Source organism: Spirillospora sp. CA-108201 (assembly GCF_050936235.1).
Taxonomy (GTDB): Bacteria; Actinomycetota; Actinomycetes; order Streptosporangiales; family Streptosporangiaceae; genus Spirillospora.
Window position 1 is genome coordinate 4879646 of the sequence record NZ_JBNJNE010000001.1, and the last position, 54383, is coordinate 4934028.

Here is a 54383-nt window from a genome sequence, read left to right on the forward strand (position 1 = left end):
CGAACGGGGCGCCGGCCTGGCCGCCGGCGCCGACGTCGCCGGCGCGGTGCTGGTCACGTCCGGGCTGATGCTCGGCATCTACACGGTCGTCAAGGTCGAGCGGTACGGGTGGCTGTCGGCGCACACGCTGGGTCTCGGCGCCGTGTCGCTGCTGCTGCTCGCCGGGTTCGCCGTCCGCCAGTCCCGCGCCGCCACGCCGCTCATGCCGCTGCGGATCCTGCGCTCCCGCAACGTGTCCGGCGCCTACGCCGTCCAGCTGCTGACCCTGTCGGCGATGTTCTCCTTCCAGGTGGTCGTCGCCCTCTACATGCAGCAGGTGCTCGGCTACAGCGCGCTCGGCACCGGGCTCGCGATGCTCCCCGCGGCCGTGTCGATCGGCGCGGTGTCGCTGCTGGTCTCCGCGCGGCTCTCCAACCGCTTCGGCGAGCGCTTCGTCCTGATGGCCGGGCTCGTCCTGCTGATCGGCGCGATGGCCTGGCTGACGACCGTCCCCGTGGACGCGGACTACGCCACCGACCTGCTCCCGGTGTTCGTGCTGGTCGCCGGAGGCGGCCTCGTGCTCCCGTCGCTGACCGGGCTCGGCATGTCCAGCGCCCGCCCCGAGGACGCGGGCCTGGCGTCCGGCCTGTTCAACACCGTCCAGCAGGTCGGGATGGCGCTCGGCGTCGCGGTCATGACCACGCTCGCCGCGTCCCGCGTCGAGTCCCTGCGGGCGGACGGGCGGGACACCGCCGCCGCCCTCACCGGCGGCTACCACCTGGCGTTCGCCGTCTCGGGCGGCCTGCTGGTCGCCGCGCTCGCCGTGTCGCTGCTCGTCCTGCGCCGCCCGGCGCCCGTGGCCGGCGCCGCGCCCGTCGAGTCCGTCCCCACCACCGTCTGAATCCACCCCGCCGGCCTCCGAAGGAGATCAAGATGACCGAGTACGGCCCCGGACAGGGACCCGGCCCCGAGCCCGTCGGCGAGGACGGCCTGTCCCGCCTCCTCGGCGAGCAGCAGTTCGGCGTCCTCGCCACGAACAGGAAGAGCGGCCACCCGCACGTCTCCACGGTCGTCTACAGGTGGGACCCGGAGGAGCGCGTGATCCGGATATCCACGACGGCCGACCGGGCGAAGGTGAAGCAGCTCCGGCGCGACCCGCGCGCCGCGCTGCACGCGTCCGGTCCCGGCCACCTGTCGTTCGCGGTCGCCGAGGGCTCCGCCGAGCTGTCCGCCGTCAGCGAGGAGCCCGGTGACGCGACCGGCCGCGAGCTGCTCGCGATGACGCCGGGCTTCGACGACCCGGCGGACGAGCGGGCGTTCCTGGAGCAGATGACGAAGGACCGGCGGCTGGTGATCCGCCTGCGCGTCGACCGCCTCTACGGCACGGTCCTCGCCGACTAGCGGCACGGGCGGGCGGCGCCGCCGGGCCAGGGCGGGTCCCGAAGTGGCCTCGGCCGTGCGCGCGAACGCGTGACCTGCCCGGTGGAGCGAAGCCGGAGGCGAGCGAAACCGGGCAGATCGCGAAGCGATGCCGCGTTCGCCCAGTTCCGGTCGCGTAGCGAGCCGCCAGGCGAGCGAAGCGGGCCGGAATCGCAAAAAAACTAGTGCGGCAGGACCAGGAGCAGCAGCGGGAGGACGGCGATGACCGGGACGGCGACCGACGCGGCGAGGCGGGTCCGGCGCGACAGCGGCTGCGGCTCCAGCAGCCGGTTCACCCGCGCTATCACCGGGATGTCGCTGTGCGAGGCGACGCCGAGCGTGCCGGACGGCGCGGCGGCCGGGCGGGCGGCGGCGAAGCGCAGCAGCGCGGTCGCCAGCTCCCGCGGCGGGCGGCCGTGCCGGGCACGGTCGTCGGCGGCCATCTCGATCAGCAGCTCCACCGCGTCCAGGCACCGTCCGACCAGCCGGAACTGGGGGAACACCTGGCGCAGCGACGCGAACGGCAGCAGCACCAGGTCGTGGCGCTCGCGGGCGTGGGCGCGCTCGTGCGCGAGCACCGCGGCCAGCTCGCCGCGGTCGAGCAGCTCCAGCGTCCCGGCGCTGACGACGACCTTGGACGAGCGGACGCCCGGCACGCAGTACGCGGCGGCGCCGGGGTGGTCGAGGACGAGGGTGCCGGGCACCGAGGAGTCGCGGCGCGACACCAGCGCGAGCAGCGCCCGGTGCCGCCGCCGGGCCCGCACGACCCGCAGCACCGCGAACATCAGCATGACCAGCAGCACGCCGGTCAGGCTGATCGCGGCGAGCAGGGCCGCCACCTGCACCGGGTTGAGCCGGGCCGCCTGGTCGTCGTAGAGGCCGGGCAGCCCGCCGAGGACGCCCTTGCGGTACGGCAGGAGGGCGAGCCCGAGCAGGGCCCCGATCGTGGCGACGCCCCAGCACAGCCCGAGGGCCTGCCAGAGCGCGATCCCGATCCGGGGCGTGCGCCACGTCCACCGGGCCCGGGACAGCAGGTGCGCCCCGCCGACGGTCCCCAGTGAGATCAATGCGAGCAGGGCGGTGCCGGTCATGCCGGAGGTTCCTTACCGGTGAGGCCCGCGAGAGCCTCACGGATCACGTCGATCTCGCCCCGCGACACGGAGCGGACGAAGTGCGCGAGCGCCGCGTCGCGGTCACCGGTCTCGTTCAGGGCCCCGAGCATCAGCTCGGTGACGTACATCTCGCGGCTCGCCACCGGGTGGTAGCGCCAGGCGCGGCCGTCGCGCTCGCGTTCGAGGAAGCCCTTCTTCGCGAGCCTGTCGAGGACCGTCATGACCGTGGTGTGCGCGAGGTCCCGGTCGTCGGCGAGGGCACGGCTCACGTCCCGCGCGGTGGCCGCCGGGTGCCCGGCTTCCTCCCGCGCCCACAGGACCTCCATGACCGTGCGTTCAAGCTCTCCCAGACCCTTCACGCGTCCCAGATTATCCGACGGTCCCGGCACTGACCACGTCAGGTAGTACTACCGCCTGTAGGGGGCGCGACGAGGCCGAACTCGTAGGCGATGATGACGAGCTGGACGCGGTCGCGGGCGCCGAGCTTGGCGAGCAGCCGCGCGACGTGCGCCTTCGCGGTGGCCACGCTGATGACCAGCTCCCCCGCGATCTCCTGGTTGGACAGGCCGAGGCCGACGAGGGTCAGCACCTCCCGCTCGCGCTCGGTGACGCCCTCCACGTTCCGGGGCCGTCCGGCGGCCGGTTGCGGCCGCGCCGCGAACTCCTCGATCAGCCTCCGGGTGACGCCCGGCGCGATGAGGGCGTCCCCGGCCGCGACGACGCGGATCGCCGCGAGGATCTCCTCCAGCGCCATGTCCTTGACGAGGAACCCGCTGGCCCCGGCCCGGAGCGAGCCGTAGACGTAGTCGTCGTCGTCGAACGTGGTCAGCATGAGCACGCGGGCGGTGCCGGGCCCCGCGCCGCGGATGAGGCGGGTGGCCTCGATGCCGTCCATGTCGGGCATACGGATGTCCATCACGACCACGTCCGGGGCCCGGTCCCGCGCGAGGCGCACCGCCTCGGCCCCCGTCCCCGCCTCGCCCGCGACCTCCAGGTCGGGGGTGTCGGCGATCAGGACGCGCAGCCCGGCGCGGATCAGCGGCTGGTCGTCGGCCAGCAGGACGCGGACCGTCATGCCGCCGCCGGCGCCGGGATCCGCGCCGCCACCCGGAACCCCCCGCCGGGGCGCGGGCCCGCCGCGAACTCGCCGCGCAGCAGGTCCACCCGCTCCCGCATCCCGACGAGGCCGTACCCGGTGCCGACCACCCCGCCGTGCCCGGCGTCCTCGATCTCGACGGCCAGTTCCCCGTCGCCGTAGCCGATCGTCACGCGGCAGCGGTCGGTGCCCGCGTGCCGCACGACGTTCGTGACCGCCTCCTGGACGATCCGGTAGGCGGACAGGTCGACGTCCGGCGGCAGCGGCCTCGGCTCCCCCGCCGTGCGGAGCTCGACCGCGACGCCCGCGTCCCGCGCTGCGTCGGCGAGGCGGCCGAGGTCGTCCAGGCCGGGGGCGGGCCCGAGCGGCGCCGCGCCGGGGTCGTCCCTGCGGAGCGCGGTGAGCATCCTGCGCAGCCCGGACAGGGTGTCGCGGCTGGTGGCCTCGATGGCGTGCAGCGCGTTGCGGGCCTCGGCGGGCTGGGTGTCGATGACCCGCCCGCCCGCGCCCGCCTGGATCGCGATGATCCCGATGCTGTGGGCGACCATGTCGTGCAGCTCCCGCGCGATCCGGAGCCGCTCGGCGGCGACGGCCTGGGCGGTGGCCTGCTCCCGCATCGCCGCGGCGTGCGCGCGCCGCGTCCTGACCGAGTTCCCCGCCATGTACGTGACGGCCCCCGCCAGCAGGATCGTCATCAGCAGGATCTCGTCGGCCTGGAGGAACGCCGCGACCGCCGCCGCCTGGAGGAGGCACGTCGCGACCACGACCGGGACGGAGACCCGGCGCGCGCGGGTCGCCGCGACGTAGCCGGCCGAGACGCCGGTGACGAGGACCAGCAGACCGGCGACCGCTCCGGTCGGCAGCGACAGCAGGGCGAAGATCCAGGCCAGGAGCAGGATCGCGTGGGCGGTGAGCGCCCGGCGCCGCAGCAGCGACAGCACGAGGACCGTGAGCCCGGCCGTGACGGGGATCTCCAGCTGCTGGAAGGGGGCTTGCCCATGGGAGAACGCGACGAACACGACCACCGGGTACACGGCGGCGCCGCACCAGGCGAGGACCGTCCCCGTGCCGCGGCTCACGCGGCGCACCGACAGGGCTGACATGGGCCGATCGTAACCGCCGCCCCCGTCCCGGCACATTGGCCCGGAGGCGTAATCCCGCAGGCTACCAACGCCTTTCGCCGATGTGTCCGACGGCCCGATGCGCGCCGGGCGCCTCCACCGCGACCGTTGCCGTGTGAAGCGCTGGGCACCTTTCATTCTGGCCGTCGAAGTCCTCGGAATCGTCGTCTTCTCCGCCGTCTACGACTCGCTGGACTTCCGCATCTACTGGCTGGGCGGGCACGTTCTGACGGACGGCTCGCGCCTCTACCAAGGGCAGCTCGCCGAGCACTATTTCACCAACACGCCTTTCATGGCCGCGCTGTTCACCCCCCTGGCCGCACTCCCGCTCGTCGTCTCTCGCATGCTGTGGCAACTGTCCTCGCTGGCGGCCTTCGCCTGGGCGTGCGCGCTCACCGTGAGAATGGCCGGCCGCACGGTCTCCCCCGTGGTCGCGGTGGCCGCGGCCCTGCTCCTCCAGCCGGTCTGGCAGTCGTTCTTCCTCGGGCAGGTCAATCTCATCCTGCTCGCCCTGGTCCTCGCCGACCTGCATCGCGTCGCGCGGGGCCGTCCCGCCGGGATCGGCATCGGCGTGGCGGTCGCGATCAAACTGACCCCGGCCGTCTTCGTCGTCCTGCTCCTGCTGAGCAGGCGGACCAAAGACGCCGTCACCGCCACCGCGACCTTCGCCGTCTGCACTTTCCTCGCCTACGCCATCGCCCCGGACGCGTCCCGCGCCTATTGGTCGCACACCTTCTACGACACCTCCCGCGTGGGCGTGACCTACATCAGCAACCAATCCCCCTACGGCGCGCTGGCCCGCATATTGCGGGGGACGGCAGAGGTCGGCCACTGGTACGCGGCCGTCCCGCCGGCCATCGGCGTCTGCGGACTCGCGGTTGCCGCCCTCTGGGCACGGCGGGGCGACTGGCCGGCCGCGACGGCGGTCACCGGCGCGACCGGCCTGCTCGTCTCCCCGATCTCCTGGGCGCACCACTGGGTGTGGATCGTCCCGGCGCTGGCGGTGCTCCTCCGGAACGGCCACCGGAAGAGCGCCCTGGCCGCCTTCGTCCTCTTCGCCGTCTCGCCCCTGTGGTGGACGCCTCACGGCGGCGACCCGCGCGAGTACGGCTTCCACGTCCTCCTGACCCCGGTCGCCAACTGCTACCTGCTGGCGGGCCTGTCCTTCCTGGCGTACACGGCGATCCGCCTCCGGGTCAGCCCGCCGGCTCCGTCCAGCGATCGTGGTGGAGGGCGGCGTCCAGCGCCCTGCGGCGCCGCCGGCCGTGCCGTTCGAGATCCGGAACGCGTTCCAGGTGGGTGACGGGGCCGAGGACCGCCGGGCGGAGCGGCGCGCCCGGCCCGCCGGGCGGGGCGGTCAGGGCCGTCCGGCGCCCGGGACGTCGACCTCGACGGCGAACACCCTGCCGCTGCCGGGCACCACCGGCTCGGGCTCGGTCATGCCGCGCCACTCGGCGGCGGTGACGAACAGCGTGGTCCCGCCCGGCCCGCCGAGGACGCAGGCGAAGCCCCCGCGGTCGAGGTCGACCACGCGCAGCACCTCGCCGCCCTCCGCGACGCGCACGCACCGCCGGTTGGGAACGTCGGCGTACCAGACGGCGTTCTCCGCATCGACGCAGATGCCGTCCGGGACGCCGTCGCCGAGGTCCGCCCAGATCCGGCGGCCGGACAGCTCCCCGTCCGCGCCGATGTCGAAGGCCACCAGCTCGCCGCCGTAGGAGTCCGCGACGATCAGTGTGGAGTCGCCCGGCGGCACCGCCATGCCGTTGGGGAACGCGATGCCGCCCGCCGCCTCGCGCACGGAACCGTCCGGCCGCACCAGGGCGACCGCCCCCGGCGCGAACTCCTCCCCCGCCATCGGGTCGAAGCCGGGGCGGTTGACGTAGACGTCGCCGCGCCCGTCGGCGACGACGTCGTTCCATCCCGGACGGCCGAGGTCGGCGTGGGCGACCAGGGACCCGTCCGGTTCCCGGCGCAGCAGCAGTCCGTCCGCCGACGAGACGATCACCAACCGGCCGTCCGGGAGCCACGCGGTGCACAGCGGGAGCGACGCGACCCGCGCCACCACCTCGTTCGCGCCGTCCAGCCCGACCGCGACGACCTCGCCCGCGGACCAGTCCGAGAAGTACAACCGGTCGCCGTGCCAGCGCGGCGACTCGACCAGTCCGCGGCCGCCGAGCAGCGTCCGCACTCCGCCGGTCCTCATTCCGTCCGGCCTCATTCCTTCCATCTCCCTCTCCGTCCTCCTCGGGCGCCGTTGTTCCGCCCCCCACACGAACGGCCTCCGGCCGGATCGACACTTCGCCGCCGCAAGTTCCGGCCCGCGTTCCGCCGGAGCCGAGAGGACCCGAGTACACACTGGAGGGGGTCCGAGTGTGTATCGTGTGCCCCATGGCGAGACTCAACATCACGCTGCCCGACGAGCTGGCCGCCACGCTCCAGGGCCTCGCCGAGGACAAGAAGATCGCCTCGGTGTCGGGGTTCCTCGCGGACGGCGCGCGGCTGAAACTGGCCTACCTGCGGGACGCGTCGCAGCTCGACGACCTGTTCGGGCCGCCGAGTCCCGACGAGCAGGCCATGGTCGACCGGCTGGTCGAGGGCGGACCCTCGTCCCGCCGGGACGTCGCGTGATCACCGGTCACGTCTTCGACGCGACCGCGCTCCTGGATCTCGCCACCGGCAAGACCGTCTACGTCCGCGCCCGGCTCCGGGCGTCCATCGCCCAGCACGCCACCATCGTCATCCCCGCGACGTCGCTGGCCCGCGCCTGGCAGCTCGTCCCGGACCACGGCCGCGCCGTGCTGGAGCGCCTGCCCGGCATGCAGGTCGTGCACGTCGACGACCTCGACGACGTGATCGCCCAGCAGACCGGCCTGCTCGTCACGACGATCCCGAACCTCGGCATGGACGCCGCCCAGGCCGCATGGTCCGCCCGGTGGCGCCGCTGGCCGCTGGTCACCGCCGAGCCGGGCCTCTACGCGTCCGTGCCGGGCGTCCGCGTGGAGCAGATCCCCTGACCGCGGTCAGGTCGTGAGCTCCAGCTCCAGCTGCTCGTGGACGGGTTCCGGGGGCGGCGGCGCGGCCGGGCGGGAGCGGCCCGGCCACCACCAGTTCGCGTGACCGAGCAGGCTCATCAGCGCCGGGACGAGCATGAGGCGCACGATCGTGGCGTCCATGGCGACGGCGACCGCCAGCCCGAGGGCCATCATCTTCACCATCGGGTCCGGCTGCGGGACGAAGCTGGCGAACACGAAGATCATGATGAGCGCCGCCGAGGTGATGAGCCGGGCGGTCGCCCCGATGCCGGTCACGACGGACTCGTGCGGGTCGCCCGTCCGGTCGTACTCCTCCTTGATCCGTGACAGCAGGAAGACCTCGTAGTCCATGGACAGCCCGAAGATCAGGGCGAACATGAACAGCGGGATGAACGACATGATGGGGATCGCCTGGTCGACGCCGAACAACTCGACGCCCCAGCCCCACTGGAAGACGGCCGTGACGACGCCGAACGAGGCGCCGATCGACAGCAGGTTCATCAGGGCGGCCTTCACCGGGACGATCACCGACCGGAAAGCGACGACCAGGAGCAGGAGGGCGACGCCGACGACCGCGACGACGACGGCCGGCATGCGGTCCCCGACCGTCGCGGCGATGTCGATGATCGCCGGGTTCTCCCCGCCGAGGTAGATCCGGGCGCCCGGATGGGCGGCCCGCACGTCGCGGATCTCCACGTTCCGCAGCCGGTGGACGAGGTCGGTGGTCGACGCGGCGTGCGGGGCGTCCCGCGGGACGACCTGCACGATCGCCGTCGTCCCGGTCACGACGGGCTCCCCGGCGAACACCACGCCGGGCACCTCGGAGAGCTTCCGCTGGAGTTCCTGCCCGAGCAGCACCGCGCGCTTGTCCGGCTTCTTGCTCGTGTCCGGCGCGCCCTTGGGCAGGGCCGGCTCCGGGGACGGGCTCGGCCCGGCCGCCGCCGGTCCCGTCAGGCCGGACAGCCCCCCGCGCCCCTTGACGGTCGGGACGACCCGCTTGGGCTTGGCGCGCTTCTCCTCGCCCGGCACCTTCGCGACCACGACGAACGGGCTGTAGTGGCCCGCGCCGAACTCCTCGGCGACGATGTCGTACGCCTGCCTCGCCTCCATCTTCGGCGACGACATGCTGTCGGCCATCACCCCGAACCGCAGGCTGAGCGTCGGGATGGAGAGCGTCAGCAGGACGAGCGTCGCGACGATCGCGTACGGCCAGGCGTGGCGGTCGACATGGCGTCCCCAGGCCGTCCAGCGGGCGGAACTGCGGTCGGGGCGCACCCGCGGCATGCGGTACCGGTCGATGCGCGGCCCGAGGGCGCCGAGGACGGCCGGCAGCAGGGTCAGCGCGGCGGCGACCATGATCGCGACGGCCAGCGCGGCGGCGATCCCGATGCGTCCGATGAAGGCGATCCCGGACAGGAACAGCCCGCAGATCGCGAACACGACGGTGCCGCCGGCGAACACGACCGCGTGGCCCGAGTGCGCCATCGCGCGGCCGACCGCGGTCTCGACGTCGTCGCCCTCGGCGAGCTGCTGCCGGTAGCGCGTCACGATGAACAGGGCGTAGTCGATCCCGGCGCCGATGCCGAGCATCGCGGCGACCATCGGCGCGGTCGGCGCGATCTGGAACATCGACGCGGAGAAATGGATCAGCGAGTACGCCACCGCCATCCCGCACAGCGACACCACGATCGGGATGCCCGCGGCGAGGAACGAGCCGAACGCCAGCAGCAGGACGAGCATCGCCAGCAGGATCCCGACGCCCTCCTGCGGCCCGCCCTTCGGCTGGTTGAGGATCATCGCGACGATCCCGCCGAACTTCACCTCCAGCCCGGCCATCCGCGCGGGTTCCACGGCCCGGTTCAGGGCGTCGAGGTCGGCGTGGCCGACGTCGCTCATCGTGCCGGTGAAGTTGAGCCGGACGACGACGGCGGCGTCGTCCTTCAACCCGCCCATCCCCTGCGCGTACGGGTTCTCCACGAACGCGACCCGGTCGAGCTCGCCGATGTTCTCGATCGACTGTCCGACGGTGAGCGCGACCCGCCAGTCGGCGGGACCGGCCTGGCGCGTCTCGTGGAACACCACGGTCGCGGTCGGCCCGGTCATCGCGGGGAAGTCCTGCCCGAGCGTGTCGAGCGCGCGCTGGGTCTCGGTGCCGGGCAGCGTGCTCTGCTGGACGAACATCCCCCCGTGCGTCAGGCCGAGGACGCCGGCGCCGAGCATCACGGCGACCCAGAGCTCGAACACCGCGCGGCGCCGTCGCACGCAGAGCCGTCCGAGTGCCTCCAGGAAACGCGCCATGCCCGCAGAAAACACCCAACGCCTGTAGTTTTGCAATAGATGCAACTTTGCACCCATGGTAATGTCCGTCACATGGAGGAGGAGACCGGCCGGCCGGGGCTGCGGGAGCGCAAGAAGATGCGCACGCGGCAGGCCATCGCGACGGCCGCGCTGCGCCTGTTCGCCGAGCGCGGCTACGAGGAGACGACGATCGCCGACATCGCGGCCGCCGCCGACGTCTCGCCCCGCACGTTCTTCAGCTACTTCCCCTCCAAGGAAGACGTGATCTTCGCCGAGATCGACGACCGGCTCGCCGAGGTCTCCGAGCGGCTGCGCCGCACCCCCGGCGAGTCCCCCATGGAGACGATCCGGCGCAGCATCGTGGACGTCCTGGAGGCGATCGTGGCCGAGCACCGCGACTACGGCCCGGTCCAGGTCGCCCTCATCCTGGAGCGCCCCGCCCTGCGCGCCCGGGCCCTCCAGCGCATGACCGACGCCCAGGACGCCATCGAGGCGCTGCTGCGCGAGCTGTGCCCCGGCATCTCCGAGATCGACGCGGTGGCCTCGGCGGGCATCGCGGTCGGCGGCATGCAGGCGGTCGTCACGCACTGTCGCCGCGAGGGCTACGACCCCCTGTCCATGCGCACCGCGCTCGACCGCGCCGTCGACCTGGTCGAGCACGGTCTCGTCTCCGTGGACGCGCTGTCGCGGCCGTCCCCCTGAGCCGCCGGGCACCGGCCGGCGGAGGCGCCCGCCGGCCGGTGCCCGGCTCGACGTCCGCCCCGCCGCCGATCACACGCCCTGATCGGGCGTGCTGTCGGCGCCCGGATCGGGCGAAAGATCAGCGATGTCGGCCGGACGGTGTAAAACTGCGGCCGTGGCAGACGAGACCGGGCAGACCGACGACCGCACGCGCCTCTCCCCGCACGAGTCCAACGCGGAGGCCGTGCTGAGCCGGCTCGTCACGAGAGCCGGGTTCGGGGGGCCGCCCATGAGGACGCTCGCCCACATCGACACGGCCGCCCGGTTCCTGGCCGGCACGGCGGACACCGCCACCGCCCTGGCCGGGCATACGTCCGACATCTGCCCGTGGGGGCCGCTGGTCGGACGGATCGGCGCCGTCGCGCTGCGGGCCGTCTCGCCCGCCACGTCCGACCGCGATCGAGCGACCCTGCTGGCGCTGCTGGAGCTGTGGGCGCGCTCGCCCATGGCCGATCCCGCCGCCCGGCTGCGCCGGGGACGCGTGGCCGCGGGCGTCATCGCCGCGCGGGACGAGCACGGGTCCGCGATGACGATCGGCGGCGGCGACGCGGAATGGATCGCCCGCAGGAATCCGGAGCTGGTCTTCCTCGACCGCGCGTTCGGGCAGGGCGCCCCGCCCGCCCTCGGCACGATCGCGGACGTCGCCGAAGCGCCCCTGAGGTGGGGCGACGCCGACCAGCTCACCCGGCTGGTCGCGCTGGTCCGCGCCAAGGGCCCGGTGCCCTGGGACCGCAAGGCCGTGGACCTCCTGGCCGAGAAGATCGGCTTGTCCCGCACCACCGCGTCCGTGGCGCTGTGCGGTTTCGTCGGCCACCCCAACGGCCCCACCCGGAAACTGACTCCGCAGGCCCGCAAGACCCTCGGGGTGACGCTCCGCGACCTTGAGCACGCGTGGTTCCGGGACCTGGAGGGGCACACCGACGAGGACCGGCTCGAACTGCTCGCCGAGGCCCTCCCGCAAGACCCGGAGGCGCTGTGGGAACCGGACGGCCTCAGCGGGGTGGCGCTGTGCATCTCCGAGGCGTGGCAGCGGAGATTCGGCAAGAAGACGGTCGCGCCCCTGAGCACCGTCCAGGCGGCCGGGAAGGTCGCCCCGAACGTCACCGGCGCCCAGCTGTGCGAATGGCTGGTCGATCCCGGCGCCGTCCCGCTGCTCACCCAGGATCTGGACTCCTGGCTGGAGTCCGACGACAGCCCTGGATACAAGCACCAGAAGTGCGTCCCGGCCGACGAGACGCTCCGACTGCGGAACCTGATCGAGGCCGTCCTGCTCGGGCTCCGCTGGTCCTACGAGGAGCTTCCCGCCGGCGACCCGGTCCGGGAGGGCGCGCCCGCGGCCTACGACCTGCTGCTGCAACGGCTGGCCCACCCCGGCCTGCGGCTCCAGGCCTGCCTCTTCGACCGCGGGACGCGGGGACTGGACGCGATCACCGAGAGGTTCGGGAGCGTCCCCCACAGCGGGCCGAGCGAACTCACCGTCGACTACGTCGACGACGGCCTCACGGTCGCCGCGCTCGTCGAACACCAGCGGCTCACGAGCCTGTTCTTCCGCCCCGCCCTGTACGGCGTGGACGCCCGGACCGAGCGCCTGGCCGAGGTGGTGGACGCGTCCCGCAACAGCAGGCACACCTTCGAACGCGTGCGCCTGATGCGCGGGAAGGGCGCCGAAGGCATGGCGCACCGCATCCGCTCCGGCGCGCTGCCGGAGGGGGCCTACGAGGCCGATCCGTCGGCGTCGGCGCCGTCCCTGGTGGAGGAGGCGGCCGGGCGTCTGGACGTCCCGCCCGACTCCGCCGCGCTCTACCTCCAACTGCTGACCCTCGGCGAGCCGACGGACCGCCACGTGCGGAAGTGCAACCGCTGGACCCCCGCCCGCCTCCGCGAGGCCGCCGACCCCCTGGTGGCCCGGAACCTGGCGGTCCGGACCGAGCAGCCGCGCGAAGGCCGCAAGGTCTTCCTCCCCGGCCCCTGGACCCAGGGACCACCGCCCCAGGAGTCGTGGAAGGCCGACCTGAAGACGGCGGCCGACGCCGAGGCCCCCGACAACGCGTTCCTCTGGTGGCCGCTCCCCGAACGCTTCGCCTACGCCTGGCAGCGAGCCCAAGACCAAGGCCCCGCCGCCCACCTCCAGAAGCCGGGGAGCCTGCCCGCGGCCCACTCCTCAAGCGTGGCTTCGCGCCAAAGCTCCAGGTCATTGCGGTGAATGACGAGGGTCCCTCGGGGAGGCCTCCTCGTCCAGGGCCTTCCGGAACTGCTCGGCCTAGCGGCGGAGGCGGTCGTCGAAGCTCGGGGCGGCGGGCACGGCCAGTCGGCGATCTTGATGCGGAGGCGGCGGCTCACGCCTTCATGGCACCCGACTCGACTACGATCACCTCACTCGTGGACGACCACCTGTTGGATGATGATCGTGCCGGTGCCGTAGGCGTTGTAGTAGAGCGTCACTTCGTCGAGTTCCAGCCAGTACGCGTCGGCCACACCCTCGTAAGGGCGGCTTCCCGCAGGATGAGGCTGCTCTAACAGCAGGAGGACGACGTCGAAGACGAGCTTGCGGATTCCCTCGGGGAGCGCCGCCATCTGATGACGAACAGCCGGGGGAATCATGAGGTGGTCAGGCATCGAGCTCGCCCGCAGCCCATTCCTCGGGCGTGGCCTCACGCCAGCGTTCGAGGTCGTCACGGTGGATGACGAGAGTCCCCTCAGGCACGGTTCCCTCGTCCAGAGCCTTCCGGAACCGTTCTGCCTGCCAACGGAGATGGTCGGTGAACATCACGTCGTACATGGTCTTGGACACCACGACGACCGGGGCGGACCCGTGGCGGGTGATCTCGATCGGCTGCCCGTGCGCGGCCGACGTATGAATCCTGCCGAGTCGTGAACGCGCATCCTTCAAAGGGACACTTTCCATAGTCGAAGTGTACACTTCGACACTTCGCCAGGTGCCCCATCGCGATATCGGGACGCAGGGGATCACCAGGGGCCGTAGGGGCCCTGGCGGGAGCCGCCGCGGCCGCCGTTGTTCTTCTTGTACGGGCCGACCGCCGGGCGGACGTCGGCGAGGTAGACGGCGGCGGCGATGAACGCGGCGACCGGGAGGATGCCGAGCAGCAGGGCGATGGGGCTCGCGCCGAGCGCCACCGGCGCGACCGCGTACGCGGCGCCGACCACCGTCGCGACGATCAGGATGATCATCCACAGCTTCTTGCTCTGCTTGCTCGCCGCGGCGTAGGCGTTCACGGGCACGGTCAGCGAGTCGACCAGCGCCCACGCCTCCATCGCGAACGCGATGATCAGCAGCAGCCAGAAGAAGTAGTCCAGCACGTTGAAGCCCGACATCGGCGATCAGCGCTCCTGCTCGTCTCGGACGGCGACTCCTCGTCGCACGCGGGTCTTCCTTCATCGCAACCCTATGCGCACCGTCCACCAGGGCGGCCTGATGGAGCAGCCACCTGTACGGACGAGGGAGCCCGGCCGGATGTTCCCGGCCGGGCTCCGCCGCTCGGCGCCGTTACTTCTTCGTGGTGGAGCGGGACTGCCCGGTGGCCCGGCTCTGCGCCGTCCGGCGCTGCGCGGTGCGGGCCTTGGACGCCTGCTTCGGCGCGGCCTGGTCGGCCGCGGCGATCTCGGCGACCTCGGAGGCCTCGCGGTGCACGACCTTCTTGCCGCGCTCGGCGAGCTCGTCGATGAACTCGAAGGCACGGGTGCCGAAGTGCGTCGCGTACGCGACGGCGGCGCCCGGCAGGTCCTTGGCGTCCACGCGGTCCTGGTACCGGGAGACCTCGCCGCGGTAGCGGGCCGCGGTCGCGCGGACCTGCACGCGGTAGCGGTCGACGGTCTCGCGGACCTCGCCCTGGTACCTGGTCACCTGCTCGGGGACCTCACGGATCTTCTCCACCGCGAAGTCGCCGGCGCCGGCCACGGCGTACATGGCCTTGTTCTCACGGAGGTTGCTGGCCAGCGTCATCCGACCTCTTCCTTTCCCTGGTGCTCTGGTCCGGCCTGTTCTGGTCCGGTCTGTTCCGGTACGGCGGTCTCGGCGGGCTCATCGGTCTCGTCGGGCTCGGCGCCGAGCACGCCGCTGGCTTCGTTCTCCTTGAGGAACGACGCGTAGATGTCGAGCAGAACCTGCTTCTGCCGTTCCGTCAGGACGAGGTCGGCCCGCACGGCGGCCTGCACGTCGGTGTCGGCCTCGCGGTCCTCCAGGATGCCGGCCTGCACGTACAGCGCCTCGGCGGAGATCCGCAGCCCCTTGGCGATCTGCTGCAGGATCTCGGCGCTCGGCTTGCGCAGGCCGCGTTCGATCTGGCTCAGGTACGGGTTGGAGATCCCGGACACGTCGGCCAGCTGGCGCAGCGAGATCTTCGCCCGCGTCCGCTGCTCCCGGATGTACTCCCCGATGGAGCCGACCTTCGAACTCGCCATGTCTCCACTCTCCGTCATGGTGCTTGCTATTGCAAGCACCATAGCTAGCACTTCGTGGTGAAACGCCTCACATGACGGAAATGCCGGGTTGGTCGTCCCATAACCGCTGGTCAGACGGCCTGCCGCGCGCCCGTGGCACAGCTCACGCGCCCCGCTGTCACGCGGGCCGCGGCACCGGTGTCTTGCGGACGAACCACTCGTCCCACCAGGGAGGAACTCATGAACACGGCGCTGTGGATCGTGGCGGGACTGCTGGCCGCGGTCGCGATGACCGGCGGTGTCACCAAGGTCTTCGTGCCCGGGGCCAAGCTGGCCGAGGCGCCCGGCGGGCAGTGGACCGAGAGCATCGGTGCCGGCTTCGTGAAGGCGCTCGGCGGCCTGGAGCTCCTCGCCGCCGCGGGCCTGATCGTGCCCGCCGTGGTCGGCGTCGCGCCGGTCATGGTGCCGGTGACCGCGACCTGCTGGGTCCTGCTCATGGTCGGCGCGATGTTCGCGCACGGCCGGCGCGGCGAGGCGAAGTTCGTGGCGCTGAACGTGGTCTACCTGGCGCTCGCGGTGTTCATCGCGGTGGGCCGCTTCGGCCCCTGGTGAAGGACGGGGCCGGGCTCACAGGGACGGCGCGGCGTACGGGTCGTGCTCGGCGAGCAGCTTGTCGAGGCGCGCCTGGTCGACCCGGGTGCTGATGGCCTGGGTCTCCTGCCGGTCGCGGACGCACTTGGCCAGCGTGAACGTGGACGTGATCACGTACAGCAGGCCGAGCGCCAGGAACGCGCGGACCCACGCGCTGACCGGCAGGTAGGCCACCCCGACGGCGACGGCGGTGCTGGAGACGGCGAACGAGATCGCCGCCTGGACGAAGAACGCGGAGGAACCGGCCTGTGCGGGCTGCTTGGAGGTCGTCATGGGACGAGTCTGCGGCCCGCCCGCGTCCCGGGCATGAGTACCGGCACTCAACCGCCCGTGCGCGAGGAACTCAAGACCGGCCGGGAGGCCGGCTCACCCTGGACTCAGCTCACCTTGGACGGGGACGCGATCCAGGTGTTGCAGACGGTCAGGTCGCGCCCGTTGAAGCCGCTGATCACCCAGCCCGCGTAGTGGCGGCCCGAGCCGTGGTCGCGCTTCTCCGGCGGCTGGCGGTCGTCGCCCCGGCCCAGCACGTCGTTGATCATGGCGTTGTACTGCTCCCGGGTCATCGGGAGGGTGGTGCGCTCGCTGCCGAGGAACGCGCCCGCGAAGCACTGGGCCTGCAGCTCGATGCGGCGGCTCGCCTCGGTCCGGGTGGCGGTGTCGCCGGAGTCCATCTGGCCGTCCCCGTAGAGCAGGATCCCGGCCCGGTCCTGGACGTGGTGACCGTACTCGTGCGCGATCACGCGGGCGTAGACGGCGTAGTGCGACAGCGGCTCGCCGCCCGACGTCTCCACGACGTGCCGGAGTCCCACGTACATCGTGTTGTTGGCCGGGCAGTAGAACGCGGACGCGCCCGGCGCCGGGTAGGAGCCGCACGGGCTGCGCCCCGGCTCGACCCAGAACACCCGGTCGGGCTTGTCGAACGCGATGCCCGCCTTGGTGAACTGCTTGGTCCAGGCCGCGTCGAGGCAGTCGCTCAGGGTGTCCATGAACCCGCGCATGGACTGGGCGGACGGCTGGATCTGCGGCAGGCGGCAGCTCACCGGCGTCAGCGGGCCCGTCTTGTAGATCTTGCTGTTGGTCGCCTTCTCCCGCGGCGTCCCGGCGCCGCCGGACGTGGTGGCGGACGTCCCGGTGCCGCCGCCGGCGCCCTGGCTCCCGCCGTACAGCGAGATGCCCAGGATCGCCACCACGACCAGGGACGTCAGGCCGCCGAAGATGCCCGCGATGGTCCCGCCCGCGCTGCGCCGCGGCGGCGGCCGCATCGGGGTGTAACGGTACTGCGGCGGACCGTAGGCAGGAGACCCGTACCCCGGACCGCCGAGCGGCGGCCTCCCCTGCGGCGGCGGCCCACCGTACGGCGGCCTGCCGTAGGGCGGTCCCGGAGGTCGCGGCGGAGGGGGCGGCGGGGGGTAGTGACCTGCCATAGCGCAGAATCATCGCACGCATTCCCGATACCATTTGCGGCCATGTCTGCTCTTGCGGCGATGTTCCGGTCGCGTCCGGTGGCCCTGGCGGTCTCGGCGGCGGTGGCCTTCCCCCTGCTGACCAGCACTTCTGCGACGGCGGCCGAGGTCAGCGAGGCGCCCGCGGCCGGTGTCGCGGCGTCCGGTATCGCCGCGGCCGAGCGGGTGCTCAAGGACGACGTCGTCCTCACCGCGGTCCAGGGCGGCACGGTCAGGGTGAAGGAGACGATCGTCTACCGGTTCGCCGGGCACGACGGCTTCCGGCGGACGTACCCGACCCGGACGCACGAGAGCATCACCGAGGACCGCGTCTACAGGATCGAGAACCTGCGGGCGGCCAGCCCGGACGGCGGGCCGTCGAAGGCCACCGCGTCCAGCGCGGGCCTGAGCACGACGGTCGAGGTGGCGGGCGACCGGAAGCTGACCGGCGACCACACGGTCGTCCTGGAGTACGACGTGCGCGGCGCGATCACCCGGATGGGGGCCGCGGAGGAACTGCGCTGGCCGGTGGTCGGCGGCTGGAAGGTGCCGCTGGACGAGGCGAAGGCCACCGTCGACGGCGGCGCGATGATCCGCAACGTCAACTGCTTCACCGGGCCGATCGGCAGCACGATCGGCTGCACGCAGTACTACACGAACCACACGCACACCCAGGGCGTCTTCGCGCAGCAGGGGATGCTGCCGGGCGAGTACCTGACCGTCGTCGCGGGCCTGCCCGCCGGGACGACGGGCGGCCGCGCGATCTACGAGCGCCGCCACACGGTCGCGACCGCGTTCTCGGTCAACGCCGTGACCGGCTCCGCGCTCGGCGGGCTGCTGGTGCTGCTGGTGGGCGGCGTCCTCGCCCTCTACCTGCTGCGCGGCCGGGACGCGCGGACCGTCGGGAAGCGGGCCGCCGAGGGCGACCAGGCCCCGCTGGCCGGGGCGGAGTTCGAGCCGCCGGACGGGGTGCGCCCCGGGCAGATCGGCACGCTGATCGACGAGCAGGCCGACGTGATCGACGTGACCGCGACGATCGTCGACCTCGCCGTGCGCGGCTACCTGCTGATCGAGGAGGAGGACCGGGCGGTCACCGGCCGCCTCGACTGGACCCTGCGGCGCCTCGACCGCCCGCAGGTCGACCTGCTCCCCTACGAGCGGATCCTGCTGGACGCGCTGCTGACCGCGCCGGACGGGTCCGTCCGCGACGCCGTCCGGCTGTCGGAGCTCGGCGGGACGTTCGCGACGAAGCTGGCGCAGGTCAGGTCCGCGATGTACGACGACGTGGTGAAGCAGGGCTGGTTCGCGCGGCGGCCCGACACCGTCCGGTCCCGGTGGACGGTCGCGGGCATCCTCGTGACGCTCCTCGGCGTCGCCGGGACGGTCGCGCTGGCGTTCACCACCGAGTGGGCGCTGGCCGGGCTCGCGCTGATCATCGCGGGCGCGGCGCTGGCCTACGGCGGCCAGTACATGCCGGCCAAGACGGCGCGCGGGGCCACGGTCCTCGCGCACACGATCGGTTTCCGCGCGTTCCTGGAGCGCGGCGCCCTCCCCGAGGACGACGCCATGGCCGCGCGCCAGCGGATCGCGCTGTTCTCGCGTTTCCTGCCGTACGCGGTGGTGTTCGACCTCGTGGCGAAGTGGGCCGAGACGGTCAAGGACGCGGGCGAGCGCGCGACGGGCGCCGACAACCTCTACTGGTACGAGGGCCCGGCGGAATGGGACCTGTCGAAGTTCGCCGAGTCGATGCGCACCTTCACGCTGGCCACCTCGGGGTCCATCTCCCAGTCGCGCGGACTGTGACGGCACTGGGCGGACCGTGACGGCGCCGCGCGGGCTGTGACGGCGCCGCGCGGGCTGTGACGGCGCCGCGCGGTTAACCGCCGGGCGCCGGGTACAGCCCGAGGCGAGGAGGTGTCGCCTCATGGTCGCCAGCGCGGTGCTCGCCGCCCCCGTGCTCGCCGCTCCCGTGCTCGCCGTCCCCGTGCTCGCCGTGCCCGTGTCCCACCGCCTCGGGGACGCCGCGTTCCTGGCCGTCGGCCCGGCCGTCATCTTCGTGGCGCTCATCGGCTGGGTGACGGTGGTGCTGACGGCGTCGCGCAGGCGCCACCACTACCCCACCGCCGACGACGGCCTGCCGCACCGCGGGCCCGTCATGGGCGGCGTGATCATGGGCAGCCCGTCGCAGCGGACGCGCCGCGACCCGGCTCCGTCGGTCACCCACCGCGAGGTCATGGCCCACATCGAGCAGGCGCGGGCGGAGGAGGCCGCCGCCGAGCCGGCCGCTCAGGCGCCCCCGTCCTCCGAGGACCTCGCCCGGCCCGCCGGCGAGGCCACCGGGCGCCGCGGACGCCATCGCGGTCGGGGCGGGGCCGGGCGCCGCCGCAGGTTCGGCCCTCCCAGGCTCCGCTGACGCGGCCGCGCCGCGACAGCGGGCGCGACGCCCTGCGGCCCACCGCGGTCGAACGACCGGATCGGGCTCCTCGTAAGATGTCTGACATCTTACTTTGGAGGCTTTCGTGGCGTTGAGTCCCGTACCAGGCGGGTCGACGGTGGACGCGGTGCTCGACCAGCTCCAGGCGCAGGTCAGCGGGGGCGCGTGGCCGGTCGGCCGGCGGATCCCGGCCGAGCTGGAGCTGGCCGCGCAGCTCGGGGTGAGCCGCCCGGCCGTCCGGGAGGCGATCCGGGCGCTGTCGCACGTCGGAGTGCTGGAGGTGCGGCGCGGCGACGGCACGTACGTGCGCAGCAGCGCCGACCCCCGCCCGCTGCTGCGCCGGGTGTCCCGCGCGTCGGCCCGGGACGTGTTCGAGGTGCAGCTCGCCTACGACGTCCAGGCGGCCCGGCTGGCGGCGCGCCGCCGCACCGGCGCGGACCTGGCGCGGCTGGAGGAGCTGCTCCGCGCACGCGACGAGGCCACCGAGCCGGACGCGTTCGGCGCCGCCGACGCCCGGTTCCACCTCGGCGTCGCGGAGGCGTCCCGCAACCCGGTGCTGATCGAGGCGATGCGGTTCTTCATCGACCGGCTGCACGAGTCGATGCGCGCGATCCGGCTGGACCGCGAGGTCCCCGAGGCGGGCCCGGCCCGGCACCGCGCCGTGCTGGACGCCATCGCGGCGGGCGACCCGGAGGCCGCCGCGTCGGCCGCCGCCGCCGTCGTGGAGCCGACCCTCGCCGTCCTGGAGTCGCTGCTCGGCGACGCCGGCACGCCCGGGGACGGCGCGTGACCGCGCGGCGCGCCGGGCTGGCCGGCGCCCTGCTGATGATCGTCCTGCTGGCGGTCAACCTGCGGCCGGCGATCGCGGCGGTCGGGCCGCTGCTGACCGAGATCAGCGACGCGTTCGGCCTGTCCGGGACGGCGGCGGGCGCGCTCACCACGCTCCCGCTGGCTTTCTTCGGCTCCTACGGGCTGGCCGCCGCCCTCCTGCGGCGCCCGCCGCGCAACGAGACGCTGCTGGTGTGCGCGATGGCGCTGCTCGTCGCCGGGCTGCTGCTGCGGCTGCCGGGCGGCGTGGCCGCGCTGTTCGCCGGCTCCCTGGTGGCGGGGATCGCGATCAGCATCGGCAACATCGCGGTGCCGGCGATCATCAAGCGGGACCACCCGACCCGGATCACCACGGTCACGGCGATCTACACGGTCGCGGTGACGGCGGGCGCGTCCCTGTCGTCCGGGCTCGCCGTGCCGGTGGAGGACTGGTTCGGCGCGTCGTGGCGGCTGCCCCTCGGCCTGCTCGCGATCCCGGCGGCGCTCGCCGGGCTGCTGTGGCTGCCGAGGGCGCGGCGGGCGGCGCACGCGGCCCGCTCGGCCCCGCCCGCCGCGCCCCCGGACGGCGTCGCGGCGCTGGTGTGGCGGTCGGGCCTCGCCTGGCACGTCACGGTGTTCATGGGCCTGCAGTCGCTGCTGGCCTACGTGGTGATCGGCTGGCTGCCGACGCTCTGCCAGGACCGCGGGATGGGCGAGGCGGCCGCCGGCTACGTGCTGGCGCTGGTGGCGGCGGTCCAGGCGGTCGGGTCGCTGGCGGTCCCGGTACTGGCCCGGCGGACCCGCGACCAGCGCCCCCTGGTGATCGGCACGGTCGCGCTGACCGCGCTGGGCTTCGCCGGGGTGGCCTGGGCGCCGATCGCCTCGGTGTGGGTCTGGACGGTGGTCCTCGGCCTCGGCCAGGGTCTCGGTTTCGCGACCGCGCTGTCGTTCATCGGGCTCCGCGCCCACGACGCCCACGTCGCCGTCCAGCTGTCGGGGATGGCGCAGGGGGTCGGTTACGTCATCGCGGCGCTCGGCCCGCTCGCCCTCGGCGCGCTGCACGACGCCACCGGTGGTTGGACCGTTCCGATGCTGGGCGTGCTGGCCGTCTGCGCCGCGCTGACCGTCCCGGGCCTGCCCGCCGGGCGGCTCCGCACGGTCGGCGCGCCCGCCGTCCCGGCGCCCGACGTGGTTAACACGCGATCCAGCGGACACATCCCTAACTGACCCGGCGTGGTCCGGTCCGCGCCCTCGGGAGGTGGTCCGCCTTGCTCACCATGATCGTCGCCGACCCCGTGCTGGCGAACACGTCCCCCACGGGCGCCCCGTACTTCGTCTGGATCATCCCGGTCCTGATCATCGGCGCCCTGGTGGTCTGGGTGTACGCGACGCGCGCCGCCTCGTCCAGGAAGCTCCACAGCGAGCGCAGGAACAACCAGCTGAACCAGCGGGGCATGGAACAGGGCGGCTACTACACCTACGCCCCGGGGATGTTCTCGCACAGCTACCCACCGGCCAAGGAGGGCCAGCCGGAGGAGTTCCGCAAGGACAACCCCCAGCCCGGACGGGAGCCGAGGAAGCCGTGGCCCGAGGGCGTCCTCTACGAGCAGACGATCTTCAAGGGGGAGTTCGAGGACCTCAAGACGTCCAAGAACACCGAGAGCCACTAGGCGGCGACCGGCAATTCGCCGCCGCGACGCCATGACCTGCGAAAGCGGCCGCCGCGAACTGAATCGCGCCGAATCCGCCGACGGTTGTCGGCGGGCGTCACTACGCTCCCACCATGATCAAGTCGAACGCCGCGCCTCCGGACGAAGACACCCTCGAAATGCCGAGGTCGTGGATGCGGCACCTGCATCCGCGGCGCGGCGGGCATCCGGGCCCGAAACTCGCATCGGCCGACGTGCGCGAGGACGAACTGCTCGCGCAGTACGCGGGCGCCATCGAGAAAGTCCTCGGCCGCTCCGAGACCGACCCGGCGCTGGCCGCCGTGGTGCGCGAGCACCTGGACGGCAGGGGAAGCGCGCTGGACGCGGCGGCGATCGTGGCCGTCCACGGCGCCGAGAAGTCGTACCTGGACCCGTCCCGGCAGGAGGACGCGCTCAAGCGCCTGCGCGCCTTCATCGCGCAGACCGGCGACGCCGAATACCGGAGCGTCGTCTCGCACATCGCGGGGCTGCGCACGACGCCGGCTCGGCGGATGCTCGCCGCCTACCTCGTCCCGACCGAACTCGAATGGGTGGCCGAATGCTGCGCGGCGCCCGCGAATTCCGTGCCGCGGGAGATGCTCCTTCGTTCCCTGGGCTCGGCCGAGCATCTCGAAATCCTCGGCGCCGGAGCCCATATCTCCGTCTCCGACTGCTATTACGTCGAGAACCTCATCACGCTGGCGGACGGCGTGGGCCCTGCGATCGCCCCGTTCATGGCCGAGGCGTTCGACCTTTTCCACGACAGCGCACCCCGCCGCAAGGGCCTGCTGGACGTCCTCGGCCGGTTGCCCGGCGACGAGGCGTTCCGGCAGATGCTGGAGCGCGCGGGCAACCTTCACATGATGGCGGCGCTGCGGGACACCATGCGCCGTTTCCCGGTCCGCGCGATTCGCGTTCTGTCGGCGGCCGCGTCGGCCGGGGACGCCACGGCGCGCGCCCTGCTCACCGACCACCTGCGGGCGAATGCGGAACTGGCGCGACAGGCCCTCCCCGACCTGCCCGTGGAGAGCCGCGCGGTCGTGGAGGAACTGTCGGCGGCCGACGACCGGACTCCGGACGCGGCGGCGGACGAGTTGCCCCGCCCGCTGGTCGCCCCCCGATGGGAGCGGACGGAGCCGAAGCCCAAGCCGGTCGCCGTCAAAGGCCTGCCGGTCTCGCGGGAGCGGGCCATGGCGTGGGCGCCGGGCGAACGCGACGCCTGGCTGAACAGCGAGATCGTGACGATCGAGGCGAACGGCCACTCGTTCGGGCGGGTCCCGGTTCCGGCCGAACGCACCGAGACCTGGGTGCGGCGGGTCGAGGAGGCCCGGTCCCCGTCGACCGATCTGGGCCGGATGCTCTACTGGCAGGGCGTGGTCCTGGCGGCCGGGCCCGAAGACCTCGTCCGGCCCGTCCTGGCCGAGTGGCAGGCCGACTGGCGCCACGAGCGCGGGCTGGGCAGGAAAGGGAACCCCTACGACCCGGATTCGTGGCTCCGCGTCATCATCGCGCGGTACGGGCTCGACGCCCTCCCGGTCGCGCTCGGCTACGCGCGGGCGCGGCCCGCGAACGGCGCCGAACTGCTGCTGCCCTTCCTCGACGGCGATGTCGCGAACGCGATGGCCGACTGGCTTCAGCGGAGCAAGGCGGCGCGTGGGGCCGCGACCGAATGGTTCACCCGGCACGGACGTGCCGCGCTTCCCTACCTCGTGCCGGTCGCGGCCGGCCGCGCCGGGAGGGCGCGCAAGGCCGCCGAGCACGCCCTGCGCCTCGTCGCCGCGCAGGAAGGTCCGGCCGCCGTCCTCGACTTCGCGCGCGAGCACGACGAGCGAGCCGTCGAGCCGATCAGGACCGCCCTGGACGCGGAGGCGGACGAGGCGCCGCGTTCCCCCGGGAAGCCGCCCGCGCGCCTGGCGGTGAACGCCGAGGTGCTGCCGCAGGTCCTGCTGCGGGGCCGGGAGCGCGCGCTGCCCGTGCCCGCCGTCCGGAACCTGCTCACGCTGCTGGCGATGTCCACGCCCGCCGAGCCCGATCCCGACCTCGCAAGCGTCCTGGACGCGTGTGACGGGAGTTCGCTGTCCCGCTTCGGCTGGGCGCTGTTCCGGCACTGGCGCGAGAACGGCGCCGAACCCCGGGACGCCTGGCAGTTCGCCGCGCTGGCCTGGCTCGGGGACGACACGACCGTCCGCGAACTCGTCCCGGCGGTCCGGGCCTGGCCGGGAGAGGGCGGCCACCACCACGCGGTGCGCGGGCTCGACGTGCTCGCCGCGATCGGGTCCGACCTCGCGCTGCGCGAGATCCACGCCATCGCCCAGAAGGCGAAGTTCAAGGCGCTGAAAGCGCGGGCGCAGGAGAAGGTCGAGCAGATCGCCGCCGCGCGCGGCCTCACCACCGAGCAGCTCGGCGACCGCCTCGTCCCCGACCTGGGCCTGGACGCCCACGGCACGCTCGTCCTCGACTACGGCCCGCGCCGGTTCACCGCCGGATTCGACGAGGCGCTCAGGCCCTACGTCATCGACGAGGCCGGTAAGCACCGGTCGTCCCTGCCCAAACCGGGGCAGCGCGATGACGCCGCCCTGGCGCCCGCCGCCTACCGGCGCTTCACCGATCTGAAGAAGGACGTCCGCGCCATCGCCGGACTCCAGCTCCAGCGCCTCGAACGGTCGATGACGACGGGACGCCGGTGGCCGCTGCCGGAGTTCCGCGAGTTCTTCGCCGGACATCCCCTGGTGTGGCACATCGCGCGGCGCCTGGTGTGGGTCGCCGAGCACGGCGACACCGTGACGGCGTTCCGGCTCGCGGAAGACCGCACCTTCTCCGACGTCGACGACGACGCCGTCACGCTGCCCGACGACGCCGTCATCGCCATCGCGCACCCGCTGCACCTCGCGGAGGCGCTGCCGGCCTGGGCCCAGGTGTTCGCCGACTACGAGATCATGCAGCCGTTCCCGCAGCTCGGACGGGAGGTGCACGCGCTCACCGGTGAGGAGAGGGCGGCGGCCCGGCTGCCACGGTTCGAGGGCGTGACCGTGCCGTTCGGCAACGTGCTCCGGCTGGAGCGGCGCGGCTGGTACCGCGGCCCCGTGGACTCCGACGGCGGGATCTCGTGCCTCGTCCGCCCGGCCGGCGCCGACCGCTACGTCGTCGTCACACTGGCCACGGGACTGTTCGTGGGGTACGTCAGCGAGTCCGGCGACCAGACCATCGAGGCGGTCTGGGTCGGTGCCGATCCCGCCCCCGGATACTTCTCCCGCAGCGCGTCCGAGGGCGCACCTCACACCTTCGCCGAGCTGGACGCGGTGACCGCCTCCGAAGTGCTCGCCGACCTCACCGCCGTCGTCTCCCCCTGAACCGACGCGGGCGGGCATGCCCATGCCGATCGACTGCTGGGGCAGGGGAGGCGGCGTCGGCGTCGGCATGCCCGGCCACGTCCGTGTGATCGGAGCGGGCCGAGGGCCGTTTCATGCGATCGCGCGGGCGTAGACGGTGACGACGAGCCCGGAGTCGAAGGCGTGGGCGCCGGCCGGGGTGAACGCCGAGAGGGAGAAGGGGCCGTCGAACAGGGGGATCCCGGACCCGATCACCAGCGGGTGGCGCTTGACGACCAGCATGTCGATCTCGTCCACCAGCGCGGCGGCGAGCTTCCCGCCGCCCGCGAGCCAGATGTCGAGCCCCTCCCGCTCCTTCAGCCCGCGGACCATGCCGACCGGGTCGCCGCGCACGACGGACACCGCGGGGTCCTCGATGTCGAGCGTCGTGGAGACGACGTACTGGTCCAGGTGCGGATACGGGCTGGTGAGCCCGATGGCCAGACCCGGCTCGTAGGTGCCGCGTCCCATGACGACGGTGTCGAAATGCCGGTTCGGGGCGTCGGCCATGCCGAGCGGACCGCGCGCATGGGCGGGCAGCGTCTCGGGGTACTCGGCCATGATCATCTCGGCGGGCTCGCCCTCGAAGGGGAAGAAGTCGAACCGCCCCTCCGGCCCGGCGATGTAGCCGTCGAGGGTGGCGGAGACGTAGTAGACCAGCTTGCGCATACGGTGCTCGCTTTCAGGCGTCGGGCACGGGAGCGGAACGGATGGCGGGTCAGCGGACGGAGCCCGGCTTGCGCGGCGGCCGCGGCCGCGGCAGGGAGCGCGGCTTCGGAGCGTGTCGGTCCCATCCGGGACGTCCCGCGCGGGCGGGCAGGACGGTGCGGCCGGGCAGGACGGTGCGGTCCTGGAACGGGCGGAGGGCGGACGGGGTGGTGGACTGGGCGCGCATGCGATCTCCTTTTCACCGGAATTGATGTACTCTGAGTGAAGTGGTTTGAACTTAGTACTGCACTTGCAGTGATTGCAAGACGGTGTGATGGAGGTCACAGTGCGACGCAACCCCGCCCGTCGGGCCGCCCTGCTGGACGCGGCGATCGAGGTCCTGGCCCGCGAGGGGTCGCGCGGTCTGACGCTGCGCGCGATCGACGCCGAGGGGGGCGTCCCCACCGGCACCGCCACGAACTACTTCGCCAACCGCGCCGACCTGCTCACCCAGGTCATGCACCGCACCCGCGAGCGCCTCACCCCCGACCCGGAGGCGCTGGCCGAGACGATGCGGCAGGCGCCCGCGCACGCGCTGGTCACCGAGCTGATGCGCCAGCTCCTCGGCCGCATGCGGGCCGACCGGTCCGGCTACCTGGCCATGCTGGAGCTGCGGCTGGAGGCGACGCGGCGCCCGGAGCTGCACACCGAACTCGGCGGCTTCCTCACCGCCGAGCACGAGGAGATCGTCCGATTCCACCTGGACGCGGGGCTGCCCGGCGACGCCGCGGGCGTCGGCCTGCTGTACTTCGCGATGGCCGGGCTGCTCCTGGACGACTTCACCGTCCCCGCCATCACGGAGCCCTACGACACCGACGCCCTGATCGAGAAGATGGTGGACCGGCTGCTCCCGGAGAAGGGCTAGAGCCCGTCTCGAAGCGGACTCGGCCACGCGCGCGAACGCGTGAGCTGCCCGGTGCAGCGAAGCCGGAGGCGAGCGGAAGCGGGCAGATCGCGAAGCGATGCCGCGTTCGCCCAGGCCCGGTCACGCAGCGAGCCGCCAGGCGAGCGAAGTGAGCCGGGACTCAATAAACACAGCGCTAGACCGTCCGGTCGAAGACGCCCGGCGCCGGGCGGATGGCGCCGACGACGCCGTCCCCGCCGCGCACCTCGACGGTCGCCAGCTCGTCCAGGGCGACGCGGTCGACGCCGTCGTCCACGCCGAGGGCGCGCAGCAGCGCGACGGTCACGGGCGTCCGGGCCCGCATCGCCCCGTCGTCGATCTTGACGACCCCGGCGCGGCCGTCGGCGAAGGCGAAGGCGTCCACGCCCTCGGCGCCGCACTTGACGAGCAGGCCGGGGACGGCGTCCATCAGCTGCCGCTCCTCGCGCCGGGTCCCGGACGTCCACTGCGGGTGCGTCCGCATGGCGTCGGCGACGCGCCGCTCGTGCGTGCCCGGCTCGGCGAGGACGAGCGCCCGGAACGCCCGCGCGACGCCCGCGATCGACACGGCGAACAGCGGCGCCCCGCACCCGTCCACGCCGACCGCCGTCGCGGGCTCGCCGGCCAGCTCCTCGACGACCTCCCGGACGGTCTGCTGCAACGGGTGCCCGGGGTCGAGGTAGGAGTCGGTGGGCCAGCCCGCCGTGACGCACGTGGAGAGCATCGCGGCGTGCTTCCCGGAGCAGTTCATGCGCAGCCGGGAGGGACCCCCGGCCTTCCGGGCGACCTCCCGCTGCGTCGCGGGGTCGATCGGCCAGCTCTCGGGGCAGCGCAGGTCGCCGGCGACGAGCCCGGCGCCCGCGAGGACCTTCTCCACCCCCTCGACGTGGAAGTCCTCACCGGAGTGGCTGCCGGCCGCGAGCGCGAGCAGCTCGCCGCCGAGCTCCAGGCCGCCGCGCAGCATCGCGACCGCCTGCATCGGCTTGTTCGCCGACCGGGGGAAGATCTGCGCCCCGGTCTCCCCCGCCCGGAACGCGACGCCCCCGTCGGCGGCCAGCCCGATCGCCGCCCCCCGATGCCGGGACTCCACGAACCCGGAACGCTCCACCTCGACCAGCACAGGATTGACGTCCACCGCACTCCTCCATCACGACACCGGCGCCCGCCCCGGCGCTCACCCGCCCGAACGGCGACCCCGCAGGTCAACTACCCGACGAAGTCCATGAAAGCGGCACCTGACTCCACGAAAACGGCCAGGTTGCCCCATCCCCGCTTGACCCGCCCGGAGGGGGCCGCGGAACTCCGCGGGTCAGCGGGGTCTGGTGGCGAGGAGGGCGCGGGCTTCGGCGGGAGGCATGGCCGGGCGCTGGGCCAGCCGGGCTGCCTGGGCGGCGCGTTCCACCAGTTCGACGTTCGCCGTGACCGGGCGGCCCTTGGCGAAGGTGACCGTGTCCTCCATGCCGACCCGCAGATGGCCGCCCGCCGAGAGGGCGGCGAACATGACGGGCAGGGACGTCCGGCCGATGCCGGTGGCCGACCACGTGGCGCCCTCCGGGAGGGCCTCGACGGCGGCGACCAGTGTGCGGGCGTCGCCCGGCATGCCGCCCGGGACGCCCATCACCAGGTCGCAGTGGACGTGCCCGCCGTAGGGGAGGCCGTGCTTGTCCAGGAGGCGGTGCAGCGACGTGACGTGGCCGAGGTCGAACAGCTCGAACTCGGGGACGACCTCCAGCTCCTGGGTGCGCTCGTACAGCTCCACCATGAACGACCACGGGTTCATGAACACGTCGTCGCCGAAGTTGACCGTCCCGCAGGTGAGGGAGCACATGTCCGGTCCGGCGTCCAGGACGCGGAGCCGGTCCTCGTACGGGTCGGTGACCGCGCCGCCGGTGGACAACTGGACGATCAGCCCCGTGCTCTCCCGCAGCGCCGTCACCGTGTCCCGGAGCCGGGACGGGTCGAGCGTGGGCCGCGCGTCGTCGTCGCGGATGTGCACGTGGACGACGGCCGCGCCGGCCGCCTCGCACTCCTTGGCCGTCTGCACCAGTTCATCCAGGGTGACGGGCAGGGCCGGGACGTCCGCCTTGGCGGACTCCGCGCCCGTGGGCGCCACCGTGATGAGCGTCTTTGCTCCCATGGCGGCAGAATGCATGGTCATGCGTGCTGTAGTCCAGAGGGTGAGCCAGGCCAGCGTGTCCGTGGACGGGCGCGTCGTCGGCGCGGTCGAGGGGCCGGGACTGCTGGTCCTCGTCGGCGTGACGCACGACGACGGCGCGGAAAAGGCCCGCAGGCTGGCGTCCAAGCTGTGGGGCCTGCGGATCCTGGAGGGCGAGAAGTCGTGTTCCGACCTGAACGCGCCGCTGCTGATCGTGAGCCAATTCACTCTCTACGGGGACGCGCGGAAGGGGCGCCGCCCGTCCTGGACGGCCGCCGCGCCCGGTCCCGTCGCCGAGCCCCTGGTGGACGCGGTGGTCCGGGAGCTGCGCGCGCTGGGCGCGAAGGTCGAGACGGGCGAGTTCGGCGCGGACATGAAGGTCGCGCTCGTCAACGACGGGCCGATCACGCTGGTCCTGGAGGTCTGACCGCCCGGCGCGCGGGTCAGCGGAACCCGTAGACCATGCCGACGAGCGCGGTGACGGTCCCGGCGGCGGCGAGGAGGATGAGGGCGCGGTCCTGCGGGACGAGGCGGCCGCGCACGTCCGAGGACACCACCACGGTCCCGGTGTCGCCCTCGTCCCCGACGGGACCCTGCTCGAACGGGTTGCGGAGCCCGGCGAGCCGCCACAGCGCGTCGTTGCGGAGCCGCTGGTGGGCCGGGCCGCAGGCGAAGAGCCGGCCCCGGGTGCGCTCGGTGCAGGCGGCGCCCTTCGGCGTCAGCACCCGGCACAGGGTGGGGACGAGCGCGAACTCGTACAGGCACCAGCCCAGGAGGCCGAGCAGCGCGACGCGCCACGAGTGCTGCCACCACGCGAGCCCGGCGATCGCCGCGAACAGGGCCCACCACGTCAGGGCGGACTCCCGGCGCGGGCGGCGCCGGGTCCCTCCCCTCCGGGCCGCAGGCGGCTCCCCTTTCCCCAGGTTCGGGACCATAGGTAGGAATTCACCTTCCCTGGGCGGCAGTCGGTCAGAAATCGTCTTATCAGACGATATTCGTCCCGGGGGCGGGCTGCTACCCGTGTTTCGCGGGCCGGCGGCGCAGAGCGATCTGCGCGTTCGCGCCCGTCTCCGGCGACACGACGACCTCCTGGGCCGCCGCGACGCCGCCCGCGAGCAGCTCGGCGTCCACCGGGACGTTCCGCTTGACCAGCGCCAACGCGATCGGCCCCAGTTCGTGGTGCCGGGCTGCGGACCCGACGAACCCGACCGTCCGGCCCCCGGGGACCTCCACCGGGTCGCCGGGCGCGGGCAGCCGGTCGACGCTGCCGTCCAGGTGCAGGAACACCAGGCGGCGCGGGGGCCGCCCCAGGTTGTGGACGCGCGCGACGGTCTCCTGCCCCCGGTAGCAGCCCTTGTTCAGGTGGACGGCCGTCTCCACGTACCCGGCCTCGTGCGGAATCGTCCGGTGGTCGGTGTCGAGGCCGAACCGGGGACGGTGCTCGGCGATGCGCAGCGCCTCGTACGCCCACATGCCCGCGGGCTTCAGGTCGGCCGGGAACTCGCCGCGGGGGACGACGCGCGTCGTCGTCCCGGCGACGTCGGGCCAGGCGGGACGGCCGTCGGCGGGACCGCCCGGCCCGGTGACGACCATGAACTCGTCCGACACGTCGGCGACCTCGACGCGCAGCATGAAGCGCATCCGGTCGAGGAACTCCACCAGCGCGGGGGCCGTCCCCGGCTCGACGTGGGCCCACACGGCCTCTCCGTCGTCGACGAGGAACAGGTGGTGCTCGATGTGCCCGTTCGGGCTGAGCAGCAGCGCCTCGGTCGGCTCGGACGGCTTCAGCCCGTCCAGGTGCTGGCTCAGCAGGCTGTGCAGCCAGCTCAGCCGGTCCGGCCCCGAGACGCGGACGACGCCCCGGTTGCTCCGGTCGACGAACGCCGTCCCCTCCTCCAGGGCGCGTTGCTCCCGCGCCGGGTCCCCGTAGTGCGCGGCGACCTCCTGGTCGGGCGCGTCGGCGGCGACGGCTCCGGGCGACTGCAGCAGAGGGCTCTCCATGCCGTCCAGACTATGTCGCGGACCGGCGGACCATGCCCGCCGCAGACCATGCCTCCGCAGACCATGCCTCCGCAGACCATGCCTCCGCAGACCATGCCGCCCCGGCTATGCCTCGCGGCAGTCCTTGCACCGCCCGTAGACGGTGAGGTGGTGGACGTCGGTCTCGAAGCCGAAGTCGCGCGCCAGGACGTCGGCCAGGCCGGCCGCCGCGCGCGGGTCGACGTCCTCCACGGTGTGGCAGCCCCGGCAGACGAGGTGGATGTGCTCGGCCTCGGCGGCGAGATGGTAGTTCGGCGGGCCGTGCCCGAGGTGCGCGTGCTTGACGAGCCCGAGCTCCTCCAGGAGTTCGAGCGTCCGGTAGACGGTGGAGATGTTCACGCCGCGGGCGGTGCGCTGCACCTCGGTGCAGATCTCCTCGGGGGTCGCGTGCTCCAGGTTGGTGACGGCTTCGAGCACCAACTGGCGCTGCGGGGTCACCCGGTACCCCTTCGCCCGCAGCTCCTCCTGCCACGACTCGACCATGCACCGAGTCTAGGCTGTGCTTTCGAAGTCCCGGCCCACTTCGCTCGCCTTGCGGCTCGCTACGCGACCGGAACTGGGCGAACGCGGCATCGCTTCGCGATCCGCCCGGTTCCGCTCGCCTCCGGCTTCGCTCCACCGGGCAGCTCACGCGTTCGCACGCGTGGCCGAGGGCACTTCGATACAGGCCCTGGATCCCGGACGGCGGCGCCGGTCCGGGCGTCCGATTTCCGCCCGCGAAAAACCCGCTTGCCTCGCCGCGCGGGCGTCGCATACGTTCGGGATACGCGCGAAAGGAGGTGGTCCTAACCAATGGTTGCTTGTAGGACTCGCGAGGTGACTGTCCGCTAGTCGCCGTTCCGCCTCGGATCCTCCGCCCGCGGGCGGAGGTAGCCGGTCGCGACGGTGACCGGCGAATACCAGGCAGTTACCCGGTCCCCGGACCGATGGACCCGTCCTGTCCATCGCCCGCCACCCGGCGGGAAGGTCCGGGGATCGTTCATGTCCGGGGGTCGTTCATGCCCGGGCGCCTCGCCCGCGCCGGCCCCGCCGGCGCCTCAGGAGACCTTCTTCAGCTGGGCCGACAGGTGCGACTGGAGCTCGTGGCCCATCGCCGCCATGTCGTAGGCCCAGCCGAGGTCCTCGCCGATCAGCCCGTAGAGGCGGTGGCCGCCGGTGACCTCCTTGGCCGACTCCGTCCGCGCGACGACGTCCGTGTGCAGCTCCACCCGGTTGAACGCCACGTTCCCCACGTAGATCTCGACGATGCCCGTCGGGTGGGCCAGCGTCACCTCGACCTGGTGGTCGGGCCGCGGCCGCCAGTACCCCGTCTCCATTCCGAGCGGACGCCCGAGCGAGCCGTCCTCCTCGATCTTCCAGGTCCGGCTCGCGTAGATCAGGAAGGGCTTCCCGACGTGCGTGAACGAGATCTCCTGGCCGAAGTTGAACGACTCGATCGTGGGATAGCCGCCCACGCCGGCGCCCTCCCAGGTGCCGAGGAGGAACGTCAGCGGCTCAAGGTCCGGGTGCAGCTCAGCGTCCATGGGCACCGAGCGTAGCGGCGCGCGCGGCCGTCCGCGTCCCCGTGCGCCGTCCCCTCCCCTCCGGGACCGGCGTCCCTGTCCGGGGCCGGGCGGCGCACCGATCATGGGAGCGTGTCGGTCCTCACCGCGAGCATGGTGGTCCCGCTGCTCGTCGCCGCCGGTCTGCTGGCCGCGGGCTGGGTCTGGCGGATCCGGTTCCGCAACCTGCGCCGCGCCGTCCAGACGGACTGCGCCGGCGTCGCCGGGCTCCGCGACGGCGTCCCGTGCCAGCTCAGCGGGACGGCCCTCGCCGTCCGGCCCGCCCCCTTCTCCGGCCGGCCCTGCGCCTGGTACAAGACGAAGGCGACGGCCAGGACGAAGGCAGGCAAGCGGGTCTTCATCGAGGAGAAGTCGACGACGCCCTTCTCCCTGCGGGACGGGACGGGGCACGTCGTCATCGACCCCTCCGCCGCGGCCGTCGACGGCGCCGTCCAGACGATGGACGAGCGCCGCTCCACGGCCGGGGAGCTTCCCGGCCTGGACGGAGAGGTCGCGGAGTAGAGGTCGCGGAGTACCGGTACGAGGAATGGATCCTGCCGGCCGGCCGCTCTACGTCCTCGGCACCGCGACGGGCGGCTCCGTCGGCAAGGACGAGGAGACCGGCCAGTACGCCATCAGCACGCGGACGCGCCGCGAGTACCGGCGCCGCGCCGTGATGTTCATGGGCATCGGGTACGGCGGAGGCGCGGCCGTCTTCCTCGCCTGCGCCGCCGTCGTCGCCGTCGACCACCTCTACTTCGGCTGACGCCCCGGGCCTACTTGAGCCGGCCCAGCTTGATCACGAGGAGGACGGCGGCGACCGCCATCAGCCCCAGCACGACGATGAGGATCCCCGCGTTCACCAACCCGACCACATCGCAGGATGCTACGCGGAAGACCGGGTTAGAGTGCACTCATGGCAAGACCACTGGTCATCAAGGTGACGGCCGGCGCGGACGCCCCCGAGCGCTGCAACCAGGCGTTCACGGTGGCGGCCGCCGCCGCGGCGAGCGGGGTCCCGGTCTCGCTGTGGCTGACCGGGGAGTCCGCGTGGTTCGCGCTGCCGGGGCGGGCCGCCGAGTTCTCACTGCCCCACGCCACTGCCCTGGACGACCTTCTCGGCGTCGTCCTCGCCGCGGGCCGGGTCACGCTCTGCACCCAGTGCGCCGCCCGCCGCGAGATCGGACCGGACGACGTCCTGCCCGGCGTCCGCATCGCCGGCGCCCCGACCTTCGTCGAAGAGATCACCCTCCCGGACACCCAGGCCCTCGTCTACTGACACCAGGCGCACGTCCGCCGGCACGGGGCGGACGTCCGGCCTCGGGCCCGCCGGGGAGCCGGTCCGGAGGCGGGGCGTCCGTGCGCTCCGGAGGCCCAGCCCGAGCCCCGCGGCGGCGGAGCCGGCGAGGCCGAGCATGAGGTCGCCGATGGTGTCGCGGTAGATCGTCACGGTCTCGGGGGTGTCGAGGATGAAGACGCCGTACTCGAAGAACTCCCACAGGATGGCCGCGACGGCGCCGAGGCCCGTGCACATCAGCGCCAGCGTCCAGGACCCGAGGCCCGCCCAGCGGCGCAGGGCGATGCCGGCGGCGGCGCTCAGCAGGGCCCAGTTCCCGAAGTGGCAGGCGTCGTCGAACCAGCCGATCGTGTCGTAGAGGTCGGCGGCGTTCCCGGCGACGTCCACGAGGAAGGGGGCGGTGACGAGGAGGTCGAGGTCCCAGGGGAAGGGCCTTGCCCGGCCGCGCAGCGCCCAGACGAGCGTGACGAGCATGACGGCGGCGGGGTAGGCGGCCACCCGGACGCCCATCGCCTTGTCCGCGAACCGGTCCCACTCGGGGTAGGCGACGGCGAGCGCCAGCAGCGCGGCGAGGGCGGCCTTGGCCGCGAGGGCGGGCGGGCGCCAGCGGGAGGTGTCCATGGCCGAAGCATGGCCGCCCGCCCGGTCCGGCGGCATCGGCGCGGGTACTCAGTCGCGCCTGAGTGCTTTCGCCCTGCTTCGGAACCAGGTCCCGCGGCGGGGCGCGGGCGGTAGAACGGCCGGAGAACGGGAAGCAGGTGTCCGACATGCCCCCGAGACTGGAGCCGCCGGATGGTCGACATCCCCGTATGGGCCTGGGGCGCGACGATCGCACTGATCATCGCGCTCTTCGTGTTCGACCTGCTGGTCGCCGTCCGGCGGCCGCACGCGGTGCACATCCGGGAGGCGACGTTCTGGTCGGTGTTCTACATCGCCGTCGCGGTCCTGTTCGGCGGCGCGGTGTGGATCCTCGCGGGGTCGACGGCGGGCACCGAGTACTTCTCCGGCTGGGTCGTGGAGAAGAGCCTGTCGGTCGACAACCTCTTCGTCTTCGTGATCATCATGGCCAGGTTCTCGGTGCCCGCGCAGTACCAGCAGAGGACGCTGCTGTTCGGCATCGCCGCCGCGCTGCTGCTGCGGGCCGTCCTGATCGCGATCGGCGCCGCAGCGATCAACCTGTTCTCCTTCACCTTCCTGGTCTTCGGGCTGATCCTGATCTGGACGGCGGTCCAGCTCATCCGGCACCGCAACGAGGAGCCCGACGTGGAGGACACCTTCCTCGTCCGCCGCGCCCGCCGGATCCTGCCGGTGAGCCAGGACTTCCACGGCGGGCGGATGCTCGCCCACGAGGACGGGCGGCGCGTGATGACGCCGCTGCTGCTGGTCTTCGTCGCGATCGGCAGCACCGACGTGCTGTTCGCGCTGGACTCCATCCCGGCGGTGTTCGGGGTGACCGACGAGCCGTTCATCGTCTTCACCGCCAACGCGTTCGCGCTGCTCGGGCTGCGTGCCCTCTACTTCCTCATCGAGGGCCTGCTCGAACGGCTCGTCTACCTGTCGATCGGCCTGTCGGTGATCCTCGCGTTCATCGGCTGCAAGCTGATCCTGGAGTTCCTGCACGAGGACGTCTCCACGGCCGTCCCGGAGATCCCGACGACGCTCTCGCTGGGCGTCATCCTGGTGATCCTGCTGTTCACGACCGGCGCCAGCCTGGTCCGCGTCCACCATCACCCGGAGGAGAAGGCCCAGGCCGGTTCCCTGCGCAAGCGCCGCGAGAACAAGCCCCGCGAGGAGGAACCGGCCGCCCGCTGACCGAGGCTCAGCCCATGCTCTTGGCGCCGTCCAGCGACTCGCGGATGATGTCGGCGTGGCCCGCGTGGTGGGCCGTCTCGGCCGTGATGTGCAGGAGCACCCGGCGGATCGACCAGTGCGTGTCGGTGTTCCACGGGGCCTTGGGCAGCTCGTGCCGGAGGTCGAGGTCGGGCAGGGTGGGGACGAGCTCGTCGGTCCTCCGGGCCACCTCGGCGTAGGCGTCCAGGATCCCGGCCAGCGTCTCGCCCGGAAGCATCCTGAACTCGTCCGCGCGGCGCTTCCAGTCCTCCTCGGTCATCTGGGTGAAGTCGCCCATCGCGGCGGCGCCTTCGAGGATGAAGTCCACCCAGCCCCGCTCGCAGGACGTGACGTGCTTGACGAGTCCGCCGAGGCACAGCTCGCTCGCCGTGGTCCGCCGCCCGGCCTGCTCGTCGGTGAGGTCCCGCGTGGTGAACCGCAGGAAGTGCCGCGCCTTGGCGAGCTCCGCCAGCAGGTCGGCCCGCTCCCCGGTGACCGCCCGCGCGTTGTCAACGTTCATGGTTCCCGCCTTCGATCGTGTCGTCCACCTGCAAGACCACGGTAGGGAGCAAGGCGGTCAGATCCTGGCCTCGATCGCCGAGCCGGGGAGCTTCTTTGGCTGCGCTAGAGACGTGCGAGCAGCTGCCGTGTGAAGTCCCGTTCCGCCTGGGCTCCAAGGACGTCCCAGCTCTCGGCGGCTCGGGCGAGACCGTCGGCGTCGCCGTCGAGGCGGGCGCGGGCGAGGCAGGCCGCCGCCCACTGGTTCTCCTCGGCGAGCGGGCCGGCCTCGGCCAGCAGCTCCGCCGCGTCGGGCAGCCCGGCGGCCACGGCCAGTTCCGCGCCCGCCGCCCGCGCGTACGCGAGGTACGGGTCCAGCGCCGCCTCGACGGCGAACGCCTCCCGGACGAGCGGCTCGGCCCCGTCGAACCGGCCGGCGCCGTCGAACCGGCCGGCACCGTCGCGGGAGCCCTCGTGCAGGGCGAGACGCGCGTCCACGAAGGCCGCCACCGCCGCCGGACCGCCGGCCACGCGGGCCGCCCGGCCCCCGCCACAGCGCCGCCGGCTCCCGGTCGCCGGACATCCCGCAGGCCAGGGCGGTCGCGCACACCGACGCCAGCATCCAGCCCGGCGCCGGCCGCCCGGCCCGCTCCCACCGGTCCCACATCCGCTCGCCGTGCCCGATCGCTTCGCGGAAGCGCCCGCTCAGCGCGAGCGGCTGCACCAGGCGGCCCGCGGTGATGTGCGTGTCGCGCAGGAGGTCGTCCTCCATGCCGGCCCGCGCCGCCGCCATCCCGCCGCGCAGGTCCCCGGCCATGATCGCGTAGATGCAGGCGCGGCCGTAGGTGTTGCAGACCTCCGGCGCGCAGTACGGGTCGTCGCGGTCCATGGACGCCAGCAGGCGCAGCCGCTCCCGGGTGATCCGGTTCGCCTCCCGCGGCCGCCCGGCGCGCAGCGCCGCGGTGCCCGCCGCGCACAGCGCGGAGCTGGTGAGCACCGGGTCCCCGGCCGCCCGCGCGGCGGCGACGGCGGCCGCCGGCCCGGCGTCCGGGGCTCCCCCGCCCGGCCCGCGCCCCGCCCGCTCGGCCGCCTCCAGCAGCAGGTCGAACACGTGCTGGTTGGACGTGGTGCTGACGTGCGCGCATCCGGCCCCCGCCCGCAGTTCCCGCGCCGCCGAGGCCGGGTCCAGCGCGAGGGCGGCGGCGGTCCGGTAGTGGGCGAACGACTCCAGCAGGTTGCGGCGGGCGAACGTCAGGTGCGCCAGCGCGCTCGCCAGCCGGTAGGTCGCCTCGTCCGGGCGGGGGGACGAGGCGAGCGCGGCCCGCAGGTCCGCCGCCATGGCGTCGAAGTCCTCCCGCCAGCCCGGTTCGCCGAGCCGGTCCTCGGCGGCGGACGCCGCGGCCGCCGCCCACCGCAGGCGGCGGGCCCGCGTCCCGTCCTCCTCCCCGGCCTCGGCCAGCCGGGCGAGCGCGAACGCCCGGACCGTCTCCAGCAGCCGCCACCGGCCGACCCGCCCCCGCAGGTGCACGACAAGGCTCTTGTCCACCAACCGCCCAAGCAGATCCGCAACCTCCGCCCGCCCCCCGCCCACCGCGCTCCCACCCACCGATGCGGCCGCGTCCAGGTCGAAGGCGCCGGCGAACACTCCGAGGCGCCGGAAGAGGGCGCGCTCCTCGTCCGCGAGCAGGCGGCCTCGTCGACCAGATGCTCGCAGTTGTCCAGGACGAGCAGCGACCGCCCGGCGCCGAGCCGCGCGGCGACCGCCTCCTCCAGCGGCTGGTGCGACCCCTCCGTCACCCCGAGCGCGGTCGCGAGCGCCCTGGTCGCGAACCCGGCGCGCACGGGCACGAGGTCCACGAACGCGCCGCCGGACGGGAACAGCGCCGCGGCGTCGCCGGCGACCACCGCGGCCAGCCGGGTCTTGCCCACCCCGCCCGGCCCGAGCAGCGTCACCAGCCGGGCCTCCTCCAGCGCGGCCAGCACGTCGGCGCGCTCCACGTCCCGGCCCACGAACGTCGTGCCGGACGCCGGAAGGCCCGCGACCCGGCCGAGGTCCGGCGTCCCGGAGCGGGCCAGCTCCGCCAGCGCCCACCGGTCCGGTACGCCGTACTTGCGCAGCAGCGACGACACGTGGCTCTCGACCGTCCGCACCGAGATGTGCAGCCGCCCGGCGATCTGCGCGTTGGACATCCGCGCACCCAGGGCGGTGAGGACCTCGGCCTCGCGCTCGGACACGTGCTCCGCCAACGCGGGCCCCTTTCCGTGGCGGCGTCCGTGGTGCTCTGCGGGCGCCACGGATGACCGCGGACCTCCCCGGGGCCGAGGCTGGAGACGACCCGGCGCCCGGACACACCCCTGTCTCGCGCCCGCGGGCGCGGCCGCCGGGCTCCAGGCCGCCGCGGCCCCGGCGGCCCAGGGCCACTCCTGAACAAGGCCGCACCTGAACGAGGCCGCGCCTCATCGAGGCCGCGCTTCACCTGACGCCGCGCTTCACCTGACGGCGCGGCTGAACGAGGTGCCGGTCAGCCGAGGATGAAGGGGGTTCTTGCGGCGAGAGGGCCCAGTTCGGCTCGGTCCTCGGCGGTCGGGGGGCGGCGGCCCGTGCCCACCAGGAGGGCGTCCCTGTCGGAGAACGAGGCGGGGAAGGGCCCTCCGGCGATCCTCTCCAGCAGCGCGCGGGAGGCCGCGAGGGTCTCGGCGGGCGGCTCGGGCCCCTCCGGCAGATGCGCGATCAGGTCGAGGTGGTGCAGCGTCCACTCGATCACGTAGGCGGACAGGTAGTCGCCGGCCGTCAGGATCTCGTCCTGGGTCTCGACGCGGAGGGCGGGATCGGCGAGCCGCGCCGCGCGGCCCGCGGCCGAACCCACGTCGTCGAGGTGGAACTTGAGCAGCCGCGGCTCCTCGTAGGCGGCGGCCAGCCGCGGGATGAGCGCGTCGAGCGGGTCGTCGCCCGTCGGGGGCTCGACGAGCTTCCAGTAGGTGGCCGCGTCCACGGTCGGCTCGGCGCCGGCGGGAGTGACCAGGGTGATCAGTACGTCCTGGGCGTCGATGACCAGGTGGCACACGAGGTCCCGCACGAGCCAGCCGGCGCAGCCGGACGGGCGCGCGAAGTCCGCGTCCGGGAGGCCGGCGACCGCCGCGAGCAGGGCCGTCCACGAGCGTGAGAAGTGATCCACTTTCGGCACGGTAATGCCGCGCCGGAGCGGCGGACAAGCGGATTCGGGCCGCCCTAGACGGCGGTCGCCGCGGCGGCCGTCCGGGACTCCAGAGCGCGCACGACCGCGGCCATGTCGGCCTCGCCGTGCCCCAGCGCGACGGTCTCGCCGTAGAGGGCGTGGCACGCGTCCAGCAGGGGCGAGGCGAGCCGCGCGGTACGGGCGGCCTCCGCGATGAGGCGGTTGTTGTCCAGGACGTTGGCGATGGACGCCTGGACGGCGAAGTCGCGGTCGAGCAGTTTGCGGGCCTTGGCGCGCGACACGGTGCTGGCCATCGGACCGGCGTCGAGCACCTCCAGCAGGCGCCGCCCGTCCAGGCCGTGCCGTTCGGCGAAGTGGAACGCCTCCGCCAGCCCGGTGACCATGGTGATCAGGAACAGGTTGACGGCGAGCTTCATCTGGAGGGCCTGCGGAACCGGCCCGCAGACGAACACCTCGCCGCACATGGGCCCGGCCAGGGGGCGGACGGCGTCCACGGCCGAGGGCTCCCCGGCCGGCATCGCGACGAGCTCACCCGACTCGGCGGGGCCCCGCGAGCCGGACACGGGCGCCTCGACATACCGTCCGCCGGCGGCCTGGACGTCGGCTTCGAGGCCGCGCGAGTAGTCCGGCGACGTCGTCCCCATGTGGACGACGATCCGTCCTCGCACGTTCGCGGCGAAGCCTGGCGTGCCGCGTCCCAGAGCAGAGTCGATGGCGGGACCGTCGGCCAGCATGAGGAACACCACGCGCGTGCGGCGGAAGACGTCGGCGGGGCTGTCCGCCACCTCCGCGCCCGCCGCGCGCAGGGGCTCGCTCTTGGCGGCGGTCCGGTTCCAGACGACCAGGCCGATGCCCGCCCGGACGAGGTTGAGCGCCATGGGCCGCCCCATGACGCCGAGGCCGAGGAATCCGACGTCGCTGTCCACCATCGCCTCCACGCCTTGCGAGTTATGACAGTGGTCATGATAATGGCGCTGGTAGACGCAGCAATAGACCTCGAAAATTCAGCGGAGGCGACGACCTTGGCGACCGGCGAACGGGGCCCACGGGAGCGGATGGTCTTCAGCGCGGCGCAGCTCATCCGCCGCGACGGCGTCACCGCGACCGGCCTGCGCGAGGTCGCCGACCACGCCGGGGCGCCGCGCGGCTCGTTGCAGCACTACTTCCCCGGAGGCAAGGAACAGCTGGTCAACGAGGCGGTCGAGTGGGCCGGGCGCTACGCGAGCGACCGGATCGCCCGTTCCATGGCGGCCATGACGCGCCCCACGCCGGGCAGGCTCTTCGCCGCGATGGTCCGCCAGTGGACCGACGAGTTCGAGGCGGCGGGGTTCGACCGCGGCTGCCCCGTCGCCGCCGCCACGGTCGACTGCGCCGACTCCGTCGCGTCCACCCGGGCGGCCGCCGCGGCGGCGTTCGGCGCCTGGCGGCAGCCGATCGCCCGCGAGCTGGCCGCCATGGGCGTCCCGCCCCGCAGGGCGACCGCCCTGGCGACCCTGATGGTCAGTTCCCTGGAAGGCGCCATCCTCCTGGCCAGGGCCGAGCAGAGCGTCCGCCCGCTCCGCACCGTCGCCAGGGAGCTGGCCCCCTACCTCGACTCCCGCGCCGCCGAAGGCCCGCCTGATCCGTGTCTCAGTGCGTCATGACGCCGGGGAGGCGGGTCTGGAAGTCGATGACGCCGACCCAGGTGGGGCGCAGGGCGATGCGGGCCATGCGGGTCTCGGGGTGGTCGGCGCCGGCCACGTAGCCCGCGCCGCCCTCCTCCCCCAGGAAGCGGCGCGCCGCCTGGGCCTGCTCGGGCACCATGCCGTCCACCTCGGTGATCGAGACGCGGCCGCGCAGGAGGAGGACCTCCGGGGGCTGCGCGTCGGTGTCGATGCTGACGGCGACGTCGGGACGCTCGTGCAGCGCGCGGATGCGGGCGGCCGGGCGCAGGATGCCCATCGGCGGGCAGTGGACGTGGGTCGCCATCACCAGTTCCTCGCCGGTCCAGGTGAACCAGGACGACATGATGCGGGGCGTCCCGTCGACGGCCGTGAAGGCGAGGCGGGCCGGGATCGCGGAGTCGAGCAGGCGCTTGGCGACGCCGGTTTCGAGCAGGCGCACGTCGCCCTGGGGAAGGTCCATGGTCATCTCCTTCGGTGACAGCGGTCGGAGGAGATGACCGGGGACGACCCGGGAACTCATCGCGGCGCGACGAGATCCATCGTCGGATAGTCGGTGTAGCCCGTCGCTGCGCCCGTGTACATGAGGTGCTGCTCCCGGACGGGGTTCAGCGGCGCGTCGGCGCGGAGCCGCTCGACGAGGTCGGGATTCGCCAGGAACGGGCGGCCGAGGGCGATGAGGTCGGCGCCCGCGGCGACGAGGCGGCCGGCCTCCCGGGTGACGTGCTCGGTGGTGACGTCGGGCAGCACCGGGTTGGCGATCAGCGTTCCGGGCCACACGCGGCGGATCGTGTGGAAGAGGGCGCTGTCGGGGTCGGCGTAGACCACGTGCAGGTAGGCGGGGGCGATCTCCGCCAGCGCCCGGACGAGGGCCGGGTAGACGTCGTCCCGGTCGTCCTCGTGCATGGCGTTGGCGGTGACCCCGGGCGAGATCCGGACGCCGACGCGGTCCGGGCCGATGGCGTCGGCGACGGCGCGGGTCACCTCGACCGTGAACCGGATGCGCGCCTCGGCCGGGCCGCCGTAGGCGTCGGTGCGGCGGTTGGTGGCGCGGGACAGGAACTGGTGCAGCAGGTAGCCGTTCGCCGAGTGCACCTCCACTCCGGCGAAGCCCGCGTCGACGGCGTTGCGGGCGGCGGCCGCGAAGTCGGCGACGGTGGAGCGGAGGTCGGCGGCGGTCATCTCCCGGGGGACGACGGCGGGCCGCGCCCCGGACGGGGTGTGGATCGTGTCCGGGAGCGGGACGGGCGACGGCGCCACCGGGTGCAGGCCGCTGTTGTCGGGGTGCCCGACCCGTCCGCCGTGCTGGAGCTGGAGGAACATGCGGCCGCCCGCGTCGTGGACGGCGCCGGTGACGCGCCGCCATCCGGCCACATGGGCGGGGGCGTGGATCGCGGGGATGTTCGGGTACGTCCGGCCGACCGCGTTGGGGGTGGCGGCCTCGGCGACGATCAGTCCGGCGGTGGCGCGCTGGGCGTAGTAGGTCGCCATCAGGTCGGTCGCGACGCCTGAGGCGTCCGCGCGGTTGCGGGTCATCGGGGCCATGACCAGGCGGTTCGGCAGGACGAGTCCGCCGAGACGGGCCGGTTCGAGAAGAGCGGTCTCCATTGCCGTGTCCTTTCGGTGGTGCGAGAGATCAGCGGTGGTGCGAGAGATCAGCGGTGCGGCGGGAAGGCGTGGGTCCGGGCGATCAGGACGATCGCGAGGACCGGCGCGAGGAGCGCGAGGGTGCTCCAGGCGAGCGAGGTGGAGCCGAGCAGGTGCAGCAGGACGCCTCCGGCGATCCCGCCGCCGGCCATGGCGACGTTCCAGAGGGTGACGAGCATGGCCTGCGCCGCGTCGGCCGCGTCCCCGCCCGCGTCCCCGCCCGCGTCGCCGGCGGCGGTCTGGAGCAGGGTGGGCGCGCCGCCCCAGCCGAGGCCCCACAGCACCACGGCGGCGTAGACGAGGGCGGGGGCGTCCGCCCACAGCGCGAGGACGGCGGCCGCGGCGGCGACGAGCAGCGTCCCGGCGATCATGAGGGCGCGCAGGCGGCGGTGGATGTGCGCGCCGACCACCCAGATGCCGGCCAGGGACGCCGCCCCGAAGGCCAGCAGGACGAGGTCGGTGGACGAGCCCATGCCGAGCCCGTCGAGGATCGCGGCGATGTAGGTGTAGAGGATCGTGTGGGCGAGGACGAAGACGAGCGTCACGAGGAGCACGGCCGCCACCCCGGGGACGCGCAGGACGCTCCCGCCGCCCGTCCGCTCCCCCGCGCGGCGGCCGGGGAAGTCCGGGACGGACGCGGTGATCCAGCCGAGCAGGACGACGGTCAGCCCGGTCATGGTCAGGAAGGCCGCCTGCCAGCCCAGTGCCGCGCCGAGGAACGTCCCGGCGGGGACGCCGAGGGAGAGCGCGAGCGGGATCCCTGCCATGGCGACGGCGATGGCCCGTCCCTCCAGGTGCGGGGGCACCAGGCGGCGGGCGTACCCGGCCAGCAGCGCCCAGGCGAGGCCCGCCGCGACCCCGGCGGCGAACCGGGCCGCCATGGTCAGCGCGTAGTGGGTCGACAGGGCGGTGACGGTGTTGGCCACCGCGAACCCGGCGACGGTCGTCAGCAGGAGGCGGCGGCGCCGCCATCCGGCGGTGGCCGCCGTCAGCGGAACGGCGGTCAACGCCGTCCCGATCGCGTAGATCGTCACGGTCTGCCCGGTCGCGGACTCGCTCGCGTCCAGGCTCGCGCTCATCGCGGGCAGCAGCCCGGCGGGCAGCGTCTCGGTCAGGCTCGTGATGAAGACCGCCGTCGCCAGCGCCAGCAGCGCCGGCAGGGGCAGCCCTCGGTCGGACCTCTCGTCCGGGGCGGTCGTCGTCTCCGCGGTTCGCATGCCCCGACTGTGCCGGGCGGCGCTTCGGACGCGCTGACGGTCCGCTGACGGTCAGCGGGCGGCCGCCGAGTACCGTGCTGGCATGCGGTTTGGCGTGCTGGGCCCGCTGGTCGTGCGGGACGGCGAGGGGACGCCCGTCCGGATCCCGGAGGCGAAGGTCCGGGCGCTGCTCGCCGACCTGCTGGTGCACGAGGGGCGGACCGTCTCGGCCGACCGGCTCGTCCACGACCTGTGGGGCGACGACCTGCCCGGCAACCCGGCGAACGCGCTCCAGGCCAAGGTCTCCCAGCTGCGCCGCGCCCTCGGCCGCGACCGCGTGGTCCGCGAGGCGCACGGGTACCGGCTCCGCCTCGACGGGCCCGGCGACGAGGTGGACGCCGACCGGTTCCGCGCGCTGGCGGCGCGGGCCCGCACGCCGGACGATCCGCGGGAGCGCGCCGCGCTGCTGACCGAGGCGCTCGGCCTGTGGCGCGGCGCGGCGTTCGCCGACTTCGCGGACGAGGAGTTCGCGCGCGCGGCGGCGGACCGCCTCGCCGACCAGCGCCTGGCCGTCCTGGAGGAGCACGCCGAGGCCCGGCTCGACGCCGGCGAGCACCTCCTGCTCGCCGGGGAGCTCGCCGGCCTGGTGGCCCGCCACCCGCTGCGGGAGCGGTTGCGGGCCGTGCAGATGCGTGCGCTGTACCGGGCGGGGCGGCAGCACGAGGCGCTCGACGCGTACGCCGAGTTGCGGAAGTTGCTGGCGGACGGGCTCGGCCTCGACCCGAGCCCCGAACTGGCCGCGCTGCACGAGGCGGTCCTGCGGCAGGACCCGTCGCTCGCCCCGCCGGAACCGGCGGCGCGTTCGAACCTGCCCGTCCCCCTCACCGAACTGGTCGGCCGGGACCGCTGCCTGGACGACGTCCGGCGGCTCGTCGCCGGCCCGGCGCGCCTCGTGACGCTGACCGGCCCGGGCGGCGTCGGCAAGACGCGGCTCGCGCTCGAAGCCGCCGCGCGGCCGGCCGAGGGCGCCTTCCCCGACGGCGTCTGGCTCGTCGAACTCGCCGGTCTGCGCGGCGACGCGGCCGGGCTGGCGCAGGAGATCTCGGCCGTCCTCGGACTCCGCGACGACGTGCCGCCGGGCGTCCCGGCCGCCGGGGCATCCGGCAGAGGACGCGGAAGCGCGCAGCGGCTGGCGGCGGCCCTCGGCGGCAGGCGGCTGCTGCTCGTCCTCGACAACTGCGAGCAGGTGGTCGACGCGGCCGCGGAACTGGCGGTGCTGCTGCTGCGCACCGCGGCGGGCCTGCGGATCCTCGCCACCAGCCGCGAACCGCTCGGCCTGACCGGCGAGAGCGTGTACCTGGTCGAGCCGCTCCAGGAGGACGACGCCGTGCGGCTGTTCGCCGACCGCGCCGCCGCGTCCGCCCCCGGCTTCTCGCTGGACGCCGACCGGGCGGCGGTCGCGGAGATCTGCCGCCGCCTCGACGGCGTCCCGCTCGCGCTGGAACTGGCGGCGACCCGGGTCCGCGCCCTCGGCGTCCGGGAACTCGCGCAACGCCTCACCGACCGGTTCGGCGTCCTCACCACCGGGCCGCGCGGCGCGCCGGCCCGGCAGCGGACGCTGCGAGGCATGATCGACTGGAGCTGGGAGCCGCTCGGCCCGTCCGAGCGCGCCGTGCTGCGCAGGCTCGCCGTGCACGTGGACGGCTGCGGCCTGGACGCGGCGGAGGCCGTCTGCGCGGGCGGCGGCGTCCGCGCGGAGGAGGTCCTCGACCTGCTCACCCGGCTGGTCGACCGGTCGCTGGTCGTGGTGGTGGACGGCCCGCGCGGTCCCCGCTACCGGCTCCTGGAGTCCGTGGCCGCGTACGCGCTGGAGCGCCTGCGCGAGGCGGGCGACCTCGACGGCGCCCGCGACCGGCACCTGCGCCACCACCTCGGCCTCGCCGAACGCGCCGAACCGCACCTCCGCGGGCCCGGGCAGCAGGTCTGGCTCGACCGTCTCGACGCCGACTCGGCGAACCTGCGCGCCGCGCTGGAGGAGGCGCTGCGGCGTCCCGGCGCGGCGGAGGCGGTGCGCCTCGGCACGGCGCTGTGCTGGTGGTGGCTGCTGCGCGGCCGCCTGCACGAGGCCCGCCGCACGCTGTCGGCGGTGCTGGACGCGGCCCCGGAGGCGGCCGAGTTGCGCCTGTTGCGGGCAGCCTTCGCGCTGCTGACCGGCGACCGGACGGCCCACGCCGGCCACGGCGGGGACGGCGGGGACGGCATCCCGGACCCCGTGCGACGCGGCCGCGCCCTCTGGCTCTACGCGCACGGGCTCTACCACGCCGGGATCATGGACGCGAGCGAGCGCGCCAACGAGCAGGCGCTGCGCCTGTTCCAGGAGGCGGGCGACCACTGGGGCACCGCCGCCACGCTCGGCCTGCGCGCGACGCTCGCGCTCGACCGGGGCCGCCTCGACGTGATCGCGGACGCGGGCGAGCGCGCCGCCGCCCTGTTCACCGGGCTGGGCGACCGCTGGGGGCGGCTCCAGCCCGTGTCGCCGCTCGCGATGCTCGCCGAGATCAACGGCGACTACGCGGCGGCGGAGCGGCTCCAGCGCGAGGGGCTGCGGATCGCCGAGGAGCTCGGCCTTCGCGCGGAGGTGTCCGCGCGGCTGTCGGGCCTCGGCCGCCTGGCGCTGCTCGCGCGCGACTGGGACCGGGCGCGCGACCTGCACGAACGGGCGCGGGTGATGGCCGTCGAGCAGGGCCACCGGTTCAGCGAGACGCACGCGCTGATGGGCCTCGCGCTCGGCGCGCGCCGCTCGGGCGATCTCGGCGCGGCGCGGGAGATCCTGCACCGCATCCGGGACGAGTACGACTCGTCCGAGATCGGGGAGCACCTGCTCCAGGCGGAGCTCGGCTTCACCGCCGAGCTGGCCGGGGACGCCGCGGGCTCCCTCGCGCACCACACCCGGGGCATGGAGATCGCCCGGTCGATCGGCGAGCCGCGCGCGCTCGCCCTGTCCCTGGAGGGGCTGGCGGGCGCGGCGGCGCTCGCCGGGGACGCCGAGCGCGCCGCCGGGCTGCTCGGCGAGGCGGACGCGGCCCGCCGGAGCGTGAACGCGCCGCTCCCACCCGCCGAACGCGGCGACGTCGACCGCATCACGTCCGCCGTCACCACCGCCCTGGGCGAACGGACCTTCACCGAAGCGTTCCGCCTCGGCACCCGAACCATCGCCTAAGACCCGAAAGATCCCACTCACGACCACGACTACCGCACCCCCAAGACCGACGAGCCTCAACGAGGCGTTCCGCCGCGATGCTCGGACGGTTATGTGAGGCCGGAGAGGTCGCGGGCCACGACCGCGTTGCGGTCGGTGGGGCGGTTGCCGAGGGAAAGCTGAGGCCATTGCCCGGAGAGTTCCTGGCGGCTTCGCTCGCTCCAGGCGCGGGCTTCGTCACCGCGGGTCTTGTAGAAGTTGAGCGCGTACCCGCCGCTGTGGACGCGCAGAAGCGTGAATCCGCCCGGATACTCCTTGACCGCCCCGACCTCCTGCTGGACGACCTGGGGCGCGAGCGGGAAGACGGAACGCTGGTTGCGGTGCGTGTGGCCCGCGTGGTGGAGGAAGACGCCGGGCGTCCGGTTATAGGACGTGAGGATTCGCAGTGACTGGCCCGCGTCGAGCGAATGGGCCCCGGTCATGGCGAGCGGGTCGTTCTCCGTGAAGAGCGGGTGGTGGCCGAAGACGAGGGTGGGGCGCTCCGGGTCCTTCTTCAGCTCCGCTTCGAACCAGGCGTGCTGCTCCGCCGAGAGTCCCCCGGAGTCACCGCCGTCGCCGGGCTTGTCGTAGGTGTCGAGCCCGATGACGCGCAGTCCCCGCAGGTCGTGCGAGAAGTAGGTCTGGCCGGACGTTGAGAAGGCGTCCTTGAAGCAGTCGTTCCCCTGGTGCTCGCCTGGACTGCATCCGCCGTAAGGCTCCCCGGAATGCGCCCGGTCGTGATTGCCCCGGGCTATCAGATAGTCGTCGCCCAGGGTTCCGAAGGTGTCGAGTATGCCCTTGGCGTTCGCGAGGTCGGCGGGGGCGGCCTCGCTCGACACGTCCCCGGCGGCGAGAAGGTATTGCGCGCCCCTGGCCCGAGCATCGGCGACGAGAGCCTTCGCCATCACCTCGGGATAGGGCGGATGGCCGGGCACCTGCTCGATGCCTTTGATCCAGGGAAGCTGGCCGACCAGCCCGGCCACGGTCTCGCCCAGGTGAAGGTCGTTGCAAAGGGCGACGGAGAAAAGGTGGCGCCCCGGAGGCGGTTGCGGAGTCGTGAAAGCGAAGACGTCTCCGTAAGGGGTGCCCGCCGCCTAATGGGAGCTGCCGGGTCGTAGAGACTCGGTAGCCGTAGCCGCCAGCAGGTGAGCACTCCCGCCGCCGGAAGCCGTCCGACTTCTGAGGTCAGACCGTGCCCCTGCTGGTCGGCCGGGAGGCCAGACCGCTGATGGGGTGGCGTGCCCGCCCAGTGGGGTGTGAGCACTGGATCCATTAGGCCGCGTGCCGCGCTTTCCGCAGGCTGCAAGGAGCGAAGTACCTGACCAGGAGGACGAGTGCTGCTGATCGGCGATGACTGGGCCGAAGACCACCACGATGTCGAGGTCCAGGACGAGACCGGCCGGAAACTGGCCGCCGCGAGGTTGTCCGAGGGCGTGGAGGGGATCGCCAAGCTGCACGAGCTCGTCGCCGAGCACGGCGGTGGGGACCTTGATGCCGCCGAGGTCGTGGTCGGGATCGAGACCGACCGCGGCTCATGGGTGCAGGCCCTGATCGCCTCCGGTTACCAGGTCTATGCGATCAATCCCCGGCAGGTGGCCCGGTTCAAGGAGCGGTACGCCTCCTCCGGCGCCAAAAGCGACAAGGGCGACGCACACGCGCTGGCCGACATGGTCCGCATCGACCGGGCCCAACTGCGGCCGGTGGCCGGGGACAGCGCCCAGGCCCAGGCCGTCAAGGTCGTCGCCCGCGCCCACCAGACCCTGATCTGGGAACGCACCCGCGCCTTCCAGCGGCTGCGCAGCACGCTGCGGGAGTACTTCCCCGCTGCCCTGAACGCCTACGCCGACCTGGCCCTGACCAGCACGGACGCACTGGAACTGCTGATCAAGGCGCCCGCCCCGGCAGCCGGGGCGAAGCTGACCCGCACCCAGATCACGGCCGTCCTGGCCCGCGCCCGCCGACGCAACCGGGACGCCAAAGCGGCCACGATCCAGACCGCGCTGCGCCAACGGCAGCTCGGCCTGCCCGAGCCGGTCACCGCCGCTTACGCGGCCACCGCCACCGCCCACGCCCATCTGATCATCGCGCTGAACGAGCAGATAGCCGCAATGGAGGAGCAGGTGAAGGCCCATTTTCGAACGCACCCGGACGCTGAGATCTACCTCTCGATGCCCGGCATCGCGGAGATCACCGGCGCCCGGGTGCTCGCCGAGTTCGGAGACGACCCCACCCGCTACGCATCCGCCAAAGCCCGCAAGAACTACGCCGGCACCAGCCCCATCACCCGGGCCTCCGGCAAGAGCCACACCGTCCAGGCCCGCTACGTCCGCAACAACCGCCTCGCCGACGCGCTGCAGACCCAGGCGTTCTCAGCCCTGCGCGCCTCGCCCGGCGCCCGCCGCTACTACGACAAACAGCGCGCCCGCGAGACCGGCTACAACCCCGCCCTGCGCCAGCTCGGCAACCGCCTCGTCGGCATCCTCCACGGATGCCTCAAGACCCGCACCCTCTACGACGAAGCGACCGCCTGGTCGCACCACGCACACCTCCATGCCGCTTGACATCAAACGACATGGGGTGTCTGACCTGCGGCCAGCCATGTGGGAGCGGCGCCCCGTCCTCTGGAGCGGGCTCTGTAGTAATAGGTGCGCCCAGGCTCCAGGCCGGTCAACTCCACGTAGTGGTTCGGGGTGCCGGACGAGCCGTGGGCGACGCTGGTGAGGCGGGACGGGTGCGTCCCGTAAAGGACCTCAGCGTCGGACGGCGCGGGCTCCATCCGACCAAGGCCGTCGTCCGTTCCGGGGACGCCGGTGTACCAGGTCAGGACGGCCGTCGTCTCCGTGACGGTGACCAGTTCGAGGTTCACCGGCTGGACGTCGTCCGAAGCGCGCGCGGACGAGGCCTCCACGGCAGGCAGGAGCGATGCGCCCGCGACGATGGCGCTCCAGCGCAGGAGCGCCCGGCGGGAGGGCCGGCAGCAGATCACGATCGCTACGGTGACAGCACAAAGCCCGCCATACCAGACCCAAAGGCACCAACGAAAGAACCCGGCCACTGCCGCAACGAACCGCCCAGAACCAACCGGCTCCCGTCACCCCAACCCAACGCCACCCACGCGCAGACCACCCCACCACAGGCCCGGGGGCCAGCACATCGCGCGCAGACCAGCCCACCACCACAGACCGACCCACCACAGGTAGGTCGGCACCACGCGCAGACAACCCGTCACAGCCAGGCCAACTCACCACGCGCGGGTCAACACCCGCGGGCTGGCCATGCCACCACGCGCACACCGATCGACCGCAAACGGGTCAGCACACCACGCACAGATCAGCACCCCGCCGCAGGCAGGTCACCCCACCACACGCGGGCCACCACCACACGCGCGGATCAGCGCGTCGCAGGTAGGCCAAACCCGACAGGCAGGTCAGCGCGCCGCGCGCAGACCAACCTGCCGCGCAGAGGCTGCCACTACACACGGGTCAGCACGTCGCGCGTGGGTCAAGCCGCGCAGATCGACTCATCGCCGGCAGGGCAGCGCGGTGTGGGCGGGTCAGCCCAGTACGGCTTGGAGGCGTTCCTCGCGGAGGCGTCCGGCCCAGGAGTCGTCCAGGGGCGGGATGTCCATGCCGACGGCCCAGCGGAGGAGGAGGTCGGCCAGGCCGGGGTTGCGGACGAGCGCCGGGCCGTGCATGTAGGTGCCGAGGACGCGGCCGCTGTAGGCGCCCTCGAAGCCGTTGCCGTCGCCGTTGCCCACGCCGTGCACCACCTTCGCGAACGGGCGCGCGTTCGGGCCGATCCGCGTGACGCCCTGGTGGTTCTCGAAGCCGGTGACGCGCGGGACGTTCAGCTCTCCCGCGACGTCCCCGACGACCTCGCCGACGGCGCGCTGCTCGCCGCGGCCGGAGCGGATGTCGAGCAGGCCGAGGCCCGGCACGGGCTGGCCCTCCTCGCCGCCGAACTCGTGGCCGAGGAGCTGGTAGCCGGCGCAGACCGCGAACACGACCGCGCCCGACTGGACGGCCCGCGCGAGGCCGCCGTCGCCCCGCAGCCGCTGCGCCGCGAGGATCTGCGGCCGGTCCTCGCCGCCGCCGAGCAGGTAGATGTCGCCGTCGGCGGGGACGGGCTCGTCGGACCGGAGGCTGACGGTCTCGGTGGGGATGCCGCGCAGCGCCGCGCGCCGCTCCAGGACGATCGTGTTGCCCTGGTCGCCGTAGGTGCTGAGCAGGTCCGGGTAGATCCAGACGATTTTGATGCGGTCAGACGACACGGCCGTACCTCGTTCGGATGGTCTGGAAGGCGGTGTAGTTGGCGATCACGTCCAGATGGCCGGGCGGGACGGCCATGACCGCCTGGTCGATGTCGTCCACCAGCGTGAAGGACACCTCGGCGGCCTCCAGCCGGGCGGCGAGGTCGATGCGGCGCTCACCGGACACCCACACCGGGCGGCCCCGCAGGATGCGGTAGTCGACGTCCCACAGCCAGGACGTGTCGCGGCCGTCGGGGCCCTGCGCGTTGACCGACAGGGCGACGGGGCCGGGGGCGGGCTGCAGGACGTCGAACGCCTCCAGCCATCCGGCGGGGTTCTTCGACAGCAGCAGCCGGATCGAGCGCCCCTGGTGCTCGACCGTCGTGTACCGGCCGGCGACGGAGGAGACCTGCGACAGCAGCGGGAGGGCCTGCTCGGGCGGCACCCCGAACTGCGCGACGACCGCGAGGGCGATCAGCGCGTTCGAGCGGTTCGCGCGGCCGGGCAGGGACAGGCCCGTGAGCGAGTACGTCCGGCCGTCCGGCGCGGTGATGGTGTCGCCGCGCAGGGCCCAGTCGGGGCGGGGGCGGGCGAAGTGGCACTGCCGGCAGCGCCAGTCGCTGTCCTCGTCGGTGTCCTGCCGGTCGAGGGGCCCGCCGCACTCGGGGCAGCACCAGGAGTCCTCGCGCCAGTGCTGGCCCGCGGCGACCCACGTGACGCTCTTGGCGGTGGACGCGCCCCAGGTGACCAGCGGGTCGTCGCAGTTGGCGATGACGTGGCTGGTCGGGGACGCCTCCAGCGCGCGCCGCCACTTGCCGGCCAGCAGCCAGATCTCGGCGGCGCGGTCCATCTGGTCGCGGCTGAGGTTCATCAGCGCGACGAGGTTCGCCCCGGTGCCCTTCAGGACCATCGGGACGTACTTCTCGTCGCACTCCAGCACGCCGTAGCGGGCGGACGGGGCGGACGCCAGCGCGGACACGTGCCCGGTGGGCATGTTCGCGCCGAACGCGTTGGTGGCGACCTCGCCGAGCGGCGTCATGGCCGAGGTGATCAGCCGGGTCGTCGTCGTCTTGCCGTTGGTGGCGCTCACGAGGACGAGCTTGCGGTCCTTGGCAAGCTTGGTCAGCAGCTCCGGGTCGAGCCGGAGGCCGACCTTGCCGCCGATCACCGAGCCGTCCCCGCGGCCCGCCATTCGGGACATCTTGGCGGCCGTACGACCGAGCGCGACGGCCAGCTGCGAACGCAGCGGAAGATCGCTCATGGACTCCGTCTTCTCTGGATGCGCCGGGAAACCGCTCCGAGCCTAGCCGCTGACTGCGGCTTTCGCGGCGCGGCGGGCGGTTCGGGAGACGTCCGTCACGCGACCGGTGCACAATGTGAGCAGCATCACAGCGATCCCGGTAAACCACCGGCGGCGATGTTGACCAGTACCGACATGTCGTGATTGCGTGCGACCTCCGACTGCGGTGCGCCGGATTACCAACCACGCGTCCATGAACGGCGTCACCCACTACTTTTGTCGGGAGCCCCGCTGGGGATCGTGGGGAGCGGTGCCCGCCCGGCGGCGGGCCTGGATCGCAAGCGTGGACAAGCGGCTAAAAGGCGAGGTCTGAGCGATGCAGTGTCCGACGTGCGGGAATGACACGCCTGGGACGCTCGGCAAGTGTTCGCACTGCGAGGCGCCGATCGACGTGTACTCGGTCGCGCCCTCCCTCCCGCTGGCGTCGCCGGTCGCGGAGGCCGCCCCGGCGGGGATGGCCAGCGGCGACGCCCACGGTGAACGGACGATGACGGCGCCGCCGTCCTGGGCCTCGGGCCCGCAGGGCGCGCCCGAACCCCCCGCGCAGCCGCCGATCCGGCTGACGGCCGAGCCGCCGATCCGGCTGCCCGTGGAACCGCCCGCGACCGCCTCGGCGCCGACGCCCGCCGTCGCGTCCCCGCTGCCGATCCCCGACCCCGACGACACCGCCGCCTGGGCGTTCGACCCCGACGCCGACGACGACTCCGGCGCCTTCAGCACCCCGCCCTCGCCGCCCTCCCGGGCGGGCGGGCAGCAGCCGCCCGCCCCCGAGAAGCCCGCTCCGTACTCTGCGTCGAACCCGTTCGGTCTCCACGACCAGGCCCCCCGCACGGAGTCGATCGTCCCGGACTCGTGGTTCGCGCAGCCGCGCAAGCCCGAGGCGCCCGACACCGACGCCACGCAGGTGTGGGGGCAGCAGCCGCCCGGCGGCCCGCAGTTCCCCGCCCTCCCGGACGCGGAGGCGACGCAGATCGCCCCCGGCGCGGGGACGGGCCCGGCCATGCCCGGCGCCCAGGGCTTCGGCGACGACCTCGACCGGACGCGGATGGACCCCGGCTCCCCCATGGGCGCCCCGGCCCCGATGGGCGGCATGGGGCCCATGGGCGGAATGGGGAGCACCGGGCAGGGCCCGATGCAGACGATGCAGCAGGGCCCCATGCACCAGGACCCCATGTACCAGGGCCCGATGCACCAGGACCCCATGCATCAAGGCCCCATGCATCAAGGCCCCATGCATCAGGGGCCGATGGGGCCTGGGATGCAGCCCATGGGCGCGATGGGGCCGGGCGATCCCGCGTACGGCGGCTACCCGCCCGGCCAGTTCCCGCCAGGCGGGCCGGGCGGGCCGGGCATG

Annotated in this window: 57 protein-coding genes and 3 pseudogenes (2 of these 60 running past the window's edge); 25 read left to right on the forward strand and 35 right to left on the reverse strand. The window is 73.5% G+C overall.

Translation table 11 applies throughout. The annotated features are described in order from the left end of the window. Together ACQEU6_RS23520 and ACQEU6_RS23525 are read left to right on the forward strand one after the other, a co-directional pair. A protein-coding gene (locus ACQEU6_RS23520; RefSeq protein WP_499334994.1) for an MFS transporter crosses the window boundary here: on the forward strand, positions 1-880 show its 3' portion. Its footprint begins 575 nt before the window's first position; the window shows 880 of its 1455 coding nt (coding positions 576-1455); its start codon lies off the left edge, out of view; its stop codon occupies positions 878-880. Positions 881-912: 32 nt separating this feature from the next. After that, complete coding sequence (locus tag ACQEU6_RS23525) at positions 913-1380, forward strand: pyridoxamine 5'-phosphate oxidase family protein (protein ID WP_499334996.1); 468 nt, start codon at positions 913-915, stop codon at positions 1378-1380. Between the two features lie 200 nt (positions 1381-1580). On the opposite strand, the gene ACQEU6_RS23530 is transcribed toward ACQEU6_RS23525, so the two are convergent. The 4 genes from ACQEU6_RS23530 to ACQEU6_RS23545 are packed head-to-tail and all read right to left on the reverse strand — an operon-like array spanning position 1581 to position 4709. Further along, the gene (locus tag ACQEU6_RS23530) at positions 1581-2489 is read right to left on the reverse strand and encodes a M56 family metallopeptidase (RefSeq protein ID WP_499334998.1); all 909 of its coding nucleotides are present in this window, start codon (positions 2487-2489) and stop codon (positions 1581-1583) included. Further along, positions 2486-2869, reverse strand: coding sequence for a BlaI/MecI/CopY family transcriptional regulator (locus ACQEU6_RS23535; protein ID WP_179844325.1), 384 nt, complete (start codon positions 2867-2869; stop codon positions 2486-2488). The genes ACQEU6_RS23530 and ACQEU6_RS23535 overlap by 4 nt, the downstream gene beginning before the upstream one ends. Positions 2870-2907: 38 nt before the next feature. Further along, the gene (locus ACQEU6_RS23540; protein ID WP_499335001.1) at positions 2908-3585 is read right to left on the reverse strand and encodes a response regulator; all 678 of its coding nucleotides are present in this window, start codon (positions 3583-3585) and stop codon (positions 2908-2910) included. Next, positions 3582-4709 carry a sensor histidine kinase gene (locus ACQEU6_RS23545; protein WP_499335003.1) on the reverse strand — a complete coding sequence of 376 codons (1128 nt, stop codon included), beginning with the start codon at positions 4707-4709 and terminating at the stop codon, positions 3582-3584. Before ACQEU6_RS23545 ends, ACQEU6_RS23540 begins: the two co-directional genes overlap by 4 nt. Positions 4710-4842: 133 nt before the next feature. On the opposite strand from ACQEU6_RS23545, the gene ACQEU6_RS23550 reads away from it, so the two are divergent. After that, positions 4843-6030, forward strand: a complete 1188-nt coding sequence (locus ACQEU6_RS23550; RefSeq protein ID WP_499335005.1) for a glycosyltransferase 87 family protein — start codon at positions 4843-4845, stop codon at positions 6028-6030. A 54-nt stretch (positions 6031-6084) separates the two neighbouring features. Here ACQEU6_RS23550 and ACQEU6_RS23555 read toward each other — a convergent pair whose 3' ends face one another. Then, positions 6085-6933, reverse strand: a complete 849-nt coding sequence (locus tag ACQEU6_RS23555) for an SMP-30/gluconolactonase/LRE family protein (RefSeq protein ID WP_499335007.1) — start codon at positions 6931-6933, stop codon at positions 6085-6087. A 185-nt stretch (positions 6934-7118) separates the two neighbouring features. Between ACQEU6_RS23555 and ACQEU6_RS23560 the strand changes: the two genes are divergently transcribed. Both ACQEU6_RS23560 and ACQEU6_RS23565 read left to right on the forward strand, forming a co-directional pair. Next, positions 7119-7358 carry a ribbon-helix-helix domain-containing protein gene (locus tag ACQEU6_RS23560; RefSeq protein WP_179844331.1) on the forward strand — a complete coding sequence of 80 codons (240 nt, stop codon included), beginning with the start codon at positions 7119-7121 and terminating at the stop codon, positions 7356-7358. Then, positions 7355-7744 (forward strand): hypothetical protein, encoded by a 390-nt coding sequence (locus tag ACQEU6_RS23565; RefSeq protein WP_499335009.1) that lies wholly within the window; start codon positions 7355-7357, stop codon positions 7742-7744. Before ACQEU6_RS23560 ends, ACQEU6_RS23565 begins: the two co-directional genes overlap by 4 nt. A 6-nt stretch (positions 7745-7750) precedes the next feature. On the opposite strand, the gene ACQEU6_RS23570 is transcribed toward ACQEU6_RS23565, so the two are convergent. After that, positions 7751-10060, reverse strand: coding sequence for an MMPL family transporter (locus ACQEU6_RS23570; protein WP_499335011.1), 2310 nt, complete (start codon positions 10058-10060; stop codon positions 7751-7753). A 72-nt stretch (positions 10061-10132) separates the two neighbouring features. Between ACQEU6_RS23570 and ACQEU6_RS23575 the strand changes: the two genes are divergently transcribed. Both ACQEU6_RS23575 and ACQEU6_RS23580 read left to right on the forward strand, forming a co-directional pair. Beyond that, positions 10133-10762: a TetR family transcriptional regulator gene (locus ACQEU6_RS23575; protein WP_499335012.1), complete on the forward strand. Its 630-nt coding sequence runs from the start codon at positions 10133-10135 to the stop codon at positions 10760-10762. Positions 10763-10916: 154 nt separating this feature from the next. Further along, a complete protein-coding gene (locus ACQEU6_RS23580) occupies positions 10917-13004 on the forward strand; it encodes a hypothetical protein (RefSeq protein ID WP_499335014.1) in 2088 nt (695 codons plus the stop codon). 170 nt (positions 13005-13174) lie between these two features. On the opposite strand, the gene ACQEU6_RS23585 is transcribed toward ACQEU6_RS23580, so the two are convergent. The 5 genes from ACQEU6_RS23585 to ACQEU6_RS23605 form a co-directional block, all read right to left on the reverse strand. Continuing rightward, complete coding sequence (locus ACQEU6_RS23585) at positions 13175-13417, reverse strand: hypothetical protein (protein ID WP_499335016.1); 243 nt, start codon at positions 13415-13417, stop codon at positions 13175-13177. Further along, on the reverse strand, positions 13410-13706 hold the full coding sequence (locus tag ACQEU6_RS23590; protein WP_499335018.1) for a type II toxin-antitoxin system prevent-host-death family antitoxin: 297 nt from the start codon (positions 13704-13706) through the stop codon (positions 13410-13412). The genes ACQEU6_RS23585 and ACQEU6_RS23590 overlap by 8 nt, the downstream gene beginning before the upstream one ends. Before the next feature lie 62 nt (positions 13707-13768). Continuing rightward, positions 13769-14134, reverse strand: coding sequence for a DUF2516 family protein (locus ACQEU6_RS23595; RefSeq protein ID WP_218905412.1), 366 nt, complete (start codon positions 14132-14134; stop codon positions 13769-13771). 172 nt (positions 14135-14306) lie between these two features. Continuing rightward, positions 14307-14762: a hypothetical protein gene (locus ACQEU6_RS23600; RefSeq protein ID WP_499335020.1), complete on the reverse strand. Its 456-nt coding sequence runs from the start codon at positions 14760-14762 to the stop codon at positions 14307-14309. After that, complete coding sequence (locus tag ACQEU6_RS23605) at positions 14759-15220, reverse strand: helix-turn-helix domain-containing protein (protein WP_499335022.1); 462 nt, start codon at positions 15218-15220, stop codon at positions 14759-14761. Before ACQEU6_RS23605 ends, ACQEU6_RS23600 begins: the two co-directional genes overlap by 4 nt. A gap of 219 nt (positions 15221-15439) precedes the next feature. Here ACQEU6_RS23605 and ACQEU6_RS23610 point away from each other — a divergent pair, with 219 nt between their 5' ends. Next, on the forward strand, positions 15440-15811 hold the full coding sequence (locus ACQEU6_RS23610) for a DoxX family protein (RefSeq protein ID WP_499335023.1): 372 nt from the start codon (positions 15440-15442) through the stop codon (positions 15809-15811). Positions 15812-15826: 15 nt separating this feature from the next. Here ACQEU6_RS23610 and ACQEU6_RS23615 read toward each other — a convergent pair whose 3' ends face one another. Together ACQEU6_RS23615 and ACQEU6_RS23620 are read right to left on the reverse strand one after the other, a co-directional pair. Beyond that, a complete protein-coding gene (locus tag ACQEU6_RS23615; protein WP_499335024.1) occupies positions 15827-16123 on the reverse strand; it encodes a YiaA/YiaB family inner membrane protein in 297 nt (98 codons plus the stop codon). 104 nt (positions 16124-16227) lie between these two features. Continuing rightward, positions 16228-17112 (reverse strand): neutral zinc metallopeptidase, encoded by an 885-nt coding sequence (locus tag ACQEU6_RS23620; protein WP_499335026.1) that lies wholly within the window; start codon positions 17110-17112, stop codon positions 16228-16230. A gap of 204 nt (positions 17113-17316) precedes the next feature. Here ACQEU6_RS23620 and ACQEU6_RS23625 point away from each other — a divergent pair, with 204 nt between their 5' ends. From ACQEU6_RS23625 to ACQEU6_RS23650, 6 genes are all read left to right on the forward strand, one after another. Next, positions 17317-19095 carry a DUF2207 domain-containing protein gene (locus ACQEU6_RS23625; protein ID WP_499335028.1) on the forward strand — a complete coding sequence of 593 codons (1779 nt, stop codon included), beginning with the start codon at positions 17317-17319 and terminating at the stop codon, positions 19093-19095. Between the two features lie 121 nt (positions 19096-19216). Beyond that, positions 19217-19705, forward strand: a complete 489-nt coding sequence (locus ACQEU6_RS23630) for a hypothetical protein (protein WP_499335029.1) — start codon at positions 19217-19219, stop codon at positions 19703-19705. A 106-nt stretch (positions 19706-19811) separates the two neighbouring features. Further along, on the forward strand, positions 19812-20516 hold the full coding sequence (locus ACQEU6_RS23635; RefSeq protein ID WP_499335030.1) for a FadR/GntR family transcriptional regulator: 705 nt from the start codon (positions 19812-19814) through the stop codon (positions 20514-20516). Further along, positions 20513-21760: a CynX/NimT family MFS transporter gene (locus tag ACQEU6_RS23640; RefSeq protein WP_499335031.1), complete on the forward strand. Its 1248-nt coding sequence runs from the start codon at positions 20513-20515 to the stop codon at positions 21758-21760. The genes ACQEU6_RS23635 and ACQEU6_RS23640 overlap by 4 nt, the downstream gene beginning before the upstream one ends. A gap of 41 nt (positions 21761-21801) precedes the next feature. Beyond that, the gene (locus ACQEU6_RS23645; RefSeq protein WP_499335033.1) at positions 21802-22203 is read left to right on the forward strand and encodes a hypothetical protein; all 402 of its coding nucleotides are present in this window, start codon (positions 21802-21804) and stop codon (positions 22201-22203) included. 113 nt (positions 22204-22316) lie between these two features. Next, positions 22317-25571: a DUF4132 domain-containing protein gene (locus tag ACQEU6_RS23650; RefSeq protein ID WP_499335035.1), complete on the forward strand. Its 3255-nt coding sequence runs from the start codon at positions 22317-22319 to the stop codon at positions 25569-25571. A gap of 111 nt (positions 25572-25682) precedes the next feature. On the opposite strand, the gene ACQEU6_RS23655 is transcribed toward ACQEU6_RS23650, so the two are convergent. Both ACQEU6_RS23655 and ACQEU6_RS23660 read right to left on the reverse strand, forming a co-directional pair. After that, positions 25683-26258 carry a dihydrofolate reductase family protein gene (locus tag ACQEU6_RS23655; protein ID WP_499335037.1) on the reverse strand — a complete coding sequence of 192 codons (576 nt, stop codon included), beginning with the start codon at positions 26256-26258 and terminating at the stop codon, positions 25683-25685. Between the two features lie 49 nt (positions 26259-26307). Beyond that, the gene (locus ACQEU6_RS23660; RefSeq protein WP_499335039.1) at positions 26308-26484 is read right to left on the reverse strand and encodes a hypothetical protein; all 177 of its coding nucleotides are present in this window, start codon (positions 26482-26484) and stop codon (positions 26308-26310) included. Positions 26485-26583: 99 nt separating this feature from the next. Here ACQEU6_RS23660 and ACQEU6_RS23665 point away from each other — a divergent pair, with 99 nt between their 5' ends. Further along, positions 26584-27162: a TetR/AcrR family transcriptional regulator gene (locus ACQEU6_RS23665; RefSeq protein ID WP_499335040.1), complete on the forward strand. Its 579-nt coding sequence runs from the start codon at positions 26584-26586 to the stop codon at positions 27160-27162. Positions 27163-27337: 175 nt separating this feature from the next. Here the strand turns inward: ACQEU6_RS23665 and ACQEU6_RS23670 are convergent, their stop codons facing one another. Then, complete coding sequence (locus ACQEU6_RS23670) at positions 27338-28315, reverse strand: asparaginase (RefSeq protein ID WP_499335041.1); 978 nt, start codon at positions 28313-28315, stop codon at positions 27338-27340. Positions 28316-28489: 174 nt separating this feature from the next. Further along, the gene (locus ACQEU6_RS23675) at positions 28490-29317 is read right to left on the reverse strand and encodes a beta-keto acid cleavage family enzyme (protein ID WP_499335043.1); all 828 of its coding nucleotides are present in this window, start codon (positions 29315-29317) and stop codon (positions 28490-28492) included. 19 nt (positions 29318-29336) lie between these two features. Here ACQEU6_RS23675 and dtd point away from each other — a divergent pair, with 19 nt between their 5' ends. Continuing rightward, entirely contained in the window at positions 29337-29762 is a 426-nt protein-coding gene (gene dtd / locus ACQEU6_RS23680; RefSeq protein ID WP_499335045.1) for a D-aminoacyl-tRNA deacylase, read from the forward strand. A gap of 16 nt (positions 29763-29778) precedes the next feature. Here the strand turns inward: dtd and ACQEU6_RS23685 are convergent, their stop codons facing one another. The 4 genes from ACQEU6_RS23685 to ACQEU6_RS23700 form a co-directional block, all read right to left on the reverse strand. After that, positions 29779-30270, reverse strand: a complete 492-nt coding sequence (locus ACQEU6_RS23685; RefSeq protein WP_499335046.1) for a hypothetical protein — start codon at positions 30268-30270, stop codon at positions 29779-29781. 79 nt (positions 30271-30349) lie between these two features. Beyond that, complete coding sequence (gene ygfZ, locus ACQEU6_RS23690) at positions 30350-31336, reverse strand: CAF17-like 4Fe-4S cluster assembly/insertion protein YgfZ (RefSeq protein WP_499335048.1); 987 nt, start codon at positions 31334-31336, stop codon at positions 30350-30352. A gap of 105 nt (positions 31337-31441) precedes the next feature. Next, the gene (locus ACQEU6_RS23695; protein ID WP_141578642.1) at positions 31442-31858 is read right to left on the reverse strand and encodes a Fur family transcriptional regulator; all 417 of its coding nucleotides are present in this window, start codon (positions 31856-31858) and stop codon (positions 31442-31444) included. 554 nt (positions 31859-32412) lie between these two features. Continuing rightward, a complete protein-coding gene (locus ACQEU6_RS23700; RefSeq protein WP_499335050.1) occupies positions 32413-32898 on the reverse strand; it encodes a heme-binding beta-barrel domain-containing protein in 486 nt (161 codons plus the stop codon). A 111-nt stretch (positions 32899-33009) separates the two neighbouring features. On the opposite strand from ACQEU6_RS23700, the gene ACQEU6_RS23705 reads away from it, so the two are divergent. The 3 genes from ACQEU6_RS23705 to ACQEU6_RS23715 all read left to right on the forward strand — a co-directional run bounded on the left by ACQEU6_RS23705 (position 33010) and on the right by ACQEU6_RS23715 (position 34195). Continuing rightward, positions 33010-33438: a hypothetical protein gene (locus ACQEU6_RS23705; RefSeq protein WP_499335052.1), complete on the forward strand. Its 429-nt coding sequence runs from the start codon at positions 33010-33012 to the stop codon at positions 33436-33438. Positions 33439-33463: 25 nt separating this feature from the next. Then, complete coding sequence (locus ACQEU6_RS23710) at positions 33464-33682, forward strand: hypothetical protein (RefSeq protein WP_499335054.1); 219 nt, start codon at positions 33464-33466, stop codon at positions 33680-33682. Positions 33683-33832: 150 nt separating this feature from the next. Beyond that, positions 33833-34195 carry a DsrE family protein gene (locus tag ACQEU6_RS23715; RefSeq protein ID WP_499335056.1) on the forward strand — a complete coding sequence of 121 codons (363 nt, stop codon included), beginning with the start codon at positions 33833-33835 and terminating at the stop codon, positions 34193-34195. 114 nt (positions 34196-34309) lie between these two features. Here ACQEU6_RS23715 and ACQEU6_RS23720 read toward each other — a convergent pair. Next, positions 34310-34870, reverse strand: a pseudogene (locus tag ACQEU6_RS23720) (DUF2238 domain-containing protein); the annotation flags it as partial. 135 nt (positions 34871-35005) lie between these two features. Between ACQEU6_RS23720 and ACQEU6_RS23725 the strand changes: the two are divergent. After that, the gene (locus ACQEU6_RS23725) at positions 35006-36025 is read left to right on the forward strand and encodes a TerC family protein (RefSeq protein WP_499335057.1); all 1020 of its coding nucleotides are present in this window, start codon (positions 35006-35008) and stop codon (positions 36023-36025) included. Positions 36026-36032: 7 nt separating this feature from the next. Here the strand turns inward: ACQEU6_RS23725 and ACQEU6_RS23730 are convergent, their stop codons facing one another. Further along, positions 36033-36563, reverse strand: a complete 531-nt coding sequence (locus tag ACQEU6_RS23730) for a DinB family protein (RefSeq protein ID WP_499335059.1) — start codon at positions 36561-36563, stop codon at positions 36033-36035. 104 nt (positions 36564-36667) lie between these two features. After that, positions 36668-37072 carry a hypothetical protein gene (locus tag ACQEU6_RS23735; protein ID WP_499335061.1) on the reverse strand — a complete coding sequence of 135 codons (405 nt, stop codon included), beginning with the start codon at positions 37070-37072 and terminating at the stop codon, positions 36668-36670. Positions 37073-37386: 314 nt separating this feature from the next. On the opposite strand from ACQEU6_RS23735, the gene ACQEU6_RS23740 reads away from it, so the two are divergent. Further along, entirely contained in the window at positions 37387-37755 is a 369-nt protein-coding gene (locus tag ACQEU6_RS23740) for a hypothetical protein (RefSeq protein WP_499335063.1), read from the forward strand. A gap of 302 nt (positions 37756-38057) precedes the next feature. Here ACQEU6_RS23740 and ACQEU6_RS23745 read toward each other — a convergent pair. The 4 genes and pseudogenes from ACQEU6_RS23745 to ACQEU6_RS23760 form a co-directional block, all read right to left on the reverse strand. Beyond that, positions 38058-38633, reverse strand: a pseudogene (locus ACQEU6_RS23745) (hypothetical protein); the annotation flags it as partial. Then, positions 38627-38836 (reverse strand): annotated as a pseudogene (locus tag ACQEU6_RS23750) (response regulator transcription factor); the annotation flags it as partial. The pseudogenes ACQEU6_RS23745 and ACQEU6_RS23750, both read right to left, overlap by 7 nt. 227 nt (positions 38837-39063) lie before the next feature. Next, positions 39064-39717, reverse strand: coding sequence for a maleylpyruvate isomerase N-terminal domain-containing protein (locus ACQEU6_RS23755; protein ID WP_499335065.1), 654 nt, complete (start codon positions 39715-39717; stop codon positions 39064-39066). A gap of 53 nt (positions 39718-39770) precedes the next feature. Beyond that, a complete protein-coding gene (locus ACQEU6_RS23760) occupies positions 39771-40667 on the reverse strand; it encodes an NAD(P)-dependent oxidoreductase (protein ID WP_499335067.1) in 897 nt (298 codons plus the stop codon). Positions 40668-40793: 126 nt separating this feature from the next. Here ACQEU6_RS23760 and ACQEU6_RS23765 point away from each other — a divergent pair, with 126 nt between their 5' ends. Beyond that, a complete protein-coding gene (locus tag ACQEU6_RS23765) occupies positions 40794-41381 on the forward strand; it encodes a TetR/AcrR family transcriptional regulator (protein WP_499335069.1) in 588 nt (195 codons plus the stop codon). Here the strand turns inward: ACQEU6_RS23765 and ACQEU6_RS23770 are convergent. The 3 genes from ACQEU6_RS23770 to ACQEU6_RS23780 are packed head-to-tail and all read right to left on the reverse strand — an operon-like array spanning position 41368 to position 44263. Beyond that, a complete protein-coding gene (locus ACQEU6_RS23770) occupies positions 41368-41862 on the reverse strand; it encodes a pyridoxamine 5'-phosphate oxidase family protein (protein ID WP_499335071.1) in 495 nt (164 codons plus the stop codon). The genes ACQEU6_RS23765 and ACQEU6_RS23770 overlap by 14 nt on opposite strands. 56 nt (positions 41863-41918) lie before the next feature. After that, positions 41919-43007 carry an alkene reductase gene (locus tag ACQEU6_RS23775; protein WP_499335073.1) on the reverse strand — a complete coding sequence of 363 codons (1089 nt, stop codon included), beginning with the start codon at positions 43005-43007 and terminating at the stop codon, positions 41919-41921. Between the two features lie 47 nt (positions 43008-43054). Then, positions 43055-44263, reverse strand: a complete 1209-nt coding sequence (locus ACQEU6_RS23780) for an MFS transporter (protein ID WP_499335074.1) — start codon at positions 44261-44263, stop codon at positions 43055-43057. An 82-nt stretch (positions 44264-44345) separates the two neighbouring features. On the opposite strand from ACQEU6_RS23780, the gene ACQEU6_RS23785 reads away from it, so the two are divergent. Then, the gene (locus ACQEU6_RS23785; RefSeq protein WP_499335076.1) at positions 44346-47462 is read left to right on the forward strand and encodes an AfsR/SARP family transcriptional regulator; all 3117 of its coding nucleotides are present in this window, start codon (positions 44346-44348) and stop codon (positions 47460-47462) included. Between the two features lie 89 nt (positions 47463-47551). Here the strand turns inward: ACQEU6_RS23785 and ACQEU6_RS23790 are convergent, their stop codons facing one another. Continuing rightward, entirely contained in the window at positions 47552-48463 is a 912-nt protein-coding gene (locus tag ACQEU6_RS23790) for a metallophosphoesterase family protein (protein WP_499335077.1), read from the reverse strand. A gap of 351 nt (positions 48464-48814) precedes the next feature. Here ACQEU6_RS23790 and ACQEU6_RS23795 point away from each other — a divergent pair, with 351 nt between their 5' ends. Further along, positions 48815-50041 (forward strand): IS110 family RNA-guided transposase, encoded by a 1227-nt coding sequence (locus ACQEU6_RS23795; protein WP_499329217.1) that lies wholly within the window; start codon positions 48815-48817, stop codon positions 50039-50041. A gap of 2 nt (positions 50042-50043) precedes the next feature. Here the strand turns inward: ACQEU6_RS23795 and ACQEU6_RS23800 are convergent, their stop codons facing one another. The 3 genes from ACQEU6_RS23800 to ACQEU6_RS23810 form a co-directional block, all read right to left on the reverse strand. After that, on the reverse strand, positions 50044-50466 hold the full coding sequence (locus ACQEU6_RS23800; RefSeq protein WP_499335079.1) for a fibronectin type III domain-containing protein: 423 nt from the start codon (positions 50464-50466) through the stop codon (positions 50044-50046). A 567-nt stretch (positions 50467-51033) separates the two neighbouring features. Next, positions 51034-51750, reverse strand: a complete 717-nt coding sequence (locus tag ACQEU6_RS23805; protein WP_499335081.1) for a type 1 glutamine amidotransferase — start codon at positions 51748-51750, stop codon at positions 51034-51036. Beyond that, positions 51740-52990: a Mur ligase family protein gene (locus ACQEU6_RS23810; protein ID WP_499335083.1), complete on the reverse strand. Its 1251-nt coding sequence runs from the start codon at positions 52988-52990 to the stop codon at positions 51740-51742. The genes ACQEU6_RS23805 and ACQEU6_RS23810 overlap by 11 nt, the downstream gene beginning before the upstream one ends. A gap of 355 nt (positions 52991-53345) precedes the next feature. Here ACQEU6_RS23810 and ACQEU6_RS23815 point away from each other — a divergent pair, with 355 nt between their 5' ends. Further along, positions 53346-54383: the 5' portion of a hypothetical protein gene (locus ACQEU6_RS23815; RefSeq protein ID WP_499335084.1), read on the forward strand. It continues 633 nt past the right edge of the window; only the first 1038 of its 1671 coding nucleotides appear in the window; the start codon lies at positions 53346-53348; its stop codon lies off the right edge, out of view.

Excerpts from the sequence above, each read along its gene's own strand:
- ACQEU6_RS23525 (WP_499334996.1), top strand. The coding sequence starts at position 913 with ATGACCGAGTACGGCCCCGGACAGGGACCCGGCCCCGAGCCCGTCGGC.
- ACQEU6_RS23530 (WP_499334998.1), bottom strand. The coding sequence starts at position 2,489 with ATGACCGGCACCGCCCTGCTCGCATTGATCTCACTGGGGACCGTCGGC.
- ACQEU6_RS23540 (WP_499335001.1), bottom strand. The coding sequence starts at position 3,585 with ATGACGGTCCGCGTCCTGCTGGCCGACGACCAGCCGCTGATCCGCGCC.
- ACQEU6_RS23545 (WP_499335003.1), bottom strand. The coding sequence starts at position 4,709 with ATGTCAGCCCTGTCGGTGCGCCGCGTGAGCCGCGGCACGGGGACGGTC.
- ACQEU6_RS23555 (WP_499335007.1), bottom strand. The coding sequence starts at position 6,933 with ATGAGGACCGGCGGAGTGCGGACGCTGCTCGGCGGCCGCGGACTGGTC.
- ACQEU6_RS23560 (WP_179844331.1), top strand. The coding sequence starts at position 7,119 with ATGGCGAGACTCAACATCACGCTGCCCGACGAGCTGGCCGCCACGCTC.
- ACQEU6_RS23570 (WP_499335011.1), bottom strand. The coding sequence starts at position 10,060 with ATGGCGCGTTTCCTGGAGGCACTCGGACGGCTCTGCGTGCGACGGCGC.
- ACQEU6_RS23575 (WP_499335012.1), top strand. The coding sequence starts at position 10,133 with ATGGAGGAGGAGACCGGCCGGCCGGGGCTGCGGGAGCGCAAGAAGATG.
- ACQEU6_RS23585 (WP_499335016.1), bottom strand. The coding sequence starts at position 13,417 with ATGCCTGACCACCTCATGATTCCCCCGGCTGTTCGTCATCAGATGGCG.
- ACQEU6_RS23590 (WP_499335018.1), bottom strand. The coding sequence starts at position 13,706 with ATGGAAAGTGTCCCTTTGAAGGATGCGCGTTCACGACTCGGCAGGATT.
- ACQEU6_RS23595 (WP_218905412.1), bottom strand. The coding sequence starts at position 14,134 with ATGTCGGGCTTCAACGTGCTGGACTACTTCTTCTGGCTGCTGCTGATC.
- ACQEU6_RS23600 (WP_499335020.1), bottom strand. The coding sequence starts at position 14,762 with ATGACGCTGGCCAGCAACCTCCGTGAGAACAAGGCCATGTACGCCGTG.
- ACQEU6_RS23605 (WP_499335022.1), bottom strand. The coding sequence starts at position 15,220 with ATGGCGAGTTCGAAGGTCGGCTCCATCGGGGAGTACATCCGGGAGCAG.
- ACQEU6_RS23610 (WP_499335023.1), top strand. The coding sequence starts at position 15,440 with ATGAACACGGCGCTGTGGATCGTGGCGGGACTGCTGGCCGCGGTCGCG.
- ACQEU6_RS23615 (WP_499335024.1), bottom strand. The coding sequence starts at position 16,123 with ATGACGACCTCCAAGCAGCCCGCACAGGCCGGTTCCTCCGCGTTCTTC.
- ACQEU6_RS23620 (WP_499335026.1), bottom strand. The coding sequence starts at position 17,112 with ATGCGGCCGCCGCCGCGGCGCAGCGCGGGCGGGACCATCGCGGGCATC.
- ACQEU6_RS23625 (WP_499335028.1), top strand. The coding sequence starts at position 17,317 with ATGTCTGCTCTTGCGGCGATGTTCCGGTCGCGTCCGGTGGCCCTGGCG.
- ACQEU6_RS23630 (WP_499335029.1), top strand. The coding sequence starts at position 19,217 with ATGGTCGCCAGCGCGGTGCTCGCCGCCCCCGTGCTCGCCGCTCCCGTG.
- ACQEU6_RS23650 (WP_499335035.1), top strand. The coding sequence starts at position 22,317 with ATGATCAAGTCGAACGCCGCGCCTCCGGACGAAGACACCCTCGAAATG.
- ACQEU6_RS23655 (WP_499335037.1), bottom strand. The coding sequence starts at position 26,258 with ATGCGCAAGCTGGTCTACTACGTCTCCGCCACCCTCGACGGCTACATC.
- ACQEU6_RS23660 (WP_499335039.1), bottom strand. The coding sequence starts at position 26,484 with ATGCGCGCCCAGTCCACCACCCCGTCCGCCCTCCGCCCGTTCCAGGAC.
- ACQEU6_RS23675 (WP_499335043.1), bottom strand. The coding sequence starts at position 29,317 with ATGGGAGCAAAGACGCTCATCACGGTGGCGCCCACGGGCGCGGAGTCC.
- dtd (WP_499335045.1), top strand. The coding sequence starts at position 29,337 with ATGCGTGCTGTAGTCCAGAGGGTGAGCCAGGCCAGCGTGTCCGTGGAC.
- ACQEU6_RS23685 (WP_499335046.1), bottom strand. The coding sequence starts at position 30,270 with ATGGTCCCGAACCTGGGGAAAGGGGAGCCGCCTGCGGCCCGGAGGGGA.
- ygfZ (WP_499335048.1), bottom strand. The coding sequence starts at position 31,336 with ATGGAGAGCCCTCTGCTGCAGTCGCCCGGAGCCGTCGCCGCCGACGCG.
- ACQEU6_RS23695 (WP_141578642.1), bottom strand. The coding sequence starts at position 31,858 with ATGGTCGAGTCGTGGCAGGAGGAGCTGCGGGCGAAGGGGTACCGGGTG.
- ACQEU6_RS23700 (WP_499335050.1), bottom strand. The coding sequence starts at position 32,898 with ATGGACGCTGAGCTGCACCCGGACCTTGAGCCGCTGACGTTCCTCCTC.
- ACQEU6_RS23710 (WP_499335054.1), top strand. The coding sequence starts at position 33,464 with ATGGATCCTGCCGGCCGGCCGCTCTACGTCCTCGGCACCGCGACGGGC.
- ACQEU6_RS23715 (WP_499335056.1), top strand. The coding sequence starts at position 33,833 with ATGGCAAGACCACTGGTCATCAAGGTGACGGCCGGCGCGGACGCCCCC.
- ACQEU6_RS23725 (WP_499335057.1), top strand. The coding sequence starts at position 35,006 with ATGGTCGACATCCCCGTATGGGCCTGGGGCGCGACGATCGCACTGATC.
- ACQEU6_RS23730 (WP_499335059.1), bottom strand. The coding sequence starts at position 36,563 with ATGAACGTTGACAACGCGCGGGCGGTCACCGGGGAGCGGGCCGACCTG.
- ACQEU6_RS23760 (WP_499335067.1), bottom strand. The coding sequence starts at position 40,667 with ATGGTGGACAGCGACGTCGGATTCCTCGGCCTCGGCGTCATGGGGCGG.
- ACQEU6_RS23765 (WP_499335069.1), top strand. The coding sequence starts at position 40,794 with ATGGTCTTCAGCGCGGCGCAGCTCATCCGCCGCGACGGCGTCACCGCG.
- ACQEU6_RS23770 (WP_499335071.1), bottom strand. The coding sequence starts at position 41,862 with ATGGACCTTCCCCAGGGCGACGTGCGCCTGCTCGAAACCGGCGTCGCC.
- ACQEU6_RS23775 (WP_499335073.1), bottom strand. The coding sequence starts at position 43,007 with ATGGAGACCGCTCTTCTCGAACCGGCCCGTCTCGGCGGACTCGTCCTG.
- ACQEU6_RS23780 (WP_499335074.1), bottom strand. The coding sequence starts at position 44,263 with ATGCGAACCGCGGAGACGACGACCGCCCCGGACGAGAGGTCCGACCGA.
- ACQEU6_RS23785 (WP_499335076.1), top strand. The coding sequence starts at position 44,346 with ATGCGGTTTGGCGTGCTGGGCCCGCTGGTCGTGCGGGACGGCGAGGGG.
- ACQEU6_RS23810 (WP_499335083.1), bottom strand. The coding sequence starts at position 52,990 with ATGAGCGATCTTCCGCTGCGTTCGCAGCTGGCCGTCGCGCTCGGTCGT.